Origin of the sequence: Streptomyces sp. NPDC059649 (assembly GCF_042734445.1) — a bacterium.
Taxonomy (GTDB): Bacteria; Actinomycetota; Actinomycetes; order Streptomycetales; family Streptomycetaceae; genus Streptomyces.
Window position 1 is genome coordinate 1 of sequence record NZ_JBHWDV010000053.1, and the last position, 48,430, is coordinate 48,430.

Sequence of the window (48,430 nt, forward strand, 5' to 3'; positions counted from 1 at the left end):
GTTTTTGTGTTTGGGGGCGGGGGGCGGGGGGGCGGGGGGCCGCCGCGGCGGGCGCCGGGCCGGGGCGCGCGGGGCGGCCCCGGGAGGGGGAGGAAGGGGCGGGACCCCGTGGCGTCAGAGCGCCAGCTTCCAGTTCGCCGGGTCGAGCAGCAGGTCCGGCGTGATCTTGATGTCGAGCTGCTTCGCGGTCGGCGGGGCGTCGAAGACCATCTCCACGCTGTCGGACTCGTTGGGGTCGAGCTGCTTCTCCCAGTCGTGGTGCAGGATGCCGTGCTTGTCGTCGTCGACCTCCTCGGCCTTCTTGCCGTCGGCCTCCGCCTCGGTCGTCATGAGGGGGTTGGTGGCCGCCTTGCTGCCGGTGTTCTTGAGGGTGACGGTGACCTTCCACGCCTTGTTGCCCTCGGTGTGGCCGCTGATGAGGGTGTTCTTGTCGACGGTGTACGGGGTCGGCTTCGAGACGGACACCTCGAGGCCGTTGTTGTACTTCGCCGCGGCACCCGCGCCGAGGTCCTTGATGTTGCTGCTGCTGCCCGACTGCTTGTCGAACTCCTTGTGCACCTCGTCGACGGCCTTGTTGACCGCCATCAGGGTGACGATGACCCCGACGACCGCGAGGATGATCGAGAGGGCGCCCAGGATCGTGCCGGTGATCGCCACGCCCTTGTTGGTGGCCTGGCCCTTCTTGGCCCGGCTCATGCCCACCAGGCCGAAGATCAGGGCCAGGATGCCCAGGGGCCCGGCCAGCCAGAAGAGGATCATCGGGATGCCGCTGAGCGCGCCGATGATGCCGAGGATCAGGGCGGCGATGCCGAGTCCGTTACGGGCCTGCTGCGGGGCGGCGTGCCCCTGCGGGGCGGGCTGGTAGTGCATCTGCTGGGACATGCGTAGGAGCCCCTTCCGGGCTGGTTGATTCGAAGACCGTTGCGGTGATGGGTCAATAACAGCAGAGGCTGTGAACCGAGTCAACATGAATCAGAGAAGAGGATTGGTTCACGCTGTGAAGGGGGAGAATCTTGACGGATGGGTATGCTGGCCGACACAGCGTCGGGGGTCACAGGAGGTCGGGGGTTCACGGAATGGGAGTCAGCCAGGTGCGGCACAACGCGTCAGCGGACCAGGGGGCGGACGGCCGCCCGACCGAGGTGACCGCCGCCGGCATCGCCCGGCTCGCCGGCGTCGGCCGGGCCGCGGTCAGCAACTGGCGGCGCCGCCACGCCGACTTCCCCAAGCCCGTCGGCGGCACCGAGACCAGCCCCGCCTTCGCCCTCAGCGACATCGAGCAATGGCTGCGCGACCAGGGCAAACTCGCCGAGGTCCCGCTGCGCGAGCGGGTCTGGCAACAGCTCGTCGGACACCCCGCGGGCGCCGCCGCCGCGCTCCGCCAGGCCGGCGCCGTCCTGCTGCTCGCCCACGACCGGCCCGCCGCCTGGAAGCAACTGCGCGGCGCCGCCGACGACACCGAGCTGACCGGCGTGCTGCCCGCGATGCTCGACTCCGTGCTCGTCGCCCGGCTCGGCCCCGGCCACCCCGTCCGCGGCCTCACCCGCGAGGCGCTCGCCCCCTCCGCCGCGCTCGTCCGCTCCACCGGCGAGCTCGCGGCCGTGGACGGCGCCCCCGAGGCGTACGCGTTCCTGCTCGGCCGCCACCTCGACGCCAACCCCCGGCAGTACACCCTCACCCCGCCGGGCCCGGCCGCGCTGATGGCCGAACTCGCCGCCGTCGCGGGCCCGTTGACCACCGTCCTCGACCCGGCCTGCGGCGCCGGCGCGCTGCTCGCCGCCGCCCGGGAGCGCACCGCCGACGAGACCGCCGGCACCCCCGTCACCCTCCACGGCCAGGAGTCCGACCCCGACCTCGCCGCGCTCACCGCGCTCCGCCTCGCCCTCGGCGCCCCCGACGCCGAGGTCCGGGTGCGCGCCGCGGACACCCTGCGCGCCGACGCCTTCCCCGAACTCGCCGCGGACGCCGTGCTGGTCCACCCGCCGTTCAACGAACGCAACTGGGGCCACGACGAACTCGCCTACGACCCCCGCTGGGAGTACGGCTTCCCGGCCCGTACCGAATCCGAACTCGCCTGGGTCCAGCACGCCCTGGCCCGGCTGCGCGAGGGCGGCACCGCCGTCGTGCTGATGCCGCCCGCCGCCGCGTCCCGCCGCTCCGGCCGCCGGATCCGCGCCGACCTGCTGCGCCGCGGCGCGCTGCGCGCGGTCATCGCGCTGCCGGCCGGCGCCGCCCCGCCCAACGGCGTCCCGCTGCACCTGTGGGTGCTGCGCAAGCCCGGCGGCGCCACCCCGCCCACCCCGCAACTCCTCGTCGTCGACACCGCGGGCCCCGCCACCGGCCCGGCCGCCGGCGCCGCCACCGGCCGTGACCGGACCGACTGGCAGACCGTCCGGGACACCGCCGTCGAGGCCTGGCAGGCCTTCGACCGCGACGGCGGCATCGAGGAACGGCCCGGCGTCCGGCGCTCGCTGGCCGCCATCGACCTCCTCGACGACGACGTCGACCTCGCCCCGGCCCGGCACCTCCCGCCGCCCGCCGCGGCCGGCGGCCCGGCCGCACTCGCCGAGGTGCACGACCGGCTGACCGAAACCCTCGTGCGGACCACCCAGCTCACCCCGCGGCCCGCCGACGCCGACGCCGGACCGGCCCGCTGGCCGCTGACCACCGTCGGCGAACTCGCCCGCTCCGGCGCCCTGGTGCTGCGCACCGGCGGCCCCGGCACCGCACCGGCCCACGGCGCGCCCCCGGTCCTCATGGACCACGACGTCATCGCCGGCGGCGCCCCCTCCGGCGCCCTGCCCGAGGCCCCCGCCTCCGGGCCCGCCGAGGAACCCGTCCTGATCCGCGAGGGCGACGTCGTCGTCCCGGTCCTCGGCGGCGGCGCCATCGCCCGGGTCGTCGACGCGGCCACCGCCGGCGCCGCCCTCGGCCGCAACCTCACCCTGCTGCGGCCCGACCCGGCCGCCCTCGACCCGTGGTTCCTCGCCGGTTTCCTGCGCGGCACCGCCAACAACCGTCAGGCCAGCAGCTACGCCTCCACCGCCACCCGGCTCGACGTACGCCGCCTCCAGCTGCCCCGGCTCCCGCTGGCCGAACAGCGCCGCTACGGCCGCCGGTTCAGCGACCTGGCCACCTTCGAAAGCACCCTGCGCCAGGCCACCCGGCTCGGCGAACAGCTGGTGCAGGGCCTCTACGACGGGCTGACGGACGGGTCGGTCACGCCGGAGTGACGGACGGCCGGTCGGGGCGCGTCGGACCGGACCGCGGTTGCTCGTCCGGCAGCGAGTGCCCCCCCGGCCGACGGACGGATCAGGCATAGCGGACGGACCGGTGGAACGGCGGGACCTGGGGCGGTCCCCGGCCCGCCCGGGGCCGCAGAATGGGGCCGGCACATCGCCCGGTCCATTCCGTACAACCCCGCACACGCGCCCGGTGTCGTATATACGCTCGCAAGGCACGTGCGGTGCTGGGCGCACCACCGCCGGCGTGCCAGGCCGCCGTGTCAGCACGGCCCCACCGGCCACGAACCGATCCGTCAGGAGCAGTGATGCACGGCCCCGTCCCGGCCCACCCCCCGCACCGTCCGCCGGCGCAGGGGACGGTCATCCTGCTCCGGGTGGTGTTCGTGGCCACCGCGGTGCTCAGCCTGGGGCTGCTGGCCTGGGTGCCGATGCTGCGGGCCGCGATCGTGCAGCGCGGGCAGCTGGGCTGGTGGCTGTTCGGCGGGGACCTGGTGGCGGTCATCGGCGCCTGTGTGCTGATCACCAGCTACGCCGAGACGGACTGGCGCACCAACGTCGGGGTGGGCCTGCTGCTGATGCAGATCGCCGCGGCCGTGGCCTACTACCTCGTCGTCGACACCCGCGTACGGCGCACCGCCGACGCCGGCCCCGCCCCCGCGGCCTGGCCGGGCGTCCCGGGCGCCCCCGGTGTCCCCGGGATGCCGCCCCTCGCGCACCCCTACGGCCCGCCGCAGCCGGCCGCACCGGCTGCCTTCCACACCCGGGAGACCCAGCCGTACCAGGGCGCCCGCCCGGCCAACCCGTACGCCATGACCGAGACCCGGCTGCCCCCGCCGCCGGCGCCCGGCCACCACCCCGCGCCCGCCTCGTACCTCCCCGCGCCCGCGCCCCAGGAGCGTCCGCAGCCGCAGCGCATCGACCGGGTACGGGCCGAACTCGACGAACTCAGCGACTACCTCCGCAAGGAGGAAGGACGGTGAACGGCCGGGTCATCGGCGACCGTTACGAACTCTCCGCGCTGCTCGGGCAGGGCGGGATGGGCCAGGTCTGGATCGGCTACGACCGCCGGCTGGACCGCCGGGTCGGCGTCAAACTGCTGCGCCCCGACCGGGTGGCCGGCACCCCCGACGGCGAGGAGATGCGGCGCCGCTTCGTCCGCGAGTGCCGGGTCACCGCACAGGTCGACCACCCCGGGCTGGTCACCGTCCACGACGCCGGCAGCGACGGCGAGGACCTCTATCTGGTCATGCAGTACGTCGAGGGCGCCGACCTCTCCGACCACCTCGCCGAGCACGACCCCTACCCCTGGCCCTGGGCGGTCTCGGTCGCCGCCCAGCTCTGCGCCGTGCTCGCCTCCGTGCACGCGGTGCCGATCGTGCACCGCGACCTCAAACCCCGTAACGTCATGATCCGCCCGGACGGTTCCCTGGTCGTCCTCGACCTCGGTATCGCCTCCGCGCTGGACACCGACACCACCCGCCTCACGCACACCGGCTCGCCGATCGGCAGCCCCGCCTACATGGCCCCCGAGCAGGCCATGGGCGGAGCCGTCGGCCCGTACACCGACCTGTACGCGCTGGGGGTGCTGCTGCACGAACTCCTCAGCGGCGAGGTCCCGTTCGCCGGCTCGACGGCCCTCGGCGTGCTCCACCGCCACCTCCACGAGGAGCCCGTCCCGGTGCGGAAGCTCCGCCCCGACGTGCCCGAGGCCCTCGAAGCCCTCGTCCTGCACCTCCTCCGCAAGGACCCCCAGGCCCGCCCCGCGGACGCGCAGGAGGTCTACCAGGCCCTGGCCCCGCTCCTGCCCACCGCCACGGTGGGCTCCCCGGCGAACCCGCCCGCACCCCTCGCCCCCATGGACCCCACCCGGCCCTTCCGCCACCCCCAGGCACCCTGGCCCCTCCGCTCCTCCCAGGCCCCGACCCCCACCGCCCTCGCCACCCCCCAGGTCCCGGCGCCGCCCCCGCCCGCCGGCCCCGCCGACCCCCGGGTGTCCGCCCTCTCCGGTACGCCGGTGCCGGGGGCCGCCGCGACCTCGGGCACGAACGGATCCGGCCCCCTCACCCCCGCAGCCGTCCCACCCCCCGGCACCTCCAGCACCCCCGGCGCCCCCCTGACCTCCCGCCCACCCGGCGCCTGGACCTCCGCCGCCACCCCCCTGGCGACCGCACCCCCGCCCCCGTCGTCTCCCCCCGCCACCGGACCGGACGTCGCGGCCGCCGTCGACGAGGTCAAGAACCTCCTCGACCAGGGCCGGATCACCCACGCCGTGGACATCCTCGGCAACATCCTCCCGGCCGCCGCCGAACGCCACGGCGCCCACTCCCCGGTCGTCCGCACCCTGCGCAAGCAGTACGCCGCGACCCTCATGGACGACGGCCAGTACCGCCGCGCACTGCCCGAACTCCGCCTGCTGGCCGAGGAGTACGCCAAGGAATCCGGCGCCGGCGCCACCCGCCAGGCCCTCCAGTTCCACTACGAGGCCGCCCAGTGCCTCGAACAGCTCGGCGAGGTCACCCAGGCCCTGGAGGAGTACCGCGCGCTGCTCCCGTACTTCGAGCACTACGCCGACGACCCCCTCCGCCCCCTGGAAATCCGGCGCTCCATCGGCCACCTGCTCCTCGCCCAGGGCGAACGCGGCGCCGCCCAGGAAGCCCTCTCCCGCCTCCTCTACGACGCCGAACGTCTCCACGGCCCCCACCACGCCTTCCCCACCGAACTCCGCCGCACCCTGTACTGGCTGAGCCAGGTCCAGGGCTAGGGACCGGCGCTACGGCTTCGGGGCCGCTGCCTCCACGTCGTCGAGGGTGCCCGACATGATCGTGCGCAGATGCGCGGTGAGGTGGTCGACCGGCCAGTCCCACCAGGCCACGGCGAGGAGGCGGGCGATGTCCTCGGGGGCGTAGCGGTGGCGGAGGACGCGGGCCGGGTTGCCGCCGACGACGGCGTAGTCGGGGACGTCGTCGACGACCACGGAGCCGGAGGCGATGACCGCGCCGTGGCCGATGCGGACGCCGGGCATCACCGTCGACCGGTAGCCGAACCACACGTCGTTGCCGACCACCGTGTCACCGCGGCCCGGCAGCCCGGTGATCAGGTCGAAGTGCGCGGCCCAGGAGCCGCCCATGATGGGGAACGGGAACGTCGACGGGCCGTCCATGCGGTGGTTGGCGCCGTTCATCAGGAACCGCACGCCCTCGCCCAGCGCGCAGAACTTCCCGATGACCAGCTTCTCCGGCCCGTAGTGGTAGAGGACGTTGCGGGTCTCGAACGCCGTCGGGTCGTCCGGGTCGTCGTAGTACGTGAAGTCGCCGACCTCGATCAGCGGCGAGGTGACCAGCGGCTTCAGCAGGACGACCCGGGGCTGGCCGGGCATCGGGTGCAGGACGGTCGGGTCGGCGGGATCACCGGCGGGCACACCGGCGGGGACAGCGGTCATGGGGCATCACTCCTCGGACGACTCCGCGCGGGGCACCTGGCGCGACTCCACGCGCGGGCCATGATCGCTCACCTCGCCGCCGGACGCCCGGGAGTTGTCAGAGCCCGGCCGGCTCGCAGGTGACCAGGTAGTCCGCGGTGTCCAGGGGCTGGTCGGTGAAGAACCTGACGACCAGATCCACCACCGCCTGGGCGCGTTCGAGGGCGACCCAGTGGTCGGCCTCGGCGATGGTCAGGAAGCGGCTGTCCTCGATGGTCGCCGCGAACGCCCGCTGCTTCTCGGGCGAGGACACCGTGTCGTGCTCACCGCAGAAGACCAGCGCGGGCACGCCGGTCAGGCCGCCCAACGGAGGCCGTTCTTCGGTGACGGAGCGGTCCAGGACCGCGAAGCCGTGCGGGATGTGGGTGAGGGCGTGCATGATCAGCCGTTTGACGTAGCGGTGCACCAGCTTGCGGTGGCGTACGAAGCGGCTCTCGTCCTGGCAGAGCCACAATTTCAGCGCCAGGTCGACGAACTCCTCCAACTCACCGGCCACCATCCGGGCCTTGGCCTGATGCCACAGGGCCACCTGGGCCTGGGTGATGTCCGCCGGTACCCCGCCGAGCAGCAGCCGTGCGATCCGGTGCGGCCGGCTCTGCGCGAAGGCGAACGCGATCGCCGAACCGAAGGAGTAGCCGAAGAGGTTGACGCGGGCCACGCCGAGGTCGTCGAGGACGTGCTCGACCGCGCGGCACATGGTTTCCAGCCCCTGGTCCGGGCGGAGCGGATCGGCTTCGCCGGAGCCCGGCAGGTCCAGGGTGATCAGGCTCGCCAGCGGCGACAGTGGCTCGTCGAGGTGCTGCCAGCCGTATTTGTCCTGCAGCGCACCGCCCAGTACCAGGACCGGTTCGGTCCGGGGAGCCGGCTGCCGCACCAGCCGGTAGGAGTAGGACAGCCCGTCCACCCTCAGGGCGTGGACCGCTTCGTTGGTCATGCGTCTCCTTCGCGTGGGTGCCACGCCGGGACCGGCGGTGGGCTCACCCGCGGCTGACGACCAGGGCGGCGTTGTGCCCGCCGAACCCCAGTGAGGTCTTCACCGCGCAGTCCAGCCGCGCCGGCCGGGCTTCCTTGGCCACCACCTCGACGGGGATGTCGGGGTCGGGCGAGGCGAGGTTCGCCGTCGGCGGCACCAGCTGGTGCTGCACCGCCAGCACGGTGAACGCGGTCTCGATGGCGCCGGCCGCGCCGAGGGTGTGGCCGGTCATGGCTTTGGTCGAGGTGACCAGGGGGTGTTCGCCGAGCACCCGGCGCAGCATGGTGCCCTCGATCAGATCGTTCAGCACGGTCGAGGTGCCGTGCGCGTTGACGTGCCCGATGTCCGCGGCGTCCGCCCCGGCATCGGCCAGCGCGGCGCGCAACGCGCGTTCGGCACCGGCGCCGTCGGGGTGCGGGGCGACCGGCGCGTACGCGTCGTTGGACGAGCCGTAGCCGGTGATCTCGGCCCTGATCCGGGCGCCCCGGGCCCGGGCGTGCTCGGGCCGCTCCAGGACCAGCAGCCCGGCGCCCTCACCCAGGACGAAGCCGTTCCGGTCGGCGTCGAACGGGCGGCAGGCCGCGGCCGGGTCGTCCCGCCGGGTGGAGAGGCCCTTCATCTTGCACATGCTCGCCACCAGCAGCCGGGAGCGGGCCGATTCGGCGCCGCCGGCGAGCGCGATGTCGCACATGCCGGCACGCAGCAGCTGACGGGCCAGGCCGATGGCGTCGGTGCCGGAGGCGCAGGTGGTGTTCACCGCGAGGCTCGGCCCGCGGGCGGCCAGGTCGCGGCAGACGCTCGCCGCCGCGTTGTTGCCGGTGGTGAGCGCGGCCAGCATGGGGGAGACCCGGCGGGGCCCCCGCTCCAGGAGGGTGGTGTGCTGCTCGTCGTAAGCGGGGAGGCCGCCGTTGGCCGTGCCGATGACCACCGCGACGCGGTCGCCGTCCCACTCGGCGGGGTCCAGCCCGGCGTCGGCCACGGCCTCCCGGGCGGTCAGCACGGCCAGTTGGGAGAAACGGTCCATCAGGCGGCGGGCGGCCACGTCCAGCGCTTCCTCGACGTCCAGGCCGTCGACGAGGTACATGAAGTCCGTGGGCAGATCGCGCAGTTCGGCGGGCCGGCGCACCCCGGACGGGGTGATGGCGTGGGTGATCTCCCGCCAGCTCGCGGCGGCCCCGGCACCGGCGGCGGTCAGCATGCCCAGACCGGTCACGGCGGCGGCGTACGGCTGCTGCGCGGAGCCGGTCGGGTACCGGCCCGGGGCCGGGTGGGGGTCCCGGCCCGGGCGGCTCACGCGGCCGCCACGTGCACGGCCGCCAGCAGCTGGCCGTAACTGTCCCGGGGCGTCAAGTCGACGTCCTCCAGGTCGACCTGGAGACCGTCCTCGATGAGCAGCCGCAGTTCCTCCAGCGCCAGCGAGTCGACCCCCAGCTTCCGCAACGGGACCTCCGGACTCATGGAGAGGGGGTCCACTCCGAATTTCGTCGTCAACAGGGTCCGCACCTGTTCCGCGATGTCCACTCCAGCCACCTTTCTCACCGGTTGGGGCCCGCCGGACTATGGGGACAACGCCCCACACGCCCGTTGAGTCACGCCACGCCCGGCGTTCGTGCGGTACGCCGCGGGGCCCGCCTACCGCCCGGAGCGGGTGGGCGGCCGGCGGGGGCCGGGGGCGGGGAGCAGAAACCGACCTCGGCGCGGATCGTTGGCCGAAGCAGTGGCCTGGGCCACGCCGACTTCATAGCATCGATCACTCAAGGTCGAGACTCCGTCGCACGATCTGCCGGGAGGCCATGTGTTCCGCCGTAGGACAGCGCTCTCCGTATCCGCCACCGCCGCTCTGCTGGCCGCGGTCCCGCTGCTCGCCGCCTGCGGGAGCGAGGCGCACCCCGGTGCCGCCGCCATCGTGGACGGGAAGCGGATCACCGTCGCCCAGCTGCAGGCGAAGGTCCGGGACGTACGGGCCGCGCAGGCGAAGTCCCCGCAGGGCGGCCAACTGATCATGAATACCGGCCGGCTCAGCCTGGCCACGCTCAACGGCATGATCTTCGACGAGGTGCTGGCGCGCGGCGCGAAGGACGCCGGGGTGACGGTCACCCGCAAGGACGTCCAGAAGTGGCGTGACAGGGCCGAGGAGCGGGCCGGTGGCGCGGAGCGGCTGAAGGCGATGTGGCTGCAGCAGGGCATCGCCCCCGACGAGGTCGACGGCACGGTCCGCAACCAGCTGCTGCTCGACGGCATCGCCGAGCACCTCGGCGCGGACCGCGGCAAGCCGCAGGGCCAGCAGAAACTGGCCGAGTCGCTGGCCCGGACGTCCCGGTCGATGGGGATCGACGTCAATCCGCGCTTCGGCAAGTGGGACGACCGGCAGGTCATCCTCGGTGAGACCAAGGACCCGTGGATCGCCGCCACCCCGGTGCGGCAGCAGGCCTGATCCGGGCGGACGGCGGCGCGGTGCACCGGTGCGGCCGCCGGCCGGGCCGGGCGGTGCCGGTGGGGTTGTCGGTGGCGTGCGTTACGTTCGATGGGTGAACGCTGACGCCTCCGCCGCCGACGCCGGCGCCGCCGCCCGCCCCGAGGGCCCCGGCACCGGACGCCTGGTCCTGCTCACCACCAGCCACCGGGTCGCCCCCGGGCTGCTGTCCTGGCCCGCGTGGCAGGTGCTGCGCGCCGCCGAGCGGGTGCTGTGCGCCGATCCGGACCATCCGCAGCTGCCGTATCTGCGCGAGGCCGGTATCGCGGTGGAGACCGCCGCCCCGACGGCCCGCGAGCTGGTCGACTACTGCGTGCCCGAGGACCGTACGGCCGTCGTGCTGACCTCGGCGGAGGGCGAGAGCGCGCTCACCGACGGGCTGGCCCGGCTGGCCGGCTCCGGCCGCGAGACCATGCCCGACCTGGAGCTGCTGCCCGGCTCCTACGACCTGCCCGGCGCCCGGCTGCTCGACCTCGTCCAGGTCATGGACCAGATCCGCGCCGAGTGCCCCTGGAGCAGCATCCGCACCCACCAGGACCTCGCCAAGTACGGCCTGGAGGAGGCGTACGAGATGGTCGAGGCCATCGAGGCCGGCGACCGGGTCGAGCTGCGCGAGGAGCTGGGGGACGTGCTCCTCCAGGTCGTCTTCCACGCCCGGATCGCGCAGGACGACCCGGAGGAGCCGTTCTCCATCGACGACGTGGCGGGCACGATCGTGGAGAAGCTGATCCACCGCCATCCGCATGTCTTCGGGGAGGCGGAGGCGGCCACCCCGGAGGACGTCAAGGCGCACTGGATGCGGACGAAGGCCGTGGAGAAGCAGCGGGAGTCGGTGACCGAGGGCGTTCCGATGGCCCAGCCGGGCCTGGCCCTGGCGGCGAAGCTGGCGTCGCGGGTGCGTACGGCGGGTCTGGAGGTGCCGCTGCCGGCCGGCCGGGGCGTCGGGTACGAGCTCCTGGCGATGGCGGTCCGCGCCGAGGCGGAGGGCACCGACCCCGAGGCGGCGCTCCGTGCGGCGGCCCGCGCCTACCGCGACGCGGTACGCGCGGCGGAGGGCGGTACCCCTTAGTACCGTGGGCACACGGCGGGTTGAGGGGGCGGGTGTGGACGCGGAGTTGGTGGCGCTGGCGGGGTCGGGGGCGACGGCGCTGGTGCAGGCCATGGCGACGGACGCCTGGGCGGACGTCCGGCTGAGGGTCTCGGAACTCTTCCGGCGGGCGGCGGCCGATACGCCCCCCGCTGCGCCGCCACAGCGGGCCGAGCCGTCGGGGACGCCGGAGTCGTCGGACGAGGTGACCGCGCGCTGGCAGGCCAGTCTGCGCAGCCTGCTGGCGCAGCATCCCGAGGCCGCCGCCGAACTCCGGGCGATCTGCGAGGAGTTGACCGAAGAGGGGGCCGACGAGGGGGCCGGCGAGGTGACCGAAGAGGAGGCCGGCACGGTGACCGACGAGTGGAGCGCCGGACCGGACGGCCACCCCGGCCCCCCGGTGCGCAACTCCGTCACCGGTGGCTACCAAGCCAGCCTGATCCAGGCGAGCACCATCAGCTCGCTGACCCTGCACACCACTCCGTACCACGGCGCGCTGCCCGACCCCGACGGCTGGCCGCGGGCCGAGGACGTCGACCCGGTCGCGCTGGGCGTGCGCCCCACACACCGGATCCCGGCCCTCCCGGCGCTGCCGCCCTATGTCCTCCGGGACCGCGACGACACCCTCATCGCGGCGATCACCCGAGCCCGGAAGGCCGGCGGGCTGGTGCTGGTGCTCGGCGAGCCGTTCGCCGGCAAGTCGCGTACCGCGCTGGAGGCGATGACCCAAGGGCTCGCCGGATTCCGGGTGTTCGCGCCCGCACGCGGTGCGGACCTGCGGGGGCTGCCCGCTCTGCTACAGGGGCGCCCGGACCGGTACGTCCTCTGGCTGGACGACCTCGACGGGCATCTCGGGGACGCCGGCGGCGGGGGCGGCGGTCTGGAGCCGCGGCTGCTGGCCCAGCTGACCGCGCTGGGCGTGACCGTGCTCGCCACGATGCGCGAGGACGCCTACGACGAGCACCGGCACACCCCGCACGGCCGGGTGCTGGACCTGGCGACCGTCGTCGAGCTGGCCCGCGAGTGGAGCCCGGCCGAGCGGGCCCGGCTGGCGCACCGAGCCAGGCAGGCCGGGGACCCGCGGCTGGTCGACGCGCTCCGTTCCAGCGGTCCGGAAGGCGCGGCCGCCTATCTGACGCTCGGCCCACTGCTCTGGGACGAATGGTGGCGGGCCCGCCGCGCCGACCGCCATCCGCGCGGCCACGCCCTGGTCCGGGCCGCCCTCGACCTGGCCCGCTGCGGGCTGCACGGCCCGTTGCCGATGGACCTGCTGGTCACGGTGCACGAGGGCTACGCGGAGGTCACCGGCATGGACCGGGAGCCGCTGGCGGACGCCCTGGCCTGGGCGACGGAGCCGCGTCACGGCCTGCTGCGGTTCCTCGTCCGCGGCACCGGCGACACCTGGCGGGTCGCGCCCTTCCTCCTGGAGGCGGCCGAGCAGCACGACACCCTGCCGCCGGTGGACGGCCACATCTGGGGCTGCGCCCTGGAAGTGGCGCGGGCGGACGACGCGTACGACTACCCGGGGGTCGCGGCCGCCGCCCGCGAGGCGTTCCGCAGGGCCGCCGACGCGGGGGACCGCACGGCGCTGCACCACCTCGGGGTGCTGGCCGAGTCATTGGGGGAGCGGGCGGAGGCCGAGGAGTGGTTCCGGCGTGCGGCGGACGACGGGCAGTCGCAGTCCGCGGGGCGGCTGGGCCGGATGCTGGCCGACCGGGGCGAGGACAAGGCCGCCGAACCGTATCTGGAGCTCGCCGCGGAGGCGGGGGACGCGGAGGCGGCGACGCTGCTGGGGAAGCTGCTGCGGGGGCGGGCGGAGCGGTGGCTGGGTGCCGGGAAGGCGGGCGGGAGCGCGGAGGCGGCGTATCTGTGGGCCGATCTGCGGCTGGCCGCGGGTGACGAGGACGAGGCCTTCGACGGCTACCGCGACGCGATCCAGGCCGGGTGTGCCGAAGTCGCGGCCAGCTACGGCAGCCTCCTCCTCCTGTGGAACCACAGCAGGGGCGCCGAGGTGTGGTTGCGGCGCGCCGCGGACGCCGGTGACAAGCGGGCGGCGCAGCGGCTGCGCGACCTCTTGGAGACGGTAACGCCCGGGGAAACCGAGGAGGAGCTCTGGGGGGATGCCGAGAAGGGGCAACCCCTCGCCGCCGCCAACTACGGCGTCTTCCTGGAGACCAGGGGCGACCCGGAGCGGGCCCGCCCCTGGTATCTCAAGGCCTACGAATCCGGTGACCCCTACGGCGCCTTCCGTCTCGCCGAGCTGCACAAGAAGGCCGACGAGCCCGGCGAGGCCCAGGCCTGGTACCGCAAGGCCGCCGCCCTGGGCCACCCCGGCGCCAAGCGGGCCCTCGGCGAGGGCCCGGGCGGGGACGGGAGCGGGGACACGGTCAGCGCGTGACCGCCAGCCGCCGCGGCCGGCTCGTGCGCCCGCGCGGCCCCGTCCGGCCGGGTGCGGCGGCGCGCCGACCGGTCCAGCACCCACACCGCCACCACGGCCGCCGCCAGCCCGGCCCCCATGACGCACACCCCGCCCCAGCCCGCGGCGGACCACACCGCCGAGGTCAGCGCCGAGCCGACCGCGCCGCCCGCGAAGTAACCGGTCATGTAGGCGGAGTTGAGGCGGTTACGGGCCTCGGGGCGGACGCCGTAGATCAGGTTCTGGTTGCTGACGTGCAGGGCGTGCGCGGCGAGGTCCAGCACGATCACCCCGGCCAGCAGCGCCGCCAGCGACCAGCCGCCGCCCGCCCCGCCCAGGGCCAGCAGCCCCCAGGAGCCGAGCAGCAGGAACGCCGCGGCCCCGGTGACGTGGTGGACCAGTCCGCGGTCCGCCAGCCGGCCGGCGGCGGAGGCGGAGAGCGAGCCGGCCGCGCCGACCAGCCCCAGCAGACCGATGGCGGACTCCTGCCAGCCGTAGGCCGGCCCCGACATCAGGAACGCCAGCGCCGTCCACAGCGCGCTGAAGCCCGCGAAGGTCAGCGCGCCCAGCACCGCCCGCCACCGCAGCACCGGCTCCTGGGCGAACAGCGCGAGGGTGGAGCGCAGCAGCGCCGGGTAGCGCAGTCCGGCCGTGGTGCGCAGGGCCGGCAGCCGGAACCGCAGCAGGACGGCCATCAGCGCCATCAGCCCCGCGTTGACCCAGTACGCGGTGCGCCAGCCGCCCAGTTCCGCGAGGGTTCCGGAGGCCGTACGGGCGAGCAGGATGCCGAGCAGCAGACCGGTCATGACCGTGCCGACGGTCCGCCCGCGCTCCTCGGGGGCGGCGAGGGTGGCCGCGTACGGCATGACGACCTGCGCCGCGACCGAGGTGAGGCCGGTCAGTGCGGTGCCGGTCAGCAGCAGGGCGGCGTTGGTCGCGCTCGCCGTCACGGTGAGGAAGACGGCGGTCGCCGCGCACAGCGTGACGGCGAGCCGGCGCCGTTCCAGCAGGTCGCCGAGCGGGACGAGCAGCAGCAGCCCGAGGCCGTAGCCGGTCTGCGCGACGGTCACCACGAGTGCCGCGGTGGCTGCCGAAAGCCGCAGGTCATGACCGATGACGTCGAGCAGCGGCTGGGCGAAGTAGTTGCCGGCGACGGACAGTCCGGTGGCGACGGACATCAGCAGCAGGGTGCCGCGGCCCAGCCGTCCCGGCCGTTGCCGCGCGGACCGGTGTGCGTCCTCGGCTGTCATACCTGACCTCCCCGTTCGGTGCCCGCGGCCACCGTGGCGGCGGGCACCACCCAGCGTCGGCCCGGCGGTATCGATGAGTCCAACACATCGTTTTCATGGAATCCATCGCGAATCACGATCGATCGCTTCGGTCGGTGGCAGGATCGACGGGCATGGAGCTCCAGCAGATGCGCTATGTCGTGGCGGTGGCCGAAACGGGCGGGTTCACCCGGGCCGCCGAGCGGTGCCATGTCGTGCAGTCGGCGCTCAGTCACCAGATCGCCCGGCTGGAGAAGGAGCTCGGCGCGCGGCTCTTCGACCGGACCAGCCGCAGCGTCCGGCTGACCGCCGCCGGCGAGGCGTTCGTGCCCGTCGCGCGGCAGGCGCTGGCGGCCGCCGAGCGGGCCCGGGCCGAGGTGGCGGCGGCGACCGGGGAGGTGCGCGGCCGGCTGGCGGTGGGCGCCATCTCGACCGTGGCGGCCGTCGATCTCGCCCGTGAACTGGGCGAGTTCCGCAGTCGCCATCCGCAGGTGCGGGTCGGTCTGCGGATGGAGATGAGCGATCCGCTCATCGAGAAGGTGCGGGAGGGGACGCTGGACGTCGCCTTCGTCGGGCTGGTGCCGGACGCCCGGCCGGCCGGCGTACGGGAGCGGGTGCTGGCCCGCGGCGAGCTGGTGGCCGTCGTGCCGCCGGGGCATGCGCTGGCGGGCCGGGAGTGGACGACTCTGGCGCGGCTGGCGCGGGAGACCTTCGTGGACTTCACGGCGGGGTCGGCGGCCCGGCGCCAGCGCGACGAGGCGTTCCGGGCGGCCGGGCTGTCGTCGGAGGTGTCCTTCGAGGTGACCACCGTGGAGTTCCTGGCGAAGCTGGTGCGGGCGGGGCTGGGCATCGGCATGGTCCCGGAGGCCATCGCCGCCGAGCTGTCCGGACTGCACATCGTGCGGGCGCGGCCGGCGCCGGAGCGTACGGAACGGGTGGTGTGGAGCGCCCTGGGGCCGTCACCGGCGGCGGTGGCCTTCCTGGCGGGGCTGGGGGTGGATCCGAGCGGCTCCTAGCGGGGGCGCCGGGCCGCTCGGCGGCCGCCCGCCGCCCGTGCGCGGGGCGTCCGCCGGGGCGGTTACGGTCAGAGGGTGCACGACACGTCCCGCCCCGCCCCTGCGGACCCGGCGCCCGCCGGTCCCGCTCCGGACCGTCCCGCCGGCTGCCCGGCACACCGGCCGGTCCCGCCCGCGCCCGAGCTGTTCACCTGGGAGTTCGCCTCCGACCCGTACCCGGCGTACGCCTGGCTGCGGGAGCACGCGCCGGTGCACCGCACGGCGCTGCCCAGCGGGGTCGAGGCATGGCTGGTGACCCGCTACCCCGAGGCGCGGCAGGCGCTGGCCGACGCCCGGCTCTCCAAGAACCCGGTGCACCACAGCGAGTCCGCGCACGGCAAGGGCAAGGTCGGCATCCCGGGCGAGCGCAGCGCCAACCTGATGACGCACCTGCTCAACATCGACCCGCCGGACCACACCCGGCTGCGCCGGCTGGTCAGCAAGGCGTTCACCCCCCGTCGCGTCGCCGAGTTCGCGCCCCGGGTGCAGGAGCTGACCGACCACCTCATCGACGGGTTCGCCGCCCGCGGCGAGGCCGACCTGATCCACGAGTTCGCCTTCCCGCTGCCCATCTACGCCATCTGTGACCTGCTGGGCGTCCCGCGCGAGGACCAGGACGACTTCCGGGACTGGGCGGGCATGATGATCCGGCACGGGGGAGGCCCCCGCGGTGGCGTCGCCCGGTCCGTGAAGAAGATGCGGGGCTATCTCGCCGACCTCATCCACCGCAAGCGGGAGGCGCTGCCCGACGGGCCGACACCGGGCGAGGACCTGATCTCGGGCCTCATCCGGGCCTCGGACCACGGTGAGCACCTCACCGAGAACGAGGCCGCCGCGATGGCGTTCATCCTGCTCTTCGCCGGTTTCGAGACCACCGTCAACCTCATCGGCAACGGCATCCACGCCCTGTTGGGCCACCCCGCCCAGCGTGAGCTGCTGCAGAAGTCGCTGGCGGCGGGCGACACCGGGCTGCTGGCCACCGGGGTCGAGGAACTCCTCCGCTTCGACGGCCCGGTGGAGTTGGCGACCTGGCGGTTCGCCACCGAGGAACTGACCCTCGGCGGGCAGCGGATCGCCGAGGGGGACCCCGTCCTGGTCGTCCTGGCCGCCGCCGACCGCGACCCGGCGCGCTTCCCCGAGCCGGACGTACTCGACCTGACCCGGCGTGACAATCAGCACCTGGGATACGGGCACGGCATCCACTACTGCCTGGGCGCCCCGCTCGCCCGGCTCGAAGGACAGACCGCGCTCGCCACGCTGCTGACCCGGCTCCCGGACATCCGGCTTGCGGTGGAACCGGCGGAATTGCGGTGGCGCGGTGGGCTCATCATGCGCGGACTCCGGTCGCTGCCCGTCGAGTTCGCGCCCGAGCGGGCCTGACCAGCGGCGGAGGCCGATGGTGACAGAGCGTCAGGACGTGACCTGCGCGTGATCTCCACTACACCGACTTGTGACTACCCGTGACCCCGGCTACCTTTCGATCCACGATCGACGGCCCCTCGAACAGATTGCCGAGGAAGGCCGGCGGTCGCGACAACTCAACCGCCGCGCGAAAGGCATCCGCATGCGTTCCGGGAACGGCCGACACCGTCGCCCCCGTCAAGCACCGGCCATCTTTGTCACGGCGGGAGTGACCGGCTCGGCACTGGCACTGCCCCTGCTCTCCGCCGGTGGCGCCCACGCCGCCGACACCGCGACCTGGGACCGCGTCGCCCAGTGCGAGAGCGGCGGCGTCTGGAGCTCGGACACCGGCAACGGCTTCTACGGCGGTCTCCAGCTCACCCAGGAGATGTGGGACCGGCACGGCGGCGGGGACTACGCCTCGCGGCCCGACCTCGCCAGCCGCGCCCAGCAGATCGCGGTGGCCGAGGCGATCCTCGACGACCTCGGGCCGGACGCCTTTCCGAGCTGTGCGGTGAACGCCGGCCTGAAGAAGGACGGCCGGGCGCCGCAGGTGAACCCGGGCGGCACCAGCGCCCCGATACCCGACCCGTCCGACGACGACGGAACCGCCGGCTCCGGCTCCTCCGGCTGGCACGACGGTACGGCCGACGACCCGGGTGGCGACGAGGGCGACGGGCCGGCCGGTGACGAGCCGTCGCGGACCACACCGTCCCCGTCCACTCCCGCCCCCTCGGACTCCGCCGGGACCGGCGAGACGTCCCCCGGCCCCGACCGGACCTCCGGTCCGTCCGACCCGTCCGGCGACGCGACGCCGGGCGACCACGGCGAGGACCCGTCGGGCAGCCACGACCCCTCCGGCACCACCGACCCCTCCGATGACGGCAACGGCAGCGGTACGGGCGATGGGGACGGCGCGGGAGACGTGGACGGCACGGGCCCCGACGGGACGCCGGGCGGTACGGCGACGGACGGCGTGCCGGGCGGCGGCTCGGGCCGGCACCGCGGCGACGCGGACCCGGGCGAGGGCGACGGCGGCGACCGGACGTCCGGCGGGCGGCACGCCTCGCGCGGTGACGACGCGCACCGGACGCTCCCGGTGGACGGTGACGGGTACACCGTGCGGCCGGGTGACAGCCTGTCAGCGATCGCCCAGGCGCACCGGCTGTCGGGTGGCTGGCCGGCGCTCTACGACCGCAACGAGGGCGTCATCGGCTCCGACGCGGACCTGATCCGCCCAGGTCAGCAGCTCGATCTCGGGCAGTCCGCAGGGTAGTTCGCCGGTTTCGACCCGCTTTGGCGAAAGTGAGACAAGCGTCTCGTTGTGAGGTGGTGGGCCCCGAAGGGTCCACCACCGTCGCACCGGCCCCCACCTGCGGCTTTATGACCCCTCCGTGATCAAAAAGGGCCAACTCGGTCCAGATGAGGGGGTTTGAACACCCAGGGGATTCCTGATTACGGTCATCACCGCTCGCCAAAGCGGGCCCCTTCGATCACACGCCGAATCCTGCCGGTGGTCGGAGGCAGTTGACGCGCAAGCGCCGTAGGCAGGAGCGGGGGAACCAAGGTAGGCGCCGGCCCGGCCCGTGAAAGCGGGTCAGCCGGCTTGGGGTGAAGCCCGGTGCCACGGCACCGGCCGGGCGACTCATCAGTCCGAACCCGACAGCTCACCTCGCAGGCGTCGGTGAGGAAACGAACCAACCATGCTGATCAACAAGGGCAAGCACCGTCGTCCCTCCAAGGCCGTCCGCGTCGCCGCGCTCGCCGGTGTCGCCGGTGCCGCCGTCGCCGCCCCGCTGATGGGCGCCACCTCCGCTTCCGCCGCATCCGTCGCCACCTGGGACAAGGTCGCCCAGTGCGAGTCCGGCGGCAACTGGTCGATCAACACCGGTAACGGCTACTACGGTGGCCTGCAGTTCTCCAACTCCAGCTGGGCCGCCGCCGGCGGCACCAAGTACGCGGCGCGCGCCGACCTGGCCACCAAGGCCCAGCAGATCGCCGTCGCCGAGAAGCTCCTCGCCATCCAGGGCCCGGGCGCCTGGTCCTGCGCCGGTGCCGGCGGCCTGACCGCCGGTGGCCCGTCCCCCGACCTGAACACCAGCGCCCCGGTCGCCAAGTCCGCCCCGTCGAAGAGCGACGCGGCCGTCAAGCGCACCCCCGCCGCCCCGAAGCACGAGAGCGCCCCGGCCCCGAAGAAGAACCAGGGTCACGGCAACTACACCGTCAAGGCCGGCGACACCCTCGCCAAGATCGCCAAGGCGCACGGCACCAACTGGAAGGCCGTCTACGCGGCCAACAAGTCCGTCATCGGCGGCAACCCCAACCTGATCTTCCCGGGTCAGAAGCTCCACGTCTGAGCCGTCCCCGCACCGGGACACCCCTGGTGAGACCGGCCCCGTCCGGCGCGCCCCTCCCCCCGGCGCGCCGCGGCGGGGCTTCTCCGTATCCCCTCCGCGGCGCCCCGCCGTCGGCCCGGCACTCGCCGGACTTTTCCCGCTCCGCGAACATTGCGGCAAACCTACCGTGACCTGGTCTTTTGGGTGGCTTGTTGGGTTATTCCGTCCCACGGAGCGGGCCAAGGGCAGGCGGACGCTCCCCGGGCCGTTAGGCTCGTGCTGCAGAACTCCAGACACCCATGAAGGAGACAACGTGCCGTCCATCGACGTCGTCGTAGCCCGCGAAATTCTCGACTCGCGAGGTAATCCCACGGTCGAGGTCGAGGTCGGCCTCGACGACGGCAGCACCGGCCGTGCCGCCGTGCCGTCCGGCGCCTCGACCGGCGCCTTCGAGGCCATCGAGCTCCGCGACGGCGACCCCAACCGCTACCTCGGCAAGGGCGTGGAGAAGGCCGTCCTGGCCGTCATCGAGCAGATCGGCCCGGAGCTCGTCGGCTACGACGCCACCGAGCAGCGGCTGATCGACCAGGCCATGTTCGACCTGGACGCCACCGACAACAAGGGCTCGCTCGGCGCCAACGCCATCCTCGGCGTCTCCCTCGCCGTCGCGCACGCCGCCTCCGAGGCCAGCGACCTCCCGCTGTTCCGCTACCTGGGCGGCCCCAACGCGCACGTCCTGCCCGTGCCGATGATGAACATCCTGAACGGCGGCTCGCACGCCGACTCCAACGTGGACATCCAGGAGTTCATGATCGCCCCGATCGGCGCGGAGTCCTTCTCCGAGGCCCTGCGCTGGGGCGCCGAGGTCTACCACACCCTCAAGAAGGTCCTGAAGGAGCGCGGTCTGTCGACCGGCCTGGGTGACGAGGGCGGCTTCGCCCCCAACCTCGGCTCCAACCGCGAGGCCCTCGACCTGATCCTGGAGGCCATCAAGCAGGCCGGCTACGCCCCCGGCCAGGACATCGCGCTCGCCCTGGACGTCGCCGCCTCCGAGTTCTACAAGGACGGCTCGTACCAGTTCGAGGGCCAGTCCCGCTCGGCCGCCCAGATGACCGAGTACTACGAGGAGCTCGTCGCCGCGTACCCGCTGGTCTCCATCGAGGACCCGCTGTTCGAGGACGACTGGGCCGGCTGGAAGGTCATCACCGACAAGCTCGGCGCCAAGGTCCAGCTGGTCGGCGACGACCTGTTCGTCACCAACCCCGAGCGCCTGGCCCGCGGCATCGAGGAGGGCTCCGCCAACGCCCTCCTGGTCAAGGTCAACCAGATCGGTTCGCTGACCGAGACCCTGGACGCCGTCGAGCTGGCCCAGCGCAACGGCTTCAAGTGCATGATGTCGCACCGCTCCGGCGAGACCGAGGACGTCACCATCGCCGACCTGGCCGTCGCCACCAACTGCGGCCAGATCAAGACCGGCGCCCCGGCCCGCTCCGAGCGCGTCGCCAAGTACAACCAGCTGCTGCGCATCGAGGAGATCCTCGACGACGCCGCGGTGTACGCCGGCCGCAGCGCGTTCCCCCGCTTCAAGGGCTGACGCCCCGGAGCTCGGCGTCCCGCGGTTCCGCGGGGGCGTGCCGACCCGCGGCCCGAAAGGGCTGATCGGGCGAGCCGACCGCCCAGCACCCCGTACGTCCCCGGCGACGGTCCCGTACCGTTGCCGGGGACGTACCTGCTTGACGCAGACCGGCGTCCGTCAGTGAAGGGGAGACGACGTGCCCGCGGACCGGTTCTCGACCGCGACCCGACTCAAGGCGCTCGGCGAGCAGGCCGCCGCCCGCGTCTACCGCGCCCGGCCGGCCCGCCGCAACCGCCTCACCGGCCGCGCCGCCCTGCTGGCGCTGGTGATGTGCTCGCTGGTGGTGGCGCTCGCCTACCCGATAAGGCAGTACGTCTCCCAGCGCTCCGACATCGCCGACCAGCGCCGCAAGGCCCGGGACGCGGGTGCCCAGCTGGACCGGCTGCGCGAGCAGAAGGCCCGTTGGCAGGACCCGGAGTACGTCCGCCAGCAGGCCCGCCGCCACCTGCACTACGTCATGCCGGGCGAGACCGGCTACATCGTCCAGGACGGCTCCGGCACCGCCGCCGCCCCCAAGGGGACGCGGGCGGCCGAGCGCCCCTGGTACGACAACCTGTGGCAGGCGGTCGACGCGGCCGACAAGCGGTAGTGCCCGCGCCGGCCGTGCCGCCGGTGCGCCCGGCCCGTACCGCCGGCCCGCGCGGCCCCGTACTGTCGACAGGGGCGGCACGTACCGCCGTTCCGCCCCACCGCCGTTTCACCCACCACCTCACCGAAAGCGCACATGGAAACCCCTCCGCCCCAGACCGAGCCCACCGAGCCCACCGCCGCGGACATCGCCGCCTTCAAGGAGCAGCTCGGCCGCCCGCCGCGCGGCCTGCGCGCCATCGCGCACCGCTGCCCGTGCGGCCAGCCGGACGTCGTCGAGACGGCGCCGCGCCTGGAGGACGGCACGCCCTTCCCCACGCTCTACTACCTCACCTGCCCGCGCGCGGCCTCCGCGATCGGCACGCTGGAGGCCAACGGCGTGATGAAGGAGATGTCCGAGCGGCTGGCGACCGACCCGGAGCTCGCCGCCGCCTACCGCGCGGCCCACGAGGACTACATCCGGCGGCGGGACGCCATCGAGGTGCTGGAGGGCTTCCCGAGCGCGGGCGGCATGCCCGACCGGGTCAAGTGCCTGCACGTCCTCGTCGGCCACTCGCTGGCGGCCGGGCCGGGCGTCAACCCGCTCGGTGACGAGGCGATCGCCATGCTGCCGGAGTGGTGGCGGAAGGGCCCGTGCGTGAGCCCGTGCGGCGAGAACGCCGGCGAGAACGACAGCAGGACCGGCAGCGAGACCGGCAGCGGGACCGACGAGGGAGAGTCCGAGTGAAGCGCGTCGCCGCCGTCGACTGCGGTACGAACTCCATCCGCTTGCTGATCGCGGACGTCGACCCGCGGACCGGCGAGCTGACGGAGCTCGACCGCCGGATGCAGATCGTCCGGCTGGGCCAGGACGTGGACCGCACCGGCCGGCTGGCGCCGGAGGCGCTGGAGCGCACCTTCGCGGCCTGCCGGGAGTACGCCGAGGTCATCAAGGGCCTGGGCGCCGAACAGGTCCGTTTCGTGGCCACCTCGGCCTCCCGGGACGCGGAGAACCGCGCGGACTTCGTGCGCGGCGTGGTGGACATCCTGGGCGTGGAGCCCGAGGTGATCACCGGCGACCAGGAGGCGGAGTTCTCGTTCCACGGTGCCACCAAGGAGCTCACCGGCCGCGCCGATCTCGCGCGGCCGTTCCTGGTGGTGGACATCGGCGGCGGCTCCACCGAGTTCGTCCTCGGCGACGGCTCCGTCCGTGCCGCACGCTCCGTCGACGTCGGCTGCGTCCGGATGACCGAGCGCCACCTGGTCCACGACGGCGGGATCAGTGACCCGCCGACGCCCGCCCGGATCGCCGCCATGAAGGCCGACATCGCCAAGGCCCTGGACCACGCGGAGGAGATCGTTCCGCTGGCCGAGGCCGCCACCCTGGTGGGCCTGGCCGGCTCGGTGACCACCGTCGCCGCGATCGCCCTGGGCCTCACCGACTACGACTCCGCGGCCATCCACCACTCCCGCATCCCGCTGGCGAAGGTCCGCGAGATCACCGACCGCCTGCTCACCGCCACCCACGTCGAACGCGCGGCCATCCCGGTCATGCACCCGGGCCGGGTCGACGTGATCGGCGCGGGCGCCCTCGTCCTCCTCTCGATCATGGAACGCACCGGCGCCGAGGAGGTCGTGGTGAGCGAACACGACATCCTGGACGGCATCGCCTGGAGCATCGCGGACTGAGGCCGGGACGCGGCGCTACGGGGCCCCGCGAACGGTGTGACGGCCGGCCGGCAGAGGTGCGGCAACCGCCTCTGCCGGGGGGCTTTTTGAGTCGGCGTGGTGGCGGCCGGGCGGGATTCCGGGGGCTTCAGCGGGCTCCGCGGGCACCCCGGGAAAGAAAGTTCGTGAAATCCTTCACATGAAAAACCCTCCCGTCGGGCGAACAATCTGACCGTACGACGCTCATTCGAAGGCTCCAGGGCTCTTCGACCCGGAGAATGCGCGGGTTCCGACGGTTCGGCGACGGCCTCCCCGAGGGCCTGGTTCGTCCCCCGGACGGCCCACAAGGCCTGATCAACGGGGGTCTCCAACGCCTGACGTACTACGGTGGTTCCGGCCCGCGCTATGGCGTCCGTCACGAAGCCGGCGGAGTGTAGCAGATACCCCTCCGACCCTTGTGAAGGGGCTCACGAGCGACCCCCCATGTGGGGGTGGATACTCGATTGCATGAGCACCACGGAGCGTCCCAGGATCCTCGTAGTAGGCGGTGGGTACGTAGGCCTGTACGCAGCTCGGCGCATCCTCAAGAAGATGCGCTACGGCGAGGCGACCGTCACGGTCGTCGACCCGCGGTCGTACATGACCTATCAGCCCTTCCTCCCCGAAGCCGCCGCCGGCAGCATCTCCCCCCGGCACGTCGTCGTCCCGCTGCGACGCGTGCTGCCGAAGGCGGAGGTCCTCACCGGCCGGGTCACCACCATCGATCAGGACCGCAAGGTCGCCACGATCGCCCCGCTGGTCGGCGAGGCGTACGAGCTGCCCTTCGACTACCTGGTCGTCGCCATGGGCGCGGTCTCCCGCACCTTCCCGATCCCCGGCCTCGCCGAGAACGGCATCGGCATGAAGGGCATCGAGGAGGCCATCGGCCTGCGCAACCACGTCCTGGAGCAGCTGGACAAGGCCGACTCCACGACCGACGAGGACGTCCGCCGCAAGGCGCTCACCTTCGTCTTCGTCGGCGGTGGCTTCGCCGGCGCGGAGACCGTCGGTGAGGTCGAGGACATGGCCCGCGACGCCGCGAAGTACTACAACAACGTGAAGCGCGAGGACATGCGCTTCCTGCTGGTCGACGTCGCCGACAAGATCCTCCCCGAGGTCGGCCCGAAGCTCGGCTCGTACGGCAAGGACCACCTGGAGTCGCGCGGCGTCGAGGTCTACCTCAAGACCGGCATGGACTCCTGCGTCGACGGCCACGTCAAGCTCAACAACGGCCTCGAGGTCGACTCCAACACCATCGTGTGGACCGCGGGCGTCAAGCCCAACCCGGCGCTGGCCCGCTTCGGCCTGCCGCTCGGCCCGCGCGGTCACGTCGACACCGCCCCGACCCTCCAGGTGCAGGGCACCGACTACATCTGGGCCGCCGGCGACAACGCCCAGGTCCCCGACCTGGTCGGCCGCAAGAACGGCAACGAGAACGCCTGGTGCCCGCCGAACGCGCAGCACGCGCTGCGGCAGGCCAAGATCCTCGGCGACAACGTGGTCTCCGGCATGCGGGGCTTCCCGCAGAAGGAGTACAGCCACGCCAACAAGGGTGCGGTCGCCGGTCTCGGCCTGCACAAGGGCGTCGCGATGATCGTCATGGGCAAGATGAAGATCAAGCTCAAGGGCCGTCTCGCCTGGTACATGCACCGCGCGTACCACGGCATGGCGATGCCGACGTTCAACCGCAAGATCCGGGTCTTCGCCGACTGGACGCTCGCCATGTTCCTCAAGCGCGAGGTGGTCTCGCTCGGCGCCATGGAGAACCCCCGCGAGGAGTTCTACGAGGCGGCCAAGCCGGCCCCCGCACCGGCCGCGGCCGGCTCCGGCGACAAGCCGAAGGCCAAGGCCAGCTGATTCACCGGTCGGGTACCGGAGTACTCCGACCAGCCCGAAGGGCGTCCGCCATCCGTGGGGCGGGCGCCCTTCGCCATGTCCGCAAACGTGTCCACTCTGGCGAAATGGCTCCCGGGTGCGGTTCGCTTGCACACGAACGGGACTAACGGGACGCCCCGTTGGCGTTTACGTGGTGGGTGAAACTTCTTCGCCCGACTCGTCAACACGGAGGTGTGCGACATGGCCGACGCCGCTGGACGGCTCACCAAGCTCGCCGAGGAGGTGCTGGGAACCCCGCTCCCGGTGCGCATCCGCGCCTGGGACCGCAGCGAGTCGGGCCCGCCGGGGGCACCCACGCTCGTCTTCCGCAACCGCCGCGCGCTGCGCCGGCTGCTGTTCAAACCCGGCGAGCTCGGCCTGGCCCGGGCCTGGGTGGCCGGCGACATCGACGTCGAAGGGGACCTCTACGAGGCGCTCGACCTCCTCGCCGGACTGGTCTGGGAGCGCGGCACCGCCGCCCCCAAGCCGCAGCGGGCCGCCGCCCTGCGCGCCCTGGCCCGCCCGGAGATCCGCAACGCCGCCCGCGAACTGCTGACCCTGGCCGGCGCGCCGGTCCCGCCCGCCCCGCCCGCCGAGGAGGCCCGCCGGCGCCGCGGCCCGCTGCACACCCTGCTGCGCGACAAGGAAGCCATCAGCCACCACTACGACGTCGGCAACGACTTCTACGAGCTGGTGCTCGGCCCGTCCATGGTCTACTCCTGCGCCTACTGGGCGGCACCGGACGCGACGCTGGAGGACGCCCAGCGGGACAAGCTCGACCTGATCTGCCGCAAGCTCGCCCTGAAAGAGGATCAGCGGCTGCTGGACGTCGGCTGCGGCTGGGGCTCGATGGTGCTGCACGCCGCCCGCGAGTACGGCGTACGGGCGGTCGGCATCACCCTCTCCGAGGAGCAGGCCACCTACGCGCGCAAGCGGATCGCCGAGGCCGGGCTCGCCGACCGGGTCGAGATCCGGGTGCAGGACTACCGCGAGATCAAGGACGAGCCGTTCGACGCGATCTCCTCGATCGGGATGGCCGAGCACGTCGGCCGCGCCCGGTACGCGGAGTACGCGGACGCGCTGCACGCCCTGCTGCGGCCCGGCGGGCGGCTGCTCAACCACCAGATCGCCCGGCGGCCGGTGGCCGACGAGGAGGCGTACCACGTCGACGAGTTCATCGACCGGTACGTCTTCCCGGACGGCGAACTGGCGCCGGTCGGCCGGACCGTGGCCCAGCTGGAGGAGGCCGGGTTCGAGGTGCGGGACGTGGAGGCGATCCGCGAGCACTACGCGCTGACGCTGCGTCGGTGGGTCGCCAACCTGGAGCGGCACTGGGGCGCGGCGGTACGGCTCACCTCGCCCGGCCGGGCCCGGGTCTGGCGGCTCTACATGGCCGCCTCGGCGCTGTCCTTCGAGCGCAACCGGATAGGAGTCAACCAGGTGCTGGCCGTACGGACCCCGGAACCGGGCGTCTCCGGGCTGCCGCTGCGGGCCCGGACCTGGGCGGGCTGACCCGCCGGGCCGAAACGCGTGTGTGCCGGGCCCCCGCGCGGGGACCCGGCACACACGCGTTTCCGCGGCTACTCCGCCTTGATCGACGCCAGCATGTTCAGCCGGGCCGCCCGCCGCGCCGGCCAGAGCGCGGCCAGGACACCGACGAGGGCGGCCATCGCGAGGAAGACGCCCATCCGGCCCCAGGGCAGGACCAGTTCGTACGTCGCCAGCGAGCCGGAGATCAGCTCACCGGCGGCCCAGCCGAAGAAGACGCCCAGGCCGATGCCGAGCACCCCGCCGAAGAGCGAGATCACCAGCGACTCCAGCCGCACCATGCGCTTGACGCCGCGCCGGTCCAGGCCGATGGCCCGCAGCATGCCGATCTCCTGGGAGCGTTCGAAGACCGACATCGCCAGGGTGTTGATGACCCCCAGCACCGCGACGATCACGGCCATGGCCAGCAGCCCGTAGAGCATGTTCAGCATCAGGTTGAACATCTTGGCGATGCCGTCGGAGACGTCCTGCTTGTCGGAGACGGAGATCGCCGGGTTCTTGCCGAGCGCCGCGACCAGCGCGTCCTTGGTGGCGTCGGTGGCGCCGTCCGTCGTCTTGACCATCACCTGCATATCGGTGATCTGCTTCTGGTGCGGGGCCAGCGTGGCGTTGTCCAGGAGGATGCCGCGCAGTATCTCGTTGCCCTGATAGACGCCCGAGACGGTCAGCGTGCCCTGCTTGCCGTCCTCATAGGTCACCGGGAAACGGGAACCGGGCTTCCAGCCCTTCTCCTTGGCGGTGGCGTCGTCCACCACCACCTTGTCGCCGCGCAGGTCGCCCAGCGCACCCCGGGTGAAGTCGAGCCGGGTGAGCTTGCCGAAGTCCGGGCCGTTGACGCCGGTCAGATACGTGGTGCCGGCGCCGATCCGGGCGGGGGAGTTGCGCAGCGGGCTGACCGCGGTGACCTCGTCGAGGCCGCTCAGCTTCTTGGCGACGTCGGGGGAGAGCGGGGTGCGGCTGGCCATGGAGACGACGTAGTCGGCCTTCAGCGCGTCGGTGGCCATCTTGTCGATGCCCTTCTGCACGCTGCCCGCGATCACCGTCATCCCGGTGATCAGGGTCAGTCCGACCATCAGCGCGGACGCCGTGGCGGCCGTACGGCGCGGGTTGCGGACCGCGTTCTGCCGGGCGAGGGTGCCGGAGATCCCGAAGGCGCGCAGGACCGGCGCGGCCACCGCGATCAGCGGGCGGGACAGCAGCGGCGTCAGGATGAACACGCCGATCAGCAGCAGCACCGCACCACCGCTCATGACCACCTTGCCGTCGGACATCCCGGTGGCGATCAGCACCCCGGCCGCACCGGCGCCGGCGAACAGCGCACCGATGGTGTTGCGGACCACCAGCGACCTGGTGGTGGCGGTGGCGTGCACGCTGTTCATCGCGGCGACCGGCGGGATCTTCGCGGCCCGGCGGCCGGGCAGCCACGCGGCCAGGACGGTGATGGCGACGCCGACCAGCAGTGAGATCACGAACGTCGACGGCGGGACCACCAGGGGCCCGTCGGGGACGGTGGCGCCGGTGCTGCTCATCAGGGCGCGCAGGGCGGCGCCGATGCCGATACCGGCGGCCAGGCCGGTGACCGCGGCGACCGCGCCGACGACGAGCGCCTCGATCAGCACCGAGCGGGTGACCTGGCGGCGGCTGGCACCGACCGCGCGCAGCAGCGCGAGTTCCTTGGTGCGCTGGGCGACCAGCATGGTGAAGGTGTTGGCGATGATGAAGACGCCGACGAACAGCGCGATACCGGCGAAGACCAGCAGGCCGGTCTTCATGCCGTCCATGCTCTCGGCGATCATCTTCGCCTGGTCGTCGGCGAGTTGACGGCCGGTGGTGGCCTCCGCGCCGTGCTTGGGCAGCACCTTGTCGACCGCGGCCTTCAGGGCCGTCTGCGAGGTGCCGGGCGCGGCGGTGACGTCGATCTCGCTGAACGTGCCGGGGGCGGCGAACAGCTTCTGGGCGGTCGGGGTGTCGAACAGCGCCAGGCTGCCGCCGGCCGCCACGGTGCCGTCGTCGGTGGTGAAGACGCCGGTCAGCTTCTGCTCGCGGACCGGTCCGTCGACGGATATCCGGACGGTGTCGCCTACCTTGTAGCCGGCCTTGTCCGCGGTGTGCGCGTCCAGGGCGAACTCGTGCGGTCCCTTGGGGGCGGTGCCGTCGCGCAGCGGGTAGCGGGCGTCGGTGCCGTCCTTGCCGGGGAAGTAGTTGCCGCCGAGGGTGGAGAAGCCGTCCCCGATCAGCTCGCCCTTCTTGTCGGCGATGGCGGTGAAACCGGAGACGGTGCCGGTGGCGGAGGCCGCGCCGGGCACCCGGGCGGCCGCGTCGAGCAGCTTCCGGTCGAGCCGCGGTGTCCGGCCGGGCGCGCCCCGGTGGTCGTCGGAGCGCGGCCGGACGGCGACGTCGACGCGGTCGAAGCCCTTCTGGGAGCTGGCCTGGTAGGCGTCGGAGATGGTCGAGGTGAAGACCAGGGTGCCGGAGACGAAGGCCACGCCGAGCATCACGGCGAGAACGGTCATCAGCAGCCGGGCCTTGTGCGCGAGCACGTTGCGCAAGGCGGTACGGAACATGGGTGGTCAGTCCTGGAGGAGAGGTCCGGGAGGCCCGGGGTGCGGGTGGCGGCTGCTGCGGATCAACTCGTGCGGCCCTTGGCGTCGGAGCCGGCGGTCCGGGGCGAGCCCCCGGAAAGACGCAGCATCCGTTCGAGGACCAGGTCGGCGGTCGGGTTCGGCATGTCGTCGACGATCCGGCCGTCGGCGAGGAAGACGACCCGGTCCGCGTAGGAGGCGGCGACCGGGTCGTGAGTGACCATCACCACGGTCTGGCCCAGCTCGCGCACGGAGTTGCGCAGGAAGCCCAGTACCTCGGCGCCGGAGCGCGAGTCCAGGTTGCCGGTGGGCTCGTCGGCGAAGATGATCTCGGGCCGGGAGGCCAGCGCGCGGGCGACCGCGACCCGCTGCTGCTGGCCGCCGGAGAGCTGGCTGGGGCGGTGCTTGAGGCGGCCGCCCAGACCGACGGTCTCCACCACGCGGTCCAGCCAGGCGCGGTCCGGCTTCCGGCCCGCGATGTCCATGGGCAGGGTGATGTTCTCCAGTGCGTTCAGGGTCGGCAGCAGGTTGAACGCCTGGAAGACGAAGCCGATCTTGTCGCGCCGGAGTTGGGTGAGCTTCTTGTCCTTGAGGCCGGTCAGTTCGACGTCGCCGATCCGGGCGGAGCCGCCGGAGACCGAGTCCAGGCCGGCCATGCAGTGCATCAGGGTCGACTTGCCGGACCCGGAGGGGCCCATGATCGCGGTGAACTGCGCCTGCCGGAAGTCGACCGAGACGGCGTCCAGGGCGACCACCTGGGTCTCGCCCTGGCCGTAGACCTTGGTGAGGTCCGTGGCGCGGGCGGCCACCGCGGTGGTGCGGCCGGCGGTCGGGACACCGGAGTGGGTGGTGGTCACGGGAACGCGCTCCTGTCGGGACGGGGATGGGCCGTGCGCGGCCGGGAGGCACGCGCCGCGGACGTCATGCGGACGCTTTCCATCGTGGGTCAGGGCAAGGGCCGCGGGCGTCAACCCTTGTGCCCGTCCTTGACCACCCCTGGGCAGTAGCCGCGGTCCGCCCGGTCATCCCCGAGGAGGAGAGGAACCCTGAGGCCGGGAGGGCGTGGTGGCCGATGCGACGGGGGTTCCCCGGCCGGGGTGAGGGGGGCGGCGGACCGGCGTCGAGTTTCCGTCAATTCGGGTACTGATTTGCGCCGCGGCGGGGTGTGGCAAAGGGAGGCGCCAGGCATGTGCCCACGGCCTGTACCCAGCGCTGATGCTCCCTCAGTTGCCAATAAAATAAGACAACCTCGGGATGAGCGGCCGATCTGCGTCGTGCGCTGCGGGCTACGCTCGTGCTGCCCTCTTTGGGGCGGCATGGGGGATCCCAAGCCCGGATGGTGGAATGCAGACACGGCGAGCTTAAACCTCGCTGGCCTACGGGCCGTGCCGGTTCAAGTCCGGCTCCGGGCACTCCGCACGTGACCAAGGCGGGGTTCGAAGTCGGGTGCTTACCTGAATTTTCAACGAGAAGGGCCGCCGGGGCAAACCGGCGGCCCTCGCGCTTTGTTCGGCGGGCTCAGCGCTCCAGGAGAGCGAAGAGGTTCTCCCAGCGGCCGACAATCTCGTCGGTGGAGAACCGCTGGATGTTCTCCCGGGCGGCTTCGCCCATCGCGTCCCGGAGGTCCTTGTCCGACATCAGGGTGTCGAGATGCCGGGCGAATTCGGTGACATTGCCCGGGGGAGCGAGGAAACCGTCCTCGCCGTCCGTGATGATCTCGCGGACGCCCGGCGCCACGTCGAACGCCACACACGGCACGGCCGTCGCCATCGCCTCCATCGGGGCCAGCGGAAAGCCCTCACCCCGCGAGCTGAGCGCGAACACCGCACTCTCCCGCAGCGCCCCGGGGACGTCGGAGGTACGCCCCATCCACTCCACGGACGAGGTCACCCCCAGCTCCGCCGCCAACTTCCGCAGCGCCTCGGCCTCCTCGCCGGAACCGTAGATCCGCAGCGTCCAGTCCGGGTGCGCCGGGGCGACCTGCGCCCATGCCTCCAGCAGCAGGTCGACGCCCTTCTCCTCGTGCAGCCGGCCGATGCTGACCACGCACCTGCGGGAGCGGTCCGACGGGACGTCGGGGAAGAACGGCAGGGGATTGGGCATGAAGCCGACGTTGTCCATCCGCTGGCGGATCCACCGGTCGGCGTCCTCACGGGTGAGCGTCAGCATCCGGTCGACGTCCGCGTAAAACCGCTTGACCCGGCCGAAGCGGGACGACTTGCGGCAGGTCTCGAACGACTCATGGCTCATTCCGACCACGGTCAGCCCCGCGGTGTCGGCCAGCGCCACCCACTCCATCGCCCACACCTGCGTGACGATCACCACCCCGCCCGGCTTCGCCGCCCGGAACAGCGCACTCATCTTCGCCGCCTGCTCCCGCATCCCGGCCTCCCGGGCGGCCCGCCGACGCTGCTCGGCGACGTTCAGCCGGTCCTTCAGACCGCGCACCGGGCGGACCGACGGCGGATGGTCGCGGTACAGCGTGGTCGTCCTGAACGGCACGTCGTCGGCCAGCTCATGGGCGCGCCCCTCGGGTGCCGGCACGATGCCGATGATGTGCACCCGGTGGCCCCGCTCGCTGAACAGACGCGCCATCTGGTGCGACCAACTGGTGATGCCGCCCATCTCGTTGACGCTGTTGGAGACGAAGAAGATGTCCCGCGGCCCGGCTGCGTACGACTTGGTCATCAACGGCTCCACTGCGCAAAGAACTGATCGACAATGCTCCGGGCGGCGTCGCCCCGGTCGTATTCCCCGAACCTGGCGACGAATTCCGCGCGCTGCCGGGCGTATTCCAGGGTCTGCTTCTCGAACGACTTGATCGTCTCGTGGAAATCGTCCTCGGTACGGACCACCGGGCCCGGCGCATGCGCCAGCAGATCGAAGTACGTCCCCCGGCCCTCGTGGACGTATTCGTCGTAGTCGTAGGTGAAGAACACCAACGGCCGGTCCAGCAGCGCGTAGTCGAACATCACCGACGAATAGTCGGTGATCAGCCCGTCCGCCAGCGCCAGCAGCGGCGTCACGTCATGACGTGCCGACACATCGATGACCCGGCCCTGCACCGTCGGGGGCAGCACCACGTGATTGAGGTAGTGCGAGCGCACCAGCAGGACGTAGCGGTCACCGAACTGCTCCGCGAACCGCTCGACGGCGAAGGGCAATTCGAAGCGCCCGTGCCGCCCGCCCGCCTTGCGGAACGTCGGCGCGTACAACAGCACCGTCTTGTCCTCGGAAATGCCCAACTCGGCGGCCAGCGGCCCGCGTTCACGCCGGCCCAGCTCCTCCTCGCGCTGCCGGGCGCGCACCAGCGCGTCATTGCGCGGATACCCGACCCGCAGCAGCGTCTTCTCCTTGAGCCGGAACGCCTTGGCCAGGGTGTGCACATCGTGCTCGGAGCGGACCAGGAAGCGGTCGAAGCGGTCCAGCGAACGCTGCTGCTCCTCCTGCTGCTGCCGGGTCTGCGCCTTGAGGGCGGGCTGGTCGAAACCCATCTTCTTCAGCGCCGAGCCGTGCCAGGTCTGCAGGTACGTGGTCTCCGGGCGCTTGGTGAGCTTGAGCGGGTAACTCTGGTTGTCCACCCAGAACTCGGCCTGCGCCAGCGCCTTGAGGTACGGCAGCGACCAGCGCTTGACCAGCGTGACCCCCTTGGGGAAGTCCTTCGGCGAACCGGAGTACGACCAGATCGCCTCGAACTCCAGCCCCTGCCGGCGCATCTCCTCGTAGATCGCGCGCGGGCTGTCGCTGTACTGCTTGCCCAGATGGCTCTCGAAGACCACCGTGCGCTTCTTGATGGGAAGCCGGCAGAACACCTCGTGGTACGCCCGGAGCTTGTTGTCGCCGGAGGCGACCTTCTTGCGCAGCGCCTTCGCCTTGCGGTAGCCGGTCTTGGCCAGCGTGCCCGGCTTCCCGCGCACCCCACGGGTGATCAGCTCCTGCATCCGCTCGGCGTTCGCGCCCTCGCTGACCAGCCGGAACGCCAGATGCCCCTTGGCCGAGGCGTGCGGCTGCAGCCGGTCGGCGACCATCCGCGTCAGCCGCGGCCGGACCGGCAGCGAACCGGTCAGCTCGGTGTCGGCGACGGTGAGCCGGGTGGTGGTGCGCACCCCGTCCACCTCCAGCCGCAGCCGTACGTCCCAGATGGAGTCGACGATGCCCAGCGGGCGCAGCCCCGCGGTGAGGTCCGTGGTGGCCGCCCAGTGGATCGCGTCACCCTCGTGGCGCAGCTCCCCGACCGGGAAGTGGAAGGACTGCAGGCTGCGCCGCCGGGCGCTGAACTCCAGCTCGCCCTTCAGCCGCGCACCGGGCGGGATGACGCCCAGCGGGTTGGTGATCCGCCCGGCCAGGGAGACGGCCCCGCCCAAGTCCTGGTAACGGGTGAGCTGGTTGCGCAGGAACAGCTGGTTGACCGGCTTCTCGTGGTAGCCGATGTCGGTGACGTCCAGTACGGAGCGGCCGAAGGCGTCGTCGAAGTGGCCCCCGCACCAGTAGATCCGGCCGTCGTGCTCGGCCAGCGGCGAGGAGACCTTGTCGCGGTTGATCAGCGTGTCCACGGCCGGGATCAGGTTGTCCCAGTCACCCCGCTGGAGCAGATACGCACAGATGGCCTGGATGGCCGGCACCCGCTCGTACGCCTCGGGGGCGATGCCGGCGAGGTATTCCCGGGAGAGTTCGGCGAACTCGCGGCGGTAGGACTCGTCCCGGAACGGCAGGTCCCGCAGATGCAGCACCAGGTCGTGCTTGAGGAATTTGACGTCCTTGGCGAGCTTCAGCTCGGTCAGCCCGCGCTCGGCCAGCAATGCGTCGATGCGCCGGTGGATCTCCAGCCGGTGCGCATAGTTCGTCATTTCGTGCCGCCGGTTCGTCACCGATTTCACGGCGGCCCGCTCGTATACGTGCCAGAAATAGACCTGATTGGGGATCAGGGTGATGCGCTGCGCCGCGAGATAGGCGTCGGCGATGAACATCAGGTCCTCGTAGAACATGCCCTTCGGGAATCGCAGGTCATGTTCGATGAGGAAATCGCGGCGATAGCATTTGTTGGTGGAAAGGGTGTCCCAGACGAAGAGGTCCGGCAATTCCGTGACCGACTCCAGGGTCCGGGTCGTGGAATACAGCCAGGAATACCATTCGTCCCGCTTCTGGTTGCGGGTGTCCTTGTGCAGTCGGACGCACAGACCGGAGACGATGTCCGAGCCGGATTCCTCGGCGGCGTCGAGCATGTTCCGGCAGGCATTGACCTCCAGGACGTCGTCGCTGTCCAGGAACATGACGTAACGGCCGCGGGTGTGCCGGATGCCGGCGTTGCGTGGCTCGCCGCCCGCCCCGCTGTTCTCCGGCAGCTGGAAGGCTCTGACCCTCTCCGGATGCGCGGCGGCGAGCTGCTGTGCCACTTCGAAGGAACGGTCGGTGCTGCAGTCATCGACGATCACCACCTCGACATCCCGGAGCGTTTGGTCCAGTACGGACTGGACCGCGGTCGGCAACCGGTCGGCGTCGTTGTAGACGATGACGACTACGGAGACGTCAGGCACAGGGACCTCAACCTCTTTCGCTGCTGTTTGCCGCCAGAATAGCCCCGTCTGTCCCCCCGATTACCACGAATCGCGCCCATGGCACTACGCACAGTGAGCTGACGGGGCGTGAGGAAGGGGCGCTCCGGCATACGGATCATGACCAGGTGTCATCTCCGCCGATCCGCCCAGCGGGCACTTCCGGCCGGAAGGAAAGACGGCCGCTCCGGTGAATCGGTTGCCTGCTCGGATGTGACGTCCGTTGTGCCCGGGTCGAGAGATCGGGCCGGCTCCCGGGCACGTCCGCGGCATCCCGTACGTCCTCCTCTCGGAGGACGTGTCGCGCCGTGTACGGGGAAAGATCCTGCCCAAGAACGAGCGACGTGTCTTTGCCAAGCCATTACGCTTGCCGTCAAGGCCGCGCAGGGCGGCCATGGAGGAGTGAGATGAGGAGCAGCAACCCGGTCTTCTCGCGACGGGGGTTCAGCCGCGACACCGGCTACGCGGGCTTCAACGCGCAGGCCGGGGGCCCCACCGCGAACCCGTACGCAGGCACCAACCCCTACGCACAGGGCGGCAACCCCTACGCGCAGGCCCCCACCGACCCCTACGCCCAGGGCCAGCCCGGCACCCAGGCACCGCCGCAGTACGCGCCGCAGACCCGGCCGATGACGATGGACGACGTCGTCGCGCGCACGGGCCTGACGCTCGGCACGGTCATCGCCGGCGCCACCGTCGGCTGGCTGTTCCTGACCCAGAACCTCGGCTTCGCCGTCGGCGCGGGTCTGGTCGCGATGGTGCTGGGCTTCGTCCAGTCCTTCAAGCGCCGGCCGTCGCCGGCGCTGATCCTCGCGTACGCGGCGCTGGAGGGCGTCTTCCTCGGCGCGCTCAGCGGATTCATCAACGACCTGCCGAAGATGAGCGGCGCCCCCATGCAGGCGGTGCTGGGCACGATGGCGGTGTTCGTCGCCATGCTGGTCGCCTACAAGACGCGGATCGTCCGGGTCACCGCCCGCTTCACCCGCTTCGTACTGATCGCGGCGATGGGCTTCGTCCTGCTGTCGCTGGTCAACGTGCTGTTCATGGTCTTCGGCGGCGGGGACGGCCTCGGCTTCCGCAGCGGCGGCCTGGGCATCCTCTTCGGCATCGTCGGCGTCGTCCTCGGCGCGCTGTTCCTCGCCCTGGACTTCAAGCAGGTCGAGGACGGCATCGCCTACGGCGCGCCGCGGGAGGAGTCCTGGCTGGCGGCGTTCGGCCTGACCCTGACGCTGGTGTGGATCTACATGGAGATGCTGCGGCTGATCTCCATCCTCCGGGGCGACTGACCGCGCCCACGGAGTGCGCAACTCCGTAACGAGCACCGTGAAGAAGGGCCCGCAGGCAGCAGCCTGCGGGCCCTTCGGGGTTGAGGACGGCGCCTCATCGCGGATCAGAACTTCCGCGCGGCGCGCCTGAGGTCGTATTCATGGACGATCGCCTTGGCGTGCCCGTGGGCGAGGTTGTGCTCGCCACGGAGCCAGCTGACCTTTTCGTCGAAGCGGAAGAAAGCGGGGCCTTCGTCAACGGTGCGGAGCCATTCGGAGATTTCCCGTCCCGTGCACTGGGGGATACGGGAGAGCATGTTCCGGTGGGTCTCTTCGGAGAAGAGCTGAGACATCGGCGCCTCCGGACGCGGTCGATGCTGGTTCTTCAGCACACCGTGCCTGAGGGTTCCGCCGTTGGCAACCACCCCGCAGTGGCGCATAGGCTCACGGCGTGCTTGACGTGACCCCCTTGCAGACCGCCGTGGACGCCCTCGCCGACCGCCTCCGAGCGCTGCCGCAGAGCCGGCTCGGCCAGGGCGCGGCGGCCGAGGGGCTCGCGCTGGCACGGGAGTTGGCGACCCGTGCGCAGCTGATCGAACGGCCCGGGGAGCCGCCGCGGCCGTTCCCGGACGCCGGGATGTTCGCGGTCGGCGACCAGCTGGCGGTGGCCGGACACGATCTCGTCGAGGCACTGCGCGCCGCGGCCGCCGGCCCGGCCGGCACCGGCCCGGATCCTGACGCGAAAGTGGCCCCCGCCGAAGAACTCGCGGAGGCCCTACGCCGCGTACGAGCGGCGACGGAACGCTGCTAGGGGCGGCCGCCTGCCTTGGGCGGCCCCTGGGGGCGGACTCCGGGGGGGGGGGAGACGGGACCCTAGGGGGCGGGCGAACAGATTCCCTAGGGGGCGCATGGGCCCCCTGCGGGGCCACAACGTGGTGGGGGTGGGCGGTATTCCGGGCCTGGCGGGGCAGGGCCGGATTCCGGTCGGATTCCGGCCACACACTCGGCCGGAGCGAGGCGGGAATCCGGTCGCAGCGAGGCGGGATTCCCGTCGGAGCGAGGCGCGAATCCGGTCGGAGCGCGGCAGGACTCCGTCAGAGAGCGGCGGGAATCCGGCCGGAGCGGGGCGCGAATCCGTCCCGAGCGGGGCGGGAATCCCGTCAGAGTGAGGCGATGACGCGGTCGGCGAGGATGTAGACGCTGTCCTCGCGGGTCTCGCCCCAGGAGAAGGTCAGGGCGTACGCGCCGGAGATGCCGGAGCCGCCCAGCAGTACCGGGGTGCGCCCGGCGTGCAGCGCGTCGGCGACCCGGTCCGCGGCCTCGCGCTGGCCGGGGGTCAGACAGAGCGTGGTGCCGTCGGCGAAGACGTACACGTCCAGGGTGCCCAGCGGGCCCGGGCGGACGTCCGCGACCGCGGTGCCCTCCCGCGCCAGCTCCTCCAGGCGCGCCACCGTGCGCTCGTGGTCGCCGATCACCGGGGACGGTGAGAAGTCCGGGTGCGAGGGGTGCCGGCGGCGGGCGGCGGCCAGTTCGGCGGACTCGGTGCCCTCGACGGGCTCCAACTCCGGCGCGTCCAGGGCCTCCAGCGCCTCCACGGACTCCAGGGCGTCCATCGCCTCCAGGGCGTCCGGGCCCAGCAGCGGCTCCAGACCGGCCAGGTCCGCCTGGCGGGGCACGAACGGCTGGAGGTCGAGCCGCTCGGACTCCGGCCGCCCGTCGCGCGTCAGACGGCCCTCGCGGCCGTCCAGCGGGCTCTCGTCGCCGAGGCCGCCGAGCAGCGACGGGGCGTCCGCGGCGTCCCTGGCCTCCTGAGCGGCCCAGAACGCCCGGGCCTCGGCCAGCTCGCGCTCCCGCTCCTCGGCGAGCGCGTCGGCGACGGCGGCGCGTATGTCCGCGAGCGGGGTCGCCTCGGCGGGGCTGGTACGGGCGGCGGGAATGGTCGCGGCGGCCGCCTCGGCGCGCGCCGCGGCGTCCCGGCGGGCGGCGACGAGCTCACCGTGCAGCTCGGCGAGCTGGCGGCGCAGTGCACGGGCGGTGCCCAGCGCGACGGCGCCCAGCGCCACGGCGACGGCTGCGGCCACGAGCAGGACGAGGGTGGTGACGCTCATGCGCCGACCTCCACTTCGTTCGGCGGCCCACTTCCCTCGGGCCGTGCATCGGTACATGGACTTCACCCGGCCGTCGGCCCGGCCGGGGCGACCCCCTTGATGCGCCGCTCCCGGGGGGCACCCTCGGTGGCGGCTCGCTCACCGGCGTACTCCCGTTAGCAGAATGTTCTCCGACTTCCTACATCAGCCTGCCGGGGGTCGGCGACCGCTCCCAGGGCGCTATGTCCCGAAATGCTGGGGGCCATGGGCCTCTTACGGTGCGGTGCCCCCATGCTGACCTGCAACGACGCTTCTCCCCCAGGATGTTCATCACAATCCTGGGGGAGATTGGGTCGCGATCTTGTTACCGAGTGAGGCAGGTCACGCGCCCGTCGCCGCCCGTGTCCGTACAACAGCGAAGGGTGTGCGCGGGGCGGAAGTTGGTCTGTTCCGCCCCGCGCACACCCGCGAGCCCGGAGGCCCGTCAGCTCAGCCGCACGTGCCCGTGGTCGCGCTGAACCTCGCTTCCGCTTCGCTCCAGCTCAGCTCAGCCGCACGTGCTCGTGGTCGCGCTGAACCTCGCTTCCGCTTCGCTCCAGCTCAGCTCAGCCGCTCGATGACCATCGCCATGCCCTGGCCGCCGCCCACGCACATGGTCTCCAGGCCGAACTGCTTGTCGTGCCACTGGAGGGAGTTGATGAGCGTGGTGGTGATGCGGGCGCCGGTCATGCCGAAGGGGTGGCCGACGGCGATCGCGCCGCCGTTGACGTTCAGCTTGTCCAGCGGGATGTCCAGGTCGCGGTAGGAGGGGATCACCTGGGCGGCGAACGCCTCGTTGATCTCGACCAGGTCGATGTCGGAGATGGACAGGCCGGCGCGGCGCAGCGCCTGCTTGCTGGCCTCCACCGGGCCGTAGCCCATGATCTCGGGGGACAGGCCCGAGACGCCGGTGGAGACGATCCGTGCGAGCGGGGTCAGGCCCAGCTCACGGGCCTTGGTGTCGGACATGACGACCAGCGCCGCGGCGCCGTCGTTGAGCGGGCAGCAGTTGCCGGCCGTCACCAGGCCGTCGGGGCGGAAGACCGGCTTGAGGCCCTGCACGCCCTCCAGCGTGACGCCGGCGCGCGGGCCGTCGTCCTTCGAGACGACCGTGCCGTCGGGCAGCGTGACCGGGGTGATCTCCCGCTCCCAGAAGCCGTTCTTGATCGCGTTCTCGGCGAGGTTCTGCGACCGTACGCCGAACTCGTCCATGTCCTGGCGGGTGACGCCCTTGAGGCGGGCGAGGTTCTCCGCGGTCTGGCCCATCGCGATGTACGCGTCGGGGACCAGGCCGTCCTCCCGCGGGTCGTGCCAGTCGGCGCCCTCCTGCTCGGCGCGCGCGGCCGTACGGGCCTCGGCCTCGGCGAAGAGCGGGTTATGGGTGTCCGGCAGGCTGTCGGAGTTGCCCTTGACGCTCCGCGAGACGGTCTCGACACCGGCCGAGATGAAGACGTCGCCCTCGCCGGCCTTGATGGCGTGCAGCGCCATCCGGGTCGTCTGGAGCGACGAGGAGCAGTAGCGGGTGATGGTGCAGCCCGGGAGGTGGTCCATCCCCATCTGGACGGCCACGATGCGGCCGAGGTTGTGGCCCTGCTCGCCGCCGGGGAGGCCACAGCCCAGCATCAGGTCGTCGATGTCCTTGGGGTCCAGCTCGGGGACCTTGGCCAGGGCGGCCTCGATGATCTTCGCGGTCAGGTCGTCCGGGCGCAGGTCCTTCAGCGAGCCCTTGAAGGCGCGGCCGATCGGGGAGCGGGCGGCTGAGACGATCACGGCTTCGGGCATCACGGCTCCAAGAGATCAAGGTGGCGCCCGGCGCCTCGTTGAGGGGCTTGGGTATCCCCTGCTCGAACGGAGTGGAGAGCGTGGGGAAGGTCGGGCGACGGACGGGCGAAGGTGTGAGGACTGTGAGGGAAGTTACCTGCACGTACCGCTGAGGTCACGGGGTGCGGGTTGTGATGCGGACCTCTTTTCTAAGCGAGCGCTTATGAAACGGCAAGGGGCCGCCGGGTATTCCCCGCGGCCCCCTGGCCGTCCGGTGCTCTCTCCGCCCTCAGCGCGGCAACGACGGCCGGTCCGCCGACTCCTCCGCGTCCGGCAGCTGGCGCCGCCGGCGGTGCTTGAGCAGTGCCCACGGCGCGCGGGAGGCGGTGACCTCCGTACCGCCCTCGGAAGCCGCCTCGGCGGCCGCCTGCTCGACCGGGAGGATGCCCTCGCCCCGGGCCGGCTCCGGCCGCTCCTCGTCCGGCCACAGGCCCAGCGCGGCGCACAGCGTCGGCAGCACGGCCATGGCGGCGGTGGCGTACCCCTCCGCCGACGGGTGGTAGTTGTCCGGCCCGAACAGCTCCCGCGGACGCGCCTCGAACTCGGGGCCCAGCAGGTCGCCCAGCGAGACCGTACGGCCGCCGTTCTCGACCGCCCCGATCGTCTGCGCGGCCGCGAGCTGCCGTGAGAGCCGCCGGGCCACCCACCGCAGCGGCTGGTAGACCGGCTCGATGGTGCCCAGATCGGGGCAGGTACCCACCACCACCTCACAGCCCGCGGCACGCAGCCGGCGCACCGCCTCCGCGAGGTGGCGGACGGACTGCGCGGGCGGCATCCGGTGGGTGACGTCGTTGGCGCCGATCATGATCACGCAGACGTCCGGGGTCTGCGAGCCGTCCGCGAGCATCAGCTCCACCTGGCGCGCCAGATCGTCCGACCGCGCCCCGGGCAGCGCCACGTTGCGGAAGTCGACGGGGAGTTCGGCGACCGCGGCGAGGCCGGAGGCGAGCAGCGCGCCCGGGGTCTGCGAGACGCGGTGCACGCCCTGGCCGGCGGCGGTGGAGTCGCCGAGGAAGCCCAGGCGGAGCGGCGGGCGGTCGGTGCGGTGCCCGAAGGCGGCGCCGTAGCGGCCGTCGGCGCACGGCGGGATGTCGCTGGAGCCGCCGACCGTACGGCGGGCCAGCCGGACCTCGGTCAGCAGCACGCCGACGGCGGCGACGCCGAGCAGCCCGACCCCGCCGCCGCCGACCGCGGCGGCGGTCGCGATCCGCCGTGCCACCCTCGCCCTGGACATCGTCATCGGCATGGGCCGGGCACCTCCCCGCGCAGTGCGGACGCGCCGGACCCGGGGGCCGACGCGCTCTTGAATCGGCAAGAACTCCTACAACAGGGTGTTGCCCGTTCCCGCACGGAACGCAACGCGTCCTCGTGTACGCCACCCGGGCAATAGGCTGGCGGCACGGGCGCAGGAGAGCGTGCCCCCGACCGCGGAGACCACCGTGCAGTTTTACGATTCGATGATTGAGCTCGTCGGCAACACCCCGCTCGTGCGGCTCAACAGCGTGACCAAGGGCATCCAGGCCACCGTCCTGGCGAAGGTCGAGTACTTCAACCCCGGCGGTTCGGTGAAGGACCGGATCGCCGTGCGGATGATCGAGGCCGCCGAGCAGTCGGGTGAGCTGCAGCCGGGCGGCACCATCGTCGAGCCCACCTCCGGGAACACCGGGGTGGGCCTGGCGATCGTGGCCCAGCAAAAGGGTTACAAGTGCATCTTCGTCTGCCCGGACAAGGTGTCCACGGACAAGATCAACGTGCTGCGGGCGTACGGCGCCGAGGTCGTGGTCTGCCCGACCGCGGTGGACCCCGAGCACCCGGACTCGTACTACAACGTCTCGGACCGGCTGGTGCGCGAGACGCCGGGAGCCTGGAAGCCCGACCAGTACAGCAACCCGAACAACCCGCGCTCCCACTACGAGACCACCGGTCCGGAGCTGTGGGCCCAGACGGACGGGCGGATCACGCACTTCGTCGCGGGCGTCGGCACCGGCGGCACGATCAGCGGCACCGGCCGCTACCTGAAGGACGCCAGCGAGGGCCGGGTCAAGGTCATCGGCGCCGACCCGGAGGGCTCCGTCTACAGCGGCGGCTCCGGGCGCCCGTACCTGATCGAGGGCGTCGGCGAGGACTTCTGGCCGACCGCGTACGACCGCACGGTCGCCGACGAGATCGTCGCGGTGTCGGACAAGGACGCCTTCCAGATGACCCGGCGGCTGGCCAAGGAGGAGGGCCTGCTGGTCGGCGGTTCCTGCGGCATGGCCGTGGTGGCCGCGCTGGAGGTCGCCTCCCGGCTCGGACCGGACGACGTGGTCGTCGTCCTGCTGCCGGACAGCGGCCGCGGCTACCTCTCCAAGATCTTCAACGACGAGTGGATGGCCGACTACGGCTTCCTGGAGGAGAGCGGCACCGCGGCCCGGGTCGTCGACGTGCTGGAGCACAAGGAGGGCGCGCTGCCCTCGCTGGTCCACATGCACCCGGAGGAGACCGTCGGCGAGGCGATCGACGTGCTGCGCGAGTACGGCGTCTCGCAGATGCCGATCGTCAAGCCGGGCGCCGGCCACCCGGACGTGATGGCCGCCGAGGTCGTCGGCTCCGTCGTCGAACGCGAGCTGCTGGACGCGCTGTTCACCCAGCGGGCGTCGCTGACCGACCCGCTGGAGAAGCACATGTGCCCGCCGCTGCCGCAGGTCGGCTCCGGCGAGTCGGTCTCCGACCTGATGGCCGTCCTGGAGAACGCCGACGCGGCGATCGTCCTCGTGGAGGGCAAGCCGAAGGGCGTGGTGAGCCGGCAGGACCTGCTGGCCTTCCTGGCCCGCGAGGCCGGCAAGTAGCACCGGCCGCGGCGGCCGTCCCGGTGGCGGCCGCCGCGTCCCGCCCGGCCCGTCACGGCATCAAGTTGCCGTCAGGAAACGGTCCGTCGGCGCAAGGTGTACGTATGCGTCATGTGCTGGCAGCACGGGCTTAACACTCGTCCGGCACATTGAAGTGCACGGCGATACGGACCTCCGGAGCGGCTCCCGGACCTCCCAGATCGCCACCCGGATGCGACGACCGGCCCTGACCCGGATCGCGTCCCTGGCGGGGACCGCCGTCGTCCCGCCCCCGGCCTGTCCGGGGTGCGGCGGTCCCCGCCACAACTTCCCCTCCGGGCTCAGTCCCACTCCCCGTCACGGCGCTGCGCGCGCCCGCCCACCAGCAGGTTCCGCACGCCGACGCTGTGCACGACGTTGACGCCGACGATGCCGGCCCAGCACACCAGCAGCCCCGGGATCCCGGCGTTGTACGCGCAGATCGCGGTCAGCGGGACGGCCAGCACCAAGGAGAGGGCGGCGACCCCGAACCGCTCCCAGAAGTCGCGTCCAGCGCCCTCCGGCCGCGGCGGGCGGCCGCCGCGCGCCACCTGGACCTGCTGCTCGGCGAGCTGCCGCCGGACCCTGCGGTCGATGGTGTGGTCCAGCTTCTCCAGGAAGGACTCCACCAGTTCCGCCTCGTACTCGGGCCCCAGCTCCTTGCGGGTCTGGAGCGTCGCGTCGAGTTCCTTGCGCAGATCGGGGTCGTGTGTCGCCATGGTGGCGAGCGTACGGACCGCCGGGACACCGCACGGTAGGGCTAACCCCCCAATCCGGCCGGGCTCTGCTGCCCGTGTTCGCCCTCGGCCGCGTCGGGGTCGGACAGGGGAGCGGTGCCGCGGCGGGCGGTGATCCCGTACAGGACCGCCGGTACGGCCAGGCCGACGAGCCAGGAGACGTCGGCGCCGCCGAGCGGGGCGACCAGCGGGCCGGTGTAGAAGTGCGTGGCCAGGAAGGGGAGTTGGGCGAGCACGCCGAGGGCGTAGACGGTCAGCGCCCGGGCGTTCCAGGCGCCGTAGCGGCCGGCCGGGTCGCTCAGCGCGGCGATGTCGTAGCGCTCCTTGGAGATCAGGTAGTAGTCGGTGAGGTTGATCGCCGACCAGGGCGTGAAGAAGGTCAGCAGGAACAGCAGGAAGTCCTTGAAGGACGTCAGGAACGAGTCCTTGCCCAGGAGGGCGACGGCCGTGCCGGCCACCATGATCCCGGCGATGTACCCGGCCCGGGCGCGCGGTGACAGCACCCGCTGGCCGCGGAATCCGCTGACGCTGGTGACCAGCGACATGAAACCGCCGTAGGTGTTGAGGACGTTGATGGTCAGCTTGCCGAGCGCGATGACGAAGTACAGGAACGAGGCGACCAGTCCGGCACCGCCCAGGCCGACGACGTAACCCACCTCGTGCCCGACGAACGCGTCCGGCGCCGCGGCGGCGGCCAGCGCACCGAACGTCATCGACCACTGCGCGCCGAGCACCGAGCCGGACAGCGTCCACCAGAACGTGGCGCGGGCCGAGGTGTGCCGGGGCAGATAGCGCGAGTAGTCGGCGACGTACGGGCCGAACGCCAGCTGCCAGGAGGCCGACAGCGAGACGGCGAGCAGGAAGACCGGCAGCCCGAAGCGGTGGTCGTGCAGCAGCGTGCCCAGGTCGGCGCGCTGCAGCAGGCGGACGCCCAGGTAGACGAAGGCCAGCGCGCACACCAGGCCGGCGATCCGCCCCAGGGCGTGGATGAGGCGGTACCCGACGGCCGCGGCCAGCGCGGTGACCAGCGCGAACAGCACGATCCCCGGCGTCTCGCCCAGCTGCGTCAGCTCGCCGACCGCCTGCCCGGCCAGCACGCTGCCGCTGGCGAAGAACCCGATGTACATCACGATGACCAGCGCCAGCGGCACCACCGCCCCGCGCACCCCGAACTGGGCCCGCGAGGTGATCATCTGCGGCAGGCCGAGCCGCGGTCCCTGGGCGGAGTGCAGCGCCATCACCGCCCCGCCGAGGAGATTGCCGAGCAGCAGCCCGATCAGCGCCCAGTAGGCGTTCGCCCCGAAGACCACCGCCAGGGCACCGGTGACGACCGCGGTGATCTGCAGGTTCGCGCCCAGCCAGAGCGTGAACTGACTGACCGGGCTGCCGTGCCGTTCGTCGTCGGGCACCACGTCGATCGAGCGCCGTTCCACCACACCTGCCATGCATCCGCCCCGGGTCGTTGCCTGTATGGATTCATGCAGGATCCGCGTCGATGAATGGCAGGTCAATAGGTGGGACCGGGAAAGCGCCGAATCCGCGGTAACGGGCGAGGAATTACGCGGCCGGTGACGCCGGGTCGCCCATCGGCCGCAGCTCGTCCGCGTACGACACCGAGACCCGGCGCATCAGCCCGTCCTCGGTGATGTCGTACTGGCCCAGCCGCCACAACGGCGGCGAATAGGCGTGCACCGACACCGCGTCATCGGTCGCCCCGGTGAGCCGGTGGATGTGGTCCGGGCCGAAGCAGAACGACGAGCCGGCGCCGACGGCGGTGGCCAGATGCTCCCCGCCGATCCGCGGATTGGACTCGGTCAGCACGCCCTGGACGACCCGGACGGCGCCGGAGGAGAGGTCGTGGTCGTGCCAGCCGGTGTCGTTCTGCCGGGTCCAGCACAGCAGCCAGACGTCGACGAACTCGTCGCGGTACAGGGACGCGTAGTGCCGCTCGGTGTCGGAGAACGCGACCTGCCCCCGCCACAGCTCCGGACGGTCCGCCAACTCATCGACCAGCACCCGCAGTTCACGCTTGTCGAGGGTGCGCTCGGGCAGCGCGGCGAACGGCTGCCCGGCGTCCACGGCCGGACCGGCCCCGGCGGCGACCTCGGTCCGGGAGGCGGCGTGCGTCATGGTCGGACTCCTTTCGACGGGCCCAGCAGACGGGCCGGATTGACGGTGCGCAGGGCGTGCACGGCGGCCTCGGCACCGAGGTCGGGGATATGGGGCGCGGCGTAGGGGCGGTCGCTGCCGCTGACGACGACGTCGATGCCGACGGCCCGTACCAGCGCGTCCACCGCCCGGGTCCCGTACGAGGACGTCTCGTAGAACGCCCGGGGGTCCACCCATCCGCGCTCCCGGCCGCCACCACGGGCCACCAGCCGCTCACCGTGCAGCGGCGCCAGGCCCGCCAGCGCCGCGAAGCAGACCCGCAGCTCCGGGTGGCGCGGCCGGCCGAAGGCCCGGAACGCGAACCAGGAGGCGTGCATCTGCTGCACGTACGGGACCAGCGCGGGCCACCAGGAGGGCGCGGCGTCCTCGGCGGGCGGGGCCGCTCCCGGGTGCACGAACAGCGGCTTGTCCAGCGCGGCCAGGACGTCCAGCAGGGGCGCGCAGCGGGCCCAGCCGGCGGCGTCGAGCAGCGCGGTGGCGGGCAGTTGGAGGCCCACGCAGCCGCGCCGCAGCGCACGGCGGAGCGCCCCGGTGTCCGGTGCGGGCGCGGTGAGGCAGACCGAGGCCCAGACGCCGAAGGGTGCGGGCAGCTCCAGCGCGCCGTCATGGAACGCGGCGAGCGGCGGCGCGGCCTCCTCGGGCGGCAGGTATTCGATGCCGAGCGGACTGGACAGCGAGACCAGCGCCCGGTCCAGCCCGTCTGCACGCGCCAGCCGGACCCGGGCCGCGACGTCGTGGTCGGCCGGATCGACGGTGTACGGCGGCTCACCGGGCAGCTCCAGCGACCAGCCGACCAGCCGCGGCGGCGCACTCCGGGCCCGCAGCAGCGCCACGAACGAGGGCGGCCAGAGGTGCTGATGGACATCGGTGGGCACGGTGCGGGAGCCTCCTCAACCGCTTCACTTAACCGATTCACTGATGCGTTTAAGTGAAGCGCTTAACCACCCACGGTGTCAAGGGCGCCCCTCACCCGCGGTGCAAGGGCGCGGGTGAGGTGAAGCGGGCCCACCGGCGCGCACCGAGCGTGGGCAGGGCGGTGGGCCGGGCGTGGGCAGGGCGATGGGCCGGGCCGGCCCGCCCGCCTTGGGTAGGCTTCCGGCATGGCCAGGCCCAACAAACGCACCACCCTCCGCGAGGTGGCCGAGGCCACCGGACTCTCCACCGCGGCCGTTTCCTACGCACTGCGCGGCAAGCACGTCTCCAAGGAGACCGAGGAGCGGGTGCGCAAGGCCGCCGCCGAACTCGGCTACGAGGCCGACCCGATCGCCCGCGCCCTCGCCAGCGGCCGCACGAGCACCGTCGGGGTGCTCGCCGGCGACCTCCAGGACCTCTGGCAGCAGCAGCTGATGGCCGCCATAGGGCGCGAACTGCTGGCCGGCGACCGCTACGCACTGATCCTCGACGCCGGCGGCGACCCCGAGCGGGAACTGGTCCTCGCCAAGCAGCTGCGCGACCAGCGGGTGGACGGTCTGCTGGTCTCCCCGGTCGACCCCTCGGCCGAGGGCTGGGCGGCGATCGCCGAGGGCGTACCGGTGGTCTCCATCGGCGACGCGCTGAGCCGGGCCCGTACGGCGGGCGAGGTGCTCTTCGACAACCGCGCCGGCATCGACGCGGTCCTGGACTACCTCCGCGGCCTGGGCCACCGCCAGGTCACCGTGCTCACCCCCACCGGCCCCTCCACCCCCGATCGCCCCGCCGACGTCTACGTCCGCGAGGCCGCCGACCGGCTCGGCATCGACGCCCAGGTCCTGCCCTGCCCCCAGGAACTGGGCGAGGCGACCGCGGTGGCCCGGCGGGTCCTCACCAACACCCCCGACGGCCGCCGCGCGACCGGCGCCCTCCCGCCGCCCGCCGCCGTCTTCTGCTTCTCCGACTCCATCGCCTACGGCGTCTACGCGGCCGCCGCCGAGGCCGGGCTGACCGTCGGCCGGGACCTGTCCGTCGTCGGCTTCGACGACCACCCGGTCTCCCGCGTCCTCACCCCGCCCCTGACCACCGTCGACTGGGGCCTCGGCGACATCGCCAAGGAGGCCGCCCGCCTGGCGGTCGCGGCCATCGAGGGCCGCCGCGTCCGCCGCAAGCGGATCCTGTGCGCCCCGCGCCTTGCCGAACGGGGTTCGGCGGCTCCCCCCACGTACTCGTCCGCGGCGCCGCGGTAGCGCTTCGCGGCGCCCCCGCACGTACTTGGCCGTCCCGCCGCGGGGCTCGCTCGCCGTTGCGCTTTGCGGCGCCTCCCACGTACATGGCCGTCCCGCCGCGGGGCGCCT

37 protein-coding genes, 1 tRNA gene, 1 pseudogene and 1 riboswitch are annotated in these 48,430 nt (G+C 72.5%); of the genes and pseudogenes, 21 read left to right on the forward strand and 18 right to left on the reverse strand.

Annotation, left to right across the window (positions count from 1 at the left end; translation table 11 throughout):
• Positions 1-114: 114 nt before the first annotated feature.
• The gene (locus tag ACFV1J_RS33980; protein ID WP_385864689.1) at positions 115-882 is read right to left on the reverse strand and encodes a DUF4190 domain-containing protein; all 768 of its coding nucleotides are present in this window, start codon (positions 880-882) and stop codon (positions 115-117) included.
• Positions 883-1,076: 194 nt separating this feature from the next.
• Here ACFV1J_RS33980 and ACFV1J_RS33985 point away from each other — a divergent pair, with 194 nt between their 5' ends.
• The 3 genes from ACFV1J_RS33985 to ACFV1J_RS33995 all read left to right on the forward strand — a co-directional run bounded on the left by ACFV1J_RS33985 (position 1,077) and on the right by ACFV1J_RS33995 (position 6,006).
• Positions 1,077-3,233 (forward strand): N-6 DNA methylase, encoded by a 2,157-nt coding sequence (locus tag ACFV1J_RS33985; protein WP_385864691.1) that lies wholly within the window; start codon positions 1,077-1,079, stop codon positions 3,231-3,233.
• A gap of 317 nt (positions 3,234-3,550) precedes the next feature.
• Positions 3,551-4,225: a hypothetical protein gene (locus ACFV1J_RS33990; RefSeq protein ID WP_385864694.1), complete on the forward strand. Its 675-nt coding sequence runs from the start codon at positions 3,551-3,553 to the stop codon at positions 4,223-4,225.
• Positions 4,222-6,006, forward strand: a complete 1,785-nt coding sequence (locus tag ACFV1J_RS33995; protein ID WP_385864697.1) for a protein kinase — start codon at positions 4,222-4,224, stop codon at positions 6,004-6,006. Before ACFV1J_RS33990 ends, ACFV1J_RS33995 begins: the two co-directional genes overlap by 4 nt.
• Before the next feature lie 9 nt (positions 6,007-6,015).
• Here ACFV1J_RS33995 and ACFV1J_RS34000 read toward each other — a convergent pair whose 3' ends face one another.
• From ACFV1J_RS34000 to ACFV1J_RS34015, 4 genes are all read right to left on the reverse strand, one after another.
• Positions 6,016-6,684 carry a CatB-related O-acetyltransferase gene (locus tag ACFV1J_RS34000; protein WP_385864699.1) on the reverse strand — a complete coding sequence of 223 codons (669 nt, stop codon included), beginning with the start codon at positions 6,682-6,684 and terminating at the stop codon, positions 6,016-6,018.
• Positions 6,685-6,781: 97 nt separating this feature from the next.
• Positions 6,782-7,657 carry an alpha/beta fold hydrolase gene (locus tag ACFV1J_RS34005; RefSeq protein ID WP_385864701.1) on the reverse strand — a complete coding sequence of 292 codons (876 nt, stop codon included), beginning with the start codon at positions 7,655-7,657 and terminating at the stop codon, positions 6,782-6,784.
• A 43-nt stretch (positions 7,658-7,700) separates the two neighbouring features.
• Entirely contained in the window at positions 7,701-8,909 is a 1,209-nt protein-coding gene (locus tag ACFV1J_RS34010) for a beta-ketoacyl-[acyl-carrier-protein] synthase family protein (protein WP_385864767.1), read from the reverse strand.
• 77 nt (positions 8,910-8,986) lie between these two features.
• Positions 8,987-9,217 carry an acyl carrier protein gene (locus tag ACFV1J_RS34015; protein WP_385864703.1) on the reverse strand — a complete coding sequence of 77 codons (231 nt, stop codon included), beginning with the start codon at positions 9,215-9,217 and terminating at the stop codon, positions 8,987-8,989.
• A 274-nt stretch (positions 9,218-9,491) separates the two neighbouring features.
• Here ACFV1J_RS34015 and ACFV1J_RS34020 point away from each other — a divergent pair, with 274 nt between their 5' ends.
• The 3 genes and pseudogenes from ACFV1J_RS34020 to ACFV1J_RS34030 all read left to right on the forward strand — a co-directional run.
• A complete protein-coding gene (locus tag ACFV1J_RS34020) occupies positions 9,492-10,130 on the forward strand; it encodes a SurA N-terminal domain-containing protein (RefSeq protein ID WP_385864705.1) in 639 nt (212 codons plus the stop codon).
• 94 nt (positions 10,131-10,224) lie between these two features.
• Positions 10,225-11,238 (forward strand): nucleoside triphosphate pyrophosphohydrolase, encoded by a 1,014-nt coding sequence (locus ACFV1J_RS34025; protein ID WP_385864708.1) that lies wholly within the window; start codon positions 10,225-10,227, stop codon positions 11,236-11,238.
• A gap of 1,327 nt (positions 11,239-12,565) precedes the next feature.
• A pseudogene (locus tag ACFV1J_RS34030) lies at positions 12,566-12,907 on the forward strand (hypothetical protein); the annotation flags it as partial.
• 584 nt (positions 12,908-13,491) lie between these two features.
• On the opposite strand, the gene ACFV1J_RS34035 reads toward ACFV1J_RS34030, so the two are convergent.
• A complete protein-coding gene (locus ACFV1J_RS34035) occupies positions 13,492-14,922 on the reverse strand; it encodes an MFS transporter (RefSeq protein WP_385864711.1) in 1,431 nt (476 codons plus the stop codon).
• A gap of 152 nt (positions 14,923-15,074) precedes the next feature.
• Here ACFV1J_RS34035 and ACFV1J_RS34040 point away from each other — a divergent pair, with 152 nt between their 5' ends.
• From ACFV1J_RS34040 to ACFV1J_RS34085, 10 genes are all read left to right on the forward strand, one after another.
• Positions 15,075-15,956 carry a LysR family transcriptional regulator gene (locus ACFV1J_RS34040; protein ID WP_385864713.1) on the forward strand — a complete coding sequence of 294 codons (882 nt, stop codon included), beginning with the start codon at positions 15,075-15,077 and terminating at the stop codon, positions 15,954-15,956.
• A gap of 75 nt (positions 15,957-16,031) precedes the next feature.
• Positions 16,032-17,375 carry a cytochrome P450 gene (locus ACFV1J_RS34045; protein ID WP_385864715.1) on the forward strand — a complete coding sequence of 448 codons (1,344 nt, stop codon included), beginning with the start codon at positions 16,032-16,034 and terminating at the stop codon, positions 17,373-17,375.
• A gap of 250 nt (positions 17,376-17,625) precedes the next feature.
• The gene (locus ACFV1J_RS34050; protein ID WP_385864716.1) at positions 17,626-18,672 is read left to right on the forward strand and encodes a transglycosylase family protein; all 1,047 of its coding nucleotides are present in this window, start codon (positions 17,626-17,628) and stop codon (positions 18,670-18,672) included.
• A 212-nt stretch (positions 18,673-18,884) separates the two neighbouring features.
• A riboswitch (cyclic di-AMP (ydaO/yuaA leader) is annotated at positions 18,885-19,092 on the forward strand.
• Between the two features lie 7 nt (positions 19,093-19,099).
• A complete protein-coding gene (locus ACFV1J_RS34055) occupies positions 19,100-19,753 on the forward strand; it encodes a transglycosylase family protein (RefSeq protein ID WP_385864718.1) in 654 nt (217 codons plus the stop codon).
• A gap of 292 nt (positions 19,754-20,045) precedes the next feature.
• Positions 20,046-21,326, forward strand: a complete 1,281-nt coding sequence (eno, locus tag ACFV1J_RS34060) for a phosphopyruvate hydratase (RefSeq protein WP_385864720.1) — start codon at positions 20,046-20,048, stop codon at positions 21,324-21,326.
• Between the two features lie 178 nt (positions 21,327-21,504).
• On the forward strand, positions 21,505-21,957 hold the full coding sequence (locus ACFV1J_RS34065) for a septum formation initiator family protein (protein ID WP_385864722.1): 453 nt from the start codon (positions 21,505-21,507) through the stop codon (positions 21,955-21,957).
• A gap of 135 nt (positions 21,958-22,092) precedes the next feature.
• Complete coding sequence (locus tag ACFV1J_RS34070; protein WP_385864724.1) at positions 22,093-22,683, forward strand: DUF501 domain-containing protein; 591 nt, start codon at positions 22,093-22,095, stop codon at positions 22,681-22,683.
• On the forward strand, positions 22,680-23,624 hold the full coding sequence (locus tag ACFV1J_RS34075; protein ID WP_385864726.1) for an exopolyphosphatase: 945 nt from the start codon (positions 22,680-22,682) through the stop codon (positions 23,622-23,624). Before ACFV1J_RS34070 ends, ACFV1J_RS34075 begins: the two co-directional genes overlap by 4 nt.
• 486 nt (positions 23,625-24,110) lie before the next feature.
• A complete protein-coding gene (locus tag ACFV1J_RS34080; protein WP_385864728.1) occupies positions 24,111-25,499 on the forward strand; it encodes an NAD(P)/FAD-dependent oxidoreductase in 1,389 nt (462 codons plus the stop codon).
• Positions 25,500-25,718: 219 nt separating this feature from the next.
• The gene (locus ACFV1J_RS34085) at positions 25,719-27,029 is read left to right on the forward strand and encodes a class I SAM-dependent methyltransferase (RefSeq protein WP_385864730.1); all 1,311 of its coding nucleotides are present in this window, start codon (positions 25,719-25,721) and stop codon (positions 27,027-27,029) included.
• 68 nt (positions 27,030-27,097) lie between these two features.
• Here ACFV1J_RS34085 and ACFV1J_RS34090 read toward each other — a convergent pair whose 3' ends face one another.
• Positions 27,098-29,629 (reverse strand): ABC transporter permease, encoded by a 2,532-nt coding sequence (locus ACFV1J_RS34090; protein ID WP_385864732.1) that lies wholly within the window; start codon positions 29,627-29,629, stop codon positions 27,098-27,100.
• Between the two features lie 62 nt (positions 29,630-29,691).
• The gene (locus tag ACFV1J_RS34095) at positions 29,692-30,504 is read right to left on the reverse strand and encodes an ABC transporter ATP-binding protein (RefSeq protein WP_385864734.1); all 813 of its coding nucleotides are present in this window, start codon (positions 30,502-30,504) and stop codon (positions 29,692-29,694) included.
• Between the two features lie 473 nt (positions 30,505-30,977).
• Between ACFV1J_RS34095 and ACFV1J_RS34100 the strand changes: the two genes are divergently transcribed.
• Positions 30,978-31,059, forward strand: a tRNA-Leu gene (locus ACFV1J_RS34100).
• Positions 31,060-31,165: 106 nt separating this feature from the next.
• Here the strand turns inward: ACFV1J_RS34100 and ACFV1J_RS34105 are convergent.
• Together ACFV1J_RS34105 and ACFV1J_RS34110 are read right to left on the reverse strand one after the other, a co-directional pair.
• A complete protein-coding gene (locus tag ACFV1J_RS34105; protein WP_385864736.1) occupies positions 31,166-32,335 on the reverse strand; it encodes a glycosyltransferase family 4 protein in 1,170 nt (389 codons plus the stop codon).
• A complete protein-coding gene (locus ACFV1J_RS34110; RefSeq protein ID WP_385864738.1) occupies positions 32,335-35,181 on the reverse strand; it encodes a CDP-glycerol glycerophosphotransferase family protein in 2,847 nt (948 codons plus the stop codon). The genes ACFV1J_RS34105 and ACFV1J_RS34110 overlap by 1 nt, the downstream gene beginning before the upstream one ends.
• A gap of 425 nt (positions 35,182-35,606) precedes the next feature.
• On the opposite strand from ACFV1J_RS34110, the gene ACFV1J_RS34115 reads away from it, so the two are divergent.
• Entirely contained in the window at positions 35,607-36,485 is an 879-nt protein-coding gene (locus tag ACFV1J_RS34115) for a Bax inhibitor-1/YccA family protein (RefSeq protein WP_385864740.1), read from the forward strand.
• A 104-nt stretch (positions 36,486-36,589) separates the two neighbouring features.
• Here ACFV1J_RS34115 and ACFV1J_RS34120 read toward each other — a convergent pair whose 3' ends face one another.
• A complete protein-coding gene (locus ACFV1J_RS34120) occupies positions 36,590-36,817 on the reverse strand; it encodes a DUF4287 domain-containing protein (protein WP_385864742.1) in 228 nt (75 codons plus the stop codon).
• A gap of 98 nt (positions 36,818-36,915) precedes the next feature.
• Between ACFV1J_RS34120 and ACFV1J_RS34125 the strand changes: the two genes are divergently transcribed.
• Positions 36,916-37,275 (forward strand): hypothetical protein, encoded by a 360-nt coding sequence (locus ACFV1J_RS34125; protein WP_385864744.1) that lies wholly within the window; start codon positions 36,916-36,918, stop codon positions 37,273-37,275.
• A 349-nt stretch (positions 37,276-37,624) separates the two neighbouring features.
• Here ACFV1J_RS34125 and ACFV1J_RS34130 read toward each other — a convergent pair whose 3' ends face one another.
• The 3 genes from ACFV1J_RS34130 to ACFV1J_RS34140 all read right to left on the reverse strand — a co-directional run bounded on the left by ACFV1J_RS34130 (position 37,625) and on the right by ACFV1J_RS34140 (position 41,657).
• On the reverse strand, positions 37,625-38,572 hold the full coding sequence (locus ACFV1J_RS34130; protein ID WP_385864746.1) for a hypothetical protein: 948 nt from the start codon (positions 38,570-38,572) through the stop codon (positions 37,625-37,627).
• A gap of 579 nt (positions 38,573-39,151) precedes the next feature.
• Positions 39,152-40,372 carry an acetyl-CoA C-acetyltransferase gene (locus ACFV1J_RS34135; RefSeq protein WP_385864748.1) on the reverse strand — a complete coding sequence of 407 codons (1,221 nt, stop codon included), beginning with the start codon at positions 40,370-40,372 and terminating at the stop codon, positions 39,152-39,154.
• Positions 40,373-40,640: 268 nt separating this feature from the next.
• Positions 40,641-41,657, reverse strand: a complete 1,017-nt coding sequence (locus tag ACFV1J_RS34140; RefSeq protein WP_385864751.1) for an SGNH/GDSL hydrolase family protein — start codon at positions 41,655-41,657, stop codon at positions 40,641-40,643.
• Between the two features lie 193 nt (positions 41,658-41,850).
• On the opposite strand from ACFV1J_RS34140, the gene ACFV1J_RS34145 reads away from it, so the two are divergent.
• A complete protein-coding gene (locus ACFV1J_RS34145; protein ID WP_385864753.1) occupies positions 41,851-43,239 on the forward strand; it encodes a cystathionine beta-synthase in 1,389 nt (462 codons plus the stop codon).
• 320 nt (positions 43,240-43,559) lie between these two features.
• Here ACFV1J_RS34145 and ACFV1J_RS34150 read toward each other — a convergent pair whose 3' ends face one another.
• The 4 genes from ACFV1J_RS34150 to ACFV1J_RS34165 all read right to left on the reverse strand — a co-directional run bounded on the left by ACFV1J_RS34150 (position 43,560) and on the right by ACFV1J_RS34165 (position 47,038).
• On the reverse strand, positions 43,560-43,976 hold the full coding sequence (locus tag ACFV1J_RS34150) for a hypothetical protein (protein ID WP_385864756.1): 417 nt from the start codon (positions 43,974-43,976) through the stop codon (positions 43,560-43,562).
• Positions 43,977-44,017: 41 nt separating this feature from the next.
• Entirely contained in the window at positions 44,018-45,439 is a 1,422-nt protein-coding gene (locus tag ACFV1J_RS34155) for a purine-cytosine permease family protein (protein ID WP_385864758.1), read from the reverse strand.
• Between the two features lie 112 nt (positions 45,440-45,551).
• Positions 45,552-46,124, reverse strand: coding sequence for a cysteine dioxygenase (locus ACFV1J_RS34160; protein ID WP_385864760.1), 573 nt, complete (start codon positions 46,122-46,124; stop codon positions 45,552-45,554).
• Entirely contained in the window at positions 46,121-47,038 is a 918-nt protein-coding gene (locus ACFV1J_RS34165) for an amidohydrolase (RefSeq protein WP_385864763.1), read from the reverse strand. Before ACFV1J_RS34165 ends, ACFV1J_RS34160 begins: the two co-directional genes overlap by 4 nt.
• 225 nt (positions 47,039-47,263) lie before the next feature.
• Between ACFV1J_RS34165 and ACFV1J_RS34170 the strand changes: the two genes are divergently transcribed.
• Complete coding sequence (locus ACFV1J_RS34170) at positions 47,264-48,322, forward strand: LacI family DNA-binding transcriptional regulator (RefSeq protein WP_385864765.1); 1,059 nt, start codon at positions 47,264-47,266, stop codon at positions 48,320-48,322.
• The last annotated feature ends 108 nt before the right edge of the window (positions 48,323-48,430 follow it).

What these genes read in the sequence shown, in the direction of transcription:
- ACFV1J_RS33980 (WP_385864689.1), bottom strand. Translation starts at nt 882, where the DNA reads ATGTCCCAGCAGATGCACTACCAGCCCGCCCCGCAGGGGCACGCCGCC.
- ACFV1J_RS33985 (WP_385864691.1), top strand. Translation starts at nt 1,077, where the DNA reads ATGGGAGTCAGCCAGGTGCGGCACAACGCGTCAGCGGACCAGGGGGCG.
- ACFV1J_RS33990 (WP_385864694.1), top strand. Translation starts at nt 3,551, where the DNA reads ATGCACGGCCCCGTCCCGGCCCACCCCCCGCACCGTCCGCCGGCGCAG.
- ACFV1J_RS34000 (WP_385864699.1), bottom strand. Translation starts at nt 6,684, where the DNA reads ATGACCGCTGTCCCCGCCGGTGTGCCCGCCGGTGATCCCGCCGACCCG.
- ACFV1J_RS34005 (WP_385864701.1), bottom strand. Translation starts at nt 7,657, where the DNA reads ATGACCAACGAAGCGGTCCACGCCCTGAGGGTGGACGGGCTGTCCTAC.
- ACFV1J_RS34035 (WP_385864711.1), bottom strand. Translation starts at nt 14,922, where the DNA reads ATGACAGCCGAGGACGCACACCGGTCCGCGCGGCAACGGCCGGGACGG.
- ACFV1J_RS34040 (WP_385864713.1), top strand. Translation starts at nt 15,075, where the DNA reads ATGGAGCTCCAGCAGATGCGCTATGTCGTGGCGGTGGCCGAAACGGGC.
- ACFV1J_RS34055 (WP_385864718.1), top strand. Translation starts at nt 19,100, where the DNA reads ATGCTGATCAACAAGGGCAAGCACCGTCGTCCCTCCAAGGCCGTCCGC.
- ACFV1J_RS34070 (WP_385864724.1), top strand. Translation starts at nt 22,093, where the DNA reads ATGGAAACCCCTCCGCCCCAGACCGAGCCCACCGAGCCCACCGCCGCG.
- ACFV1J_RS34080 (WP_385864728.1), top strand. Translation starts at nt 24,111, where the DNA reads ATGAGCACCACGGAGCGTCCCAGGATCCTCGTAGTAGGCGGTGGGTAC.
- ACFV1J_RS34085 (WP_385864730.1), top strand. Translation starts at nt 25,719, where the DNA reads ATGGCCGACGCCGCTGGACGGCTCACCAAGCTCGCCGAGGAGGTGCTG.
- ACFV1J_RS34090 (WP_385864732.1), bottom strand. Translation starts at nt 29,629, where the DNA reads ATGTTCCGTACCGCCTTGCGCAACGTGCTCGCGCACAAGGCCCGGCTG.
- ACFV1J_RS34105 (WP_385864736.1), bottom strand. Translation starts at nt 32,335, where the DNA reads ATGACCAAGTCGTACGCAGCCGGGCCGCGGGACATCTTCTTCGTCTCC.
- ACFV1J_RS34115 (WP_385864740.1), top strand. Translation starts at nt 35,607, where the DNA reads ATGAGGAGCAGCAACCCGGTCTTCTCGCGACGGGGGTTCAGCCGCGAC.
- ACFV1J_RS34120 (WP_385864742.1), bottom strand. Translation starts at nt 36,817, where the DNA reads ATGTCTCAGCTCTTCTCCGAAGAGACCCACCGGAACATGCTCTCCCGT.
- ACFV1J_RS34130 (WP_385864746.1), bottom strand. Translation starts at nt 38,572, where the DNA reads ATGAGCGTCACCACCCTCGTCCTGCTCGTGGCCGCAGCCGTCGCCGTG.
- ACFV1J_RS34135 (WP_385864748.1), bottom strand. Translation starts at nt 40,372, where the DNA reads ATGCCCGAAGCCGTGATCGTCTCAGCCGCCCGCTCCCCGATCGGCCGC.
- ACFV1J_RS34140 (WP_385864751.1), bottom strand. Translation starts at nt 41,657, where the DNA reads ATGCCGATGACGATGTCCAGGGCGAGGGTGGCACGGCGGATCGCGACC.
- ACFV1J_RS34150 (WP_385864756.1), bottom strand. Translation starts at nt 43,976, where the DNA reads ATGGCGACACACGACCCCGATCTGCGCAAGGAACTCGACGCGACGCTC.
- ACFV1J_RS34155 (WP_385864758.1), bottom strand. Translation starts at nt 45,439, where the DNA reads ATGGCAGGTGTGGTGGAACGGCGCTCGATCGACGTGGTGCCCGACGAC.
- ACFV1J_RS34160 (WP_385864760.1), bottom strand. Translation starts at nt 46,124, where the DNA reads ATGACGCACGCCGCCTCCCGGACCGAGGTCGCCGCCGGGGCCGGTCCG.
- ACFV1J_RS34170 (WP_385864765.1), top strand. Translation starts at nt 47,264, where the DNA reads ATGGCCAGGCCCAACAAACGCACCACCCTCCGCGAGGTGGCCGAGGCC.